Source organism: Allotabrizicola aquatica (SeqCode) (assembly GCF_965194375.1).
GTDB classification, from domain to species: domain Bacteria; phylum Pseudomonadota; class Alphaproteobacteria; order Rhodobacterales; family Rhodobacteraceae; genus Tabrizicola_A; species Tabrizicola_A aquatica.
The window spans coordinates 1-53,543 of sequence record NZ_CBDAEL010000013.1 but is presented as its reverse complement, the minus strand read 5'-3'; the positions used below and the strand labels follow the sequence as shown (position 1 = coordinate 53,543).

Sequence of the window (53,543 nt, the reverse complement as noted above, 5' to 3'; positions counted from 1 at the left end):
TTTCAGCGCCTCTAACGCAACACGCGCCTTGAACGCCGCGTCATGGTTCCTGCGTTTCTTCATGTTCTGATCTCCTCGTTCTTGGAGACCAGCAGACGTCAGATCGTAGCTTCCGTCACTGTCCGGTTTTCGGGGAGTAGCTCAAATCCCCGCTCAACACCGCGCGATACACGGCCAAGACGCCGGGCCGCAGATAGGGTGACCAATGTGAAACACGTTTGCAGGCCGGAGACACCTCATGGCCCATCCGTGAGAGCGCGCCCAAGGTCAATGGGCTGTCGATCCACAAATCGCGCCAGTTGGGCCGGGTCTGCCCCAAACCCTGACCGATCGATGTCCGCATGCCGCCATGGACCAACCATTCAAAGCACGCGTCGAACAAGTCATTCTCGCGTGTCGCAACATTGACGATGCTCGCCACGCGCCCGGCGGGGCTGTCCAGCGCGGCGAGCGCAAGGCCCCGCGCTTCGGCCCCAGCCAGCAAGATGAGATGTCGCAGATCACCAGCGCCAGCCTCATGCAGGGCCGCCAATGCCACCCTTGCGCCCAGCGAATGCGCGACCACGTCCAAGCACCGGCCCCGAGCGCGCAAGATCCCAGCAAGCTCGGCCAGCGCCGCCCCCGCCCGCGCGGCATTGGCATGGGCTTGCCACAGATTGCCCCGGGCATGCCAACCGAAGGCAATCGCCAAACCCCGCCGCCCATCCAAGCCCAGATGCCGGGGCCAACTGATTGCCTTGGCATCCGCAACATCGGGATCCAGTGCAAGGATGTGTCGGTGGGGGCAGTCCCGCCCCAAACCCGGTGAAAAGCTGTAGCCATGCACCAAGGCAACCACAGGCGCACCCTCGGGCAGGGCGTCCAAGGCCCTGAACAGTCTTTCGTGATCTAAGGAAAGACCGTCATGGGTCAGATTTGCGCGGATCGGTGGCAAGGGCGGCATCGCAACGGTCCCAGATATCGCATCTGACCCGGTCTTATCCTTGCCCTGCGACCGCCAGATGAAGCTGGCATGTCTGCCAGATGACAGCGCATTGGGTCGATTCCCTCCCCCCGTTGACCTTTCCCCCTCCCCGGCATATCCATCCGCCCGTGGCGCTTTGAGACCGGATTGCGGGCCACGTTAAACAAGCCGCTAAAAGGGACACGGATGCAAATGCCCCCGGACCCCTTTGGTTTCGGGGTTTTTCTTTGGGCCGGAGGCGCGCATGACGAACGATTGGAAAACACGCACCAAACTCGTGCATGACGGCATCCGCCGCAGCCAATATGGCGAGATGGCCGAGGCGATCTTCCTGACCCAAGGCTTCGCCTACCCTTCGGCCGAGGCTGCCGAGCAGCGCTTTATCAAGGCGGGCAGCGATGAGTTTATCTATGCCCGCTATGGCAACCCCACTGTGCGCATGTTCGAAGACCGGATCGCGGCACTGGAAGGCACCGAAGCCGCTTTTGCCTGCGCCTCTGGCATGGCCGCCGTCAATGGTGCGCTCACCTCGATGTTGCGCGCTGGCGATCATGTGGTGTCGTCGCGCGCGCTCTTCGGCTCGTGCCTCTACATTCTGGAAGAGGTGCTGACCCGATACGGCGTCAACGTAACCTTCGTCGATGGCGCAGACCTTGACCAATGGCGCGCCGCCGTCACCCCCGCCACCAAGGCGGTGTTTTTCGAGAGCATGTCGAACCCGACGCTGGAGTTGGTCGATATCCGGTCTGTGTCTGAAATCGCCCATGCCGTCGGCGCAATCGTGATCGTCGACAACGTCTTTGCGACCCCGATCTTTTCCCGCGCCGTCGATCAGGGTGCAGATGTCATTGTCTACTCCACCACCAAACACATCGATGGGCAGGGCCGCGCGCTGGGCGGCGTGATCTGCGGGCGTGAGGAGTTCATCCGCAAGACGGTGGAAACCTATATGAAACACACCGGCGGCTCGATGAGCCCCTTTACCGCTTGGATGCACCTCAATGGCATGGCGACGCTTGATCTGCGCTGCCGGGCCATGGCGGAGTCGGCTCTGACGGTGGCGAAGGCGCTGGAAGGCGATGCCCGCCTGTCGCGCGTGATCTTCCCCGGCCTTGCAAGCCACCCCCAGCACAGTCTTGCGATGGAGCAAATGGGTTCGGGCGGGACACTGGTGGCCTTTGACATCAAGGGCGGCAAAGAGGCTGCCTTCCGCTTCATGAACGCACTGCAAATTGCCACCATTTCGAACAACCTTGGCGATGCAAAAACCATCGCCACCCACCCTGCGACGACCACCCACCAGCGACTTGCGCCCGAGATGAAGGATAAACTGGGCATTACGCCCGGCCTGATCCGCCTTTCGGTTGGGCTTGAAGATGCGGGCGATCTGATTGCCGATCTGAACCAGGCGCTCGATCACGTCTGATCTGTCGGAAACGGGACGGAATCTGTCCCTTTCCCCCTTCTTTCCAAAGGGGCCAGCCCTTAAGTTCAAGCTTCGCGCGGGAATCCCTTCCGCCGCACTGATCCGGACCAAGCTTCTGTCCGTATTCCTGATGACATTGACGGCGCGCGAGCGCCCGAACCGAAAGGACGCTTTATGAACCTGCACCTGTCAGACAAAGACACCCGCCCCGGCCGCACCGAGGCCGAAGCCGCTCTGGCCACGCTGCGGCTTTGGGCTGCCCGTGCCTCTGAGGCCGAGATTGTGGGTCTGGATCCGCAGGTCGGCGCGCTTTTGGGGCAGGGCTATCCGATCCTGTCGCGCGATTACCCAACCGAGTTCCGCGCCGACGCGGCGTATAAAGACACGCTCCCCGATCTGCAAAATGGCCCGGCCAGCCTGATCCGGGGCGCCAAGCAGACCATCCAGCACGTCGGCATTTCCAACTTCCGCCTGCCGATCCGCTTCAAGACCCGTGACAATGGCCCGGTGACACTGGAGACCAGCGTGACCGGCACCGTCAGCCTTGAGGCCGAGAAGAAGGGCATCAACATGAGCCGCATCATGCGGTCGTTTTATGCTCATTCTGAAAAGGATTTTTCCTTTGGCGTGATCGAACACGCGCTGAACGACTATAAGCGCGATCTTGAAAGCTTTGACGCCCGCATCCAGATGCGCTTTTCCTTCCCGGTCAAGGTGGACAGCCTGCGCTCGGGCCTGTCGGGGTGGCAGTATTACGACATCGCGCTGGAACTGGTCGACGTGGCGGGTGTGCGCAAGCATCTGATGCATCTTGATTTCGTTTATTCCTCGACCTGCCCCTGCAGCTTGGAGCTCTCTGAACACGCCCGCCAGACGCGCGGCCAACTGGCGACGCCGCATTCGCAGCGCTCGGTGGCCCGCATTTCGGTGGAGCTGACCGGGGCGAAATGCCTGTGGTTCGAAGACCTGATCGAAATCGCCCGCGACGCAGTGCCGACCGAGACGCAGGTGATGGTCAAGCGCGAGGATGAGCAGGCCTTTGCCGAGTTGAACGCCGCCAATCCGATCTTTGTCGAAGATGCCGCCCGCAGCTTCTGTGCGGCCCTTCTGAAAGACGACCGGATCGCCGATTTCCGCGTTGTGGCCAGCCATCAGGAAAGCCTGCACAGCCATGACGCGGTGTCGGTCCTGACCGAGGGCCCGACCTTTGCTGCGACGTCGCTGGACCCCCGGCTCTTTGCCAGCCTCTATCACGTCGGCTGACCCGACACCGCGCGTCGAAGTCCGTCCGGGCACTCCTTGCCTTTGCCATCCTTTGCCAGCCAAGGCCGCCCCTTTGACGGGGCGGCCTTTTGGCCCTATGCCTAGCGCCCATGATTGATCTGCGGCCAATCTTTTACGTGGTGGGGCGAATCCTCGTGGTGCTGGCGATCCTGATGCTGGCCCCGGCCATCATCGACTGGCGAGCCGGGCTTGAGAACGGCGCTGATTTTCTGGAATCGGCCATCATCACCGGCGCAGTGGGTCTTATGCTGTCAGTTGCCACCGCCAATGGTCTGGCGGGTGGGCTGAATGCGCGTCAGGCCTATCTGATGACCGCGATGATCTGGGGCTTTGTGCCCATGTTCGGCGCGCTGCCGTTCATGCTGGGCGCGCCGAACCTGTCGTTCACCCACGCCTATTTCGAAGCCGTGTCCGGCATCACCACCACCGGGTCAACCGTGATCATCGGCCTTGAAACCCTGCCGCCGGGCATGAATCTGTGGCGCGGCATGCTGAACTCGCTTGGCGGGTTGGGGATCGCCTTTGTCGCGATGATCTTCCTGCCGGTGCTGCGGGTGGGCGGCATGCAGTATTTCAAGACCGAGGGCTTTGACACCTTCGGCAAGGTCATGCCCCGCGCCACCGACATCGCGCGGCAGTTGGTGATTGTCTATTTCGGCCTGACGTTGGCGTGCATCCTTGCCTATCGTCTCTTGGGCATGAGCGAACTTTCTGCCGTGGTGAATGGTATGGCCACCGTGGCCACTGGCGGCTTTTCTGATGCCGATGCCTCCTTCAGCCGCTTTGGCGCCCCCATCCAATACGCGGGGGCCTTTTTCATGATTATCTCTAGCCTGCCCTATATCCGTTATGTGCAGCTGTTGAATGGTCACGCCCGCCCGCTGTGGCAAGACAGCCAGATTCGCGCTTATCTGAAATGGATCGCCGTCGCGGTGGGAACGGTCACGCTGTGGCGTCTTGTCAGTGCGGGCGGCAGCGTTGAGGTGACCTTCCGTGAGGCGCTGTTCAATCTGGTCTCGATCATGTCCTCGACCGGCTTCATGGCTGGCAGCTTTTCGGGCTGGGGCGGCTATATGCTGATTGTGGCCTTCCTGATCGGCATTGTCGGGGCCTGCTCGGGCTCTTCGGCATCGGGACTTTCGGTCTTTCGCGTGCAAATTGCCGCTTCGGCCCTGATCGCCCAAATCCGTCAGATCGCCTCACCCTCGAAAGTGGTGCCTGTGCGCTATGACGGGCGGACCGTGGGCGAGGATGTGATTTCGGGCCTGATCCTGTTCATCACCAGCTATGTGCTTTCGATCGGCATCATGACCGTGGCCCTTACCTTGATGGGTGTTGACCCGATGTCGGCTCTTTGGGGGGTCTGGACCTCGATCGGCAACATTGGCTACGGCATGGGGCCAGTCGCGTCGCGGACAGGCACGTTCATAGAATATCCCGATGCGGCGAAATGGGTGCTGATCTTGGCGATGATCATGGGCCGCTTGGGGCTGATGGCGATCTTCGTTCTGTTCCTGCCGCGCTTTTGGCGTGACTAGCGTCGGGCCTGCGTAGGGGCGATCCCGCCCTTACTCAGCCCAGCACGACACTTGCACCGTCATGCCCAATGCCGCGGCGTTCAGCGCGTCTGGTGTCGCTGGTGTGCCGCTTGTGGCTGGTCCAGCGGTCATGACAAGGCCCGCGCCCTGCACAAGCGCGCCAAGGCTTGCCGCATCGGCGGCCAGCGCCATGCCTTCGGGCAATTGCCGCCCCGCATCTGCTGGAACCGGGATCAGCACCCCCAGAACGCCGCCCGCGCTGTCCAGAACCGGCCCTCCCATGTCCCCGGCCATCACCGGCGCCAAAAGCCGCACCTGACCCGGTTCGCCCATGATGCCTTCGGCCGCCTCGAAGGTGCCAAAGGTCAGGACCGCCGCTGGCAGCCGCTCGCCATAAGAGAAGCCAGCGACCGAGATTTCGGCCCCGCTGCGCGGGCTGGCCGTGGCCAGTCGCGCGACGGCCCGCGGCGCAAGGGCCGCCTTGGGCGTCAACAGCGCCAGCCCCGTGACCGCATCCTCGGCCGCCACATCTGCCGCCGTCTCGGCCCCGATCGTCACCTTGGCGCAGCCTGCGACATTGGCCAGCGCAGTCGCCACATGGCCGATCTCATCCACAAACACCCCCGAGGCCACCCGCGCCGGTTTGCGCAACTTCAGCCCCGACAGCATGCCGCTGAGCGCCGCTTCCTCCATCGGCACCAGCCCCGGATCCAGAGCCTTGCCGCCCACGGCCCGGAACGACGATTGGAGCACCGGCAGGATACGCTCCATCCGCGCTGCATCGGCCGGGTTCCAGACCGCAAGATACCCTTTCACCATCCCATCACGGGTTTCGGCAAACGCGAGACTTTCCAGCTTGCTGGACGCCGCCTGAATGGTGAACGACGTGTCACCCAAGGACCGCTCGCCCGTCTCTGGCACCGCCTCCAGCGTCTGCAAGATGTCATAAAGCCCAGCCAGCGCCTCAGGCCCGCCAGGTTCGGAAATCAACAAAATGCGTAGGCCAGAGCCGTCTTTTTCGGCAAAATGCACGAACGGAGGTTCGTAATGGTCAAATGCCACCAGCGACAGCGGTAGGGTGATCTCGATCCCAGCCTCGGCTTCGGTCACACTTTCAAAGCCGAACTCGGCCAGATCGGCGGCGTGATTGGTCACCAGCGTCGCCCGCTGGCGTGTGGTCAGAACGCCGGTTGGCTCAAAGCCGTTCGCCTCTTGCCAGGCCGACATCGAGGCGCGGGTGCCCTGCCCAAACGCGCCGTCAATGCCGCTGGCGTAAAAGCCATACCACTTCAGCGCCTCTTGCAGCGTCACGCGCTCGTCCCGGCTCAGCTCTGCTTCCGAGGCGCGCGCTTCACGCAGTGTCTCATCCGGCTCGATGACCAACGGCGCAGGCTCGATGGATTCGGGTGCTATCCTTTGGGCTTCCACCGCTGCGGGCTCCACCGTCTCAGCAACCGGCGCCTCTGTCGCAATCGGTTCACGCTCCACAGCCTCTGCCACGGCCAGATCCTCTAGAACCCCGGTAAAGCCCCCACCATCCGTCACAAATGCATCGCCCGGCACCTGACCCGACCGGCGCAACTCGGCAAGCCTTCCGGCTGCTGCCTCGGGGCTATAGGGACCAAGAACAATGGCATGCCACGACCGCCCCTTGAACACCGTCACATCGGGAAACTCGGCGGCGTAAGCCTCGGCGCGCGCCCTTGCTGTTGCTTCTGAGGGGTAGGATTCAATCTGGATCCACGCCTGCTCTTCGGTCGCCTCCTGTGCCTGTCCCATCGTGGCCACGGCAAGGCTGAAGGCCAACACCAATGCATACCGCCAAAAACACATGTTTCCCCCATCACGCCCGGTTTTCTGGGCCACATTTTTTGCGTCAAATCTCTTTTGCCCGACCATGGCAGGCCGCTTGCCGAATACAAGGGTCAAGACAGCGGAATCTCAGCGCTCCATTGACCCTTTGACGCCTCTTGCCTATGGAAGGGCAGCATTTCAAGAGGCTGGCCATGTCTGACCCGATCAAAGCCCCGCGATCCTTTCAGGAAATCATCCTGCGGTTGCAAGCCTACTGGGCGGCGCAGGGGTGTGCGGTGCTGCAACCCTATGACATGGAGGTCGGGGCAGGCACCTTTCACCCGGCCACCACGCTGCGCTCCTTGGGCTCCAAACCTTGGGCGGCGGCCTATGTGCAGCCCTCACGCCGCCCGACCGATGGGCGTTACGGCGAAAACCCCAACCGGTTGCAGCATTACTACCAGTATCAGGTCATCATCAAACCCTCGCCCGCGAACCTGCAGGACCTCTACCTTGGCTCGCTGCGCGCCATTGGCATCGACATGGGCCTGCACGACATCCGCTTTGTCGAGGATGACTGGGAAAGCCCGACCTTGGGCGCTTGGGGCTTGGGCTGGGAAGTGTGGTGCGACGGCATGGAAGTGTCGCAGTTCACCTATTTCCAACAGGTCGGCGGCCATGATTGCAAGCCGGTCTCGGGTGAGCTGACCTATGGTCTGGAACGCCTTGCGATGTATGTGCTGGGCATCGATCACGTCATGGACATGCCCTTCAACGATCCGGCATCCCCCATTCCGCTGACCTATGGCGACATCTTTCGCCAGACCGAAGAGGAATACTCGCGCCACAACTTTGACGGCGCAACGACCGAGATGCTGTTTCAGCACTTCAAAGACGCCGAGGCCGAATGCGAGCGCCTTCTGGCCTTTGAGCCCGAGGACCCGAAATCGGGCAAGCGCATCATCATGGCACACCCGGCCTATGACCAGACCATCAAGGCCAGCCATCTCTTCAACCTTCTTGATGCCCGCGGCGTGATCTCGGTTACCGAGCGCCAAGCCTATATCGGCCGCGTCCGCGCACTGGCCAAGAAATGCGCCGACGCGTTTCGCCAGACCGAAGCCGGGGCGGATGCCTGATGGGAAAGATTGTTGGGGTTTTTATCGTGTTGATTTCCTTGGGCGCAGGTATCGCAGTCTATTACCTGCAGGAGTACGCTTACTACCATGAGGCGGCCTTTACAGCCGGCACCGAGATCCTGCTGACGCCGATCGAAAGCGACAGCCCCGAACCCATTTTGGCCGAAGGTATCACCGGAATCGACGCCGACAGCAGCCCCCTGCGCTTCCGCGCCTGTTTCCGCACGCCATTAAGCCACGGCATGCTGACGGAAACCTACCGCGCCTATGAGGGTGCCACGCCACTTAACGCGCCTTCGTGGTTTGACTGTTTCGACGCCAGCGAGATCGGCGCCGCCCTCGAAAACGGGCAGGCGCTCGCCTTTCTGTCACAATCGAACATCGCCCCCGATGTTGATCGCGTGGTCGCCGTTTTCGCCGATGGCCGCGCCTTTGCCTGGCACCAGTTTCGCCCCGGCGCGCTTGAGGGCAACTGATGGCCCGGCCTTTCCCCTTTGCCAAATCCGAACGGATCTGAACCGATGTCCGACCTTCTGATCGAACTCTTCTCCGAAGAAATCCCCGCCCGGATGCAAGCACGCGCGCGGGAGGATCTGAAATCCCTGGTCACCAACGGGTTGGTCGAGGCCGGCCTTACCTATGCCTCCGCCGGCGCCTTCTCGACGCCCCGCCGTCTGACCTTGGCGATTGACGGGCTCTCGCCCCAGTCCCAACCCGTCCGCGAAGAGCGCAAAGGCCCCGCCGCCACCGCCCCGCAGGCGGCCATCGAGGGCTTTTTGCGCGCCACCGGGCTCACGCTCGACCAACTCGAACGCCGCGCCGACAAAAAGGGCGAAACGCTTTACGCCATCGTCGAAAAGCCCGGCCGCCCCGCCGCCGACATCATCGCCGAGGTGCTGGAAGCCACCATCCGCAGCTTCCCTTGGCCGAAATCCATGCGCTGGGGCGCAGGCACCCTGCGCTGGGTGCGCCCGCTGCAATCAATCCTTTGCCTCATGTCGGACGAGGGTGGCAGCACCATCGTCCCCCTCACCGTCGACGGCATCACCGCCGCGAACACCACCGAAGGCCACCGCTTCCTCTCGCCTGGCCGCTTTGCTGTTACCGGGTTTGACGATTACGCGGTGAAGCTCAAACGCGCCCATGTGGTGCTGGATTCGGCCGAGCGCGAGGCCGCGATCTGGCAGGGCGCGCAAAACCTCGCCTTCGCCGCCGGTCTTGAACTGGTGGAAGACAAAGGCCTTTTGGCCGAGGTTGCGGGCCTTGTCGAATGGCCAGTGCCCCTGATGGGCCGCATCGCGGATGACTTCCTGCACCTGCCGCCCGAGGTTCTGCAAACCTCGATGAAGGAACACCAGAAGTTCTTCTCGGTGAAAAACCCGAAGACCGGCCGGATTGAGGCCTTCGTGACCGTCGCCAACACTCAGCCCGCCGACCATGGCGCGACGATCCTGAAGGGCAACCAAAAGGTTCTTACCGCCCGCCTGTCGGATGCGCGGTTCTTCTATGACAATGACCTGCGCGTGGCGAAGGCGGGCCCCGAATCCAAACCCATGGGTGAGTGGCTTGATGGCCTCAAATCCGTGACCTTCCACAACAAGCTGGGGAGCCAAGCCGACCGGATCGCGCGCATCGCAGCCCTGGCCCGCGAAATCGCCCCGCTCGTCGGCGCGGATGCCGACCTCGCCGAACAAGCCGCCAACCTTGCGAAGGCCGACCTGCGCTCAGCCATGGTCGGGGAATTCCCTGAACTCCAGGGCCTGATGGGCATGTATTACGCCCGCGCGGCAGGTCTGCCCGACGCCGTGGCGTTGGCCGCCCGCGACCACTATTCGCCACTTGGCCCGACCGACACCGTGCCCACCGATCCCGTCTCTGTCGCCGTCGCACTGGCTGACAAGATCGACACGCTGACCGGCTTCTGGGCCATCGACGAAAAGCCCACGGGGTCGAAAGACCCCTTCGCGCTGCGCCGCGCCGCGCTGGGGGTTATTCGGTTGGTGTTGGGGAATGGGGTTCGGGTAGGGCTTTCAGGTCGTGGTGTTGAGCGTCACGTCCTTGCGAGCCTCTTGCTTATCAAGGGAGCGGAGTTTCGGCTGCGTGGCAAGGAATTGGTCTCACCGGATGCGGCACGTTTGCTGACACCTGATGAGATGAAGGAGTTGGTTTACCGCCTTGTTGACGCTGACAAAGAGTCGAAAGAAGAAACTCTGATATCTAGGATGGACAGGGTTGTTGCCGACCTCCTCTCCTTCTTCCACGACCGCCTGAAAGTCTTCCTCAAGGACCAAGGCATCCGCCACGATGTCATTGACGCCTGCCTTGCCATGCCCGGCAATGACGACCTGACGCTTCTCGTAAAGCGCGCCGAGGCGCTGGCGGCTTTCCTGAAAACCGAAGATGGCCCGAACCTCCTGCAGGGCTACAAGCGCGCCAACACGATCCTTAGCCAAGCCGAGGCGAAGGACGGCGTCGAATACTCCTTCGGCGCGGACATCAAATTCGCCGAAACCGACGAAGAACGCGCCCTCTTCACGGCCCTCGATCAGGCCGAGGCCGCCATCACCCCCGCCATGACGGCCGAGGATTTCCCCGCCGCGATGCAGGCCATGGCCCAACTCCGCGCCCCGATCGACGCCTTCTTCACCGCCGTTCAGGTCAATGCCGACAACCAGATCGTGCGGCGCAACCGCTTGAACCTGCTTCACCGCATCCGGGCCATCTGCTCGGGCGTGGCTGACCTGACCAAGATCGAAGGCTAAGGGCCCCCGGGCCGTAATGCGCGCCTTTCATCTTGGCGAAAATACTCCGGGGGTGCGGGGGCTGGCCCCCGCTCCGCCCGTGGCCCAAGGCGCCACAGCCGCCAAGACAGCACCTCACCCCAGCGGCCCCGGTCGCCGCTCTTCGGTCAGCAAGACATTGGCCTCTACCTGTCCCAAACCCGGCAAGGTCATGATCCGGCGGCGCAGCACCCGCTCGAAATCGGCAATGTCCCGCGCCACCACCCGCAGGCGGTAATCAAACAACCCCAACACGTGCTGCACCACCTGAACCTCGGGGATCGCCGTCACCGCGCGCTCGAAATCCTCAAGGCTCACCCGCCCCTTGGTGGCCAGCTTCACCCCCAAAAACACCGTCACCCCAAAGCCCAGTGCGGCGCGGTCCACCTCCATCCGCACGCCCTTCAAGATACCCGCCTCTTGCGTCCGCTTGACCCGGCGCCACGCCGCAGGCTGGCTTAGCCCAAACCGCCGCCCCAACTCCCCAGCCGACAGATCGCCCTCCAGCGACAGGGCCCGCAACATGGCCCGGTCGATATCATCCAGATCGATCACGCCTTGGTTCACAGCGGCAATCCTTCCGAATTCTTGATGGTGGAAATCAGCATCAAGGCATCCACCTCGGCAATATGGGGCAGGGCCAGAATCCGCGCGCGGTACACCTCTTGGTAATGCGCCATATCTCGCGCGATCACGTTCAGCCGCACATCGACCCGGCCCAGAAAGGTTTCAATCGCCACGACCTCCGGCACCTGCCGCGCCGCCTCGATGAACTCGTCAAACGCCCGAGGATCGGTCTTGTCGAGCGTGAACCGCAGGCTGACCTCGACCGAATAGCCAAGGCCCGTCCAGTCAATCTCGGCCCGCAAGGATCGGATCACCCCACCCTCGCGCAGCCGTTCCAACCGCCGCCCCAGCGTCGCCAGTGTCACCCCCGCCCGCTCTGCCCACAATGCGCGCGGTGCCAAAGGTTCGGCCAAGGCCTGCCGCAACACGCGACGGTCGGTCTCATCGGTATGCATGATTTTTTCATCTTTCGCACAAATGACGAATGATAAATCGCAGAAAATTAGAAAATAGTCAAACTATGCACGGGCCACCACCGAAAACCCTCTATTGTCGCGCCATCAAACATCAGGAGACACGCCATGCGCGTTTATTATGACCGTGACTGCGACATCAACCTCATCAAGGACAAGAAGGTTGCCATCCTTGGCTATGGCTCTCAGGGCCACGCCCACGCGCTGAACCTGCGCGATTCGGGTGCCAAGAACCTTGTTGTGGCGCTGCGCGAAGGTTCGCCTTCCGCCAAGAAAGCCGAAGGCGAAGGCCTGAAGGTCATGGGCATCGCCGAAGCTGCGGCTTGGTGCGATGTCATCATGTTCACCATGCCCGACGAGCTGCAGGCCGACACCTACAAGCGCTATGTCCACGATAACCTGCGCGAAGGTTCGGCGATTGCCTTCGCCCACGGCCTGAACGTGCATTTCGGCCTGATCGAGCCGAAAAAGGGCGTCGACGTCATCATGATGGCCCCCAAGGGCCCGGGCCACACCGTGCGCGGCGAATACACCAAAGGCGGCGGCGTGCCCTGCCTCGTCGCTGTGCATCAAGACGCGACCGGCAAGGCGATGGAAATCGGTTTGTCCTATTGCAGCGCCATTGGTGGCGGCCGTTCGGGCATCATCGAGACCAACTTCCGTCAGGAATGTGAAACCGACCTCTTCGGCGAACAGGCTGTTCTGTGTGGCGGCCTTGTTGAACTGATCCGCATGGGCTTTGAAACCCTCGTGGAAGCGGGCTACGAGCCGGAAATGGCCTATTTCGAATGCCTGCACGAAGTGAAGCTGATCGTGGACCTGATCTACGAAGGCGGCATCGCCAATATGAACTACTCAATCTCGAACACCGCCGAATATGGCGAGTATGTCTCGGGTCCGCGTATTCTGCCTTATGATGAGACCAAGGCCCGCATGAAGGCCGTCCTGACCGACATCCAGACCGGTAAGTTCGTACGTGACTTTATGCAGGAAAACGCCGTGGGTCAGCCCTTCTTCAAGGCCACCCGCCGCATCAACGACGAGCACCAGATCGAACAGGTCGGCGAAAAGCTGCGCGCCATGATGCCGTGGATTTCCAAGGGCAAGATGGTCGACAAGTCGCGGAACTAAGCAAAGCTGGGCTAAGCCCGACCGACGTTCACAGATTGGGCCGCGGGGAAACCCTCGGCCCTTTTCTATCGCACCAGTCGCAGCACCAAATCCTTCAACCGCTTGACCCGGCCCGTATAGGGCGGGAACATCAGCGGCAGCACGGTAAAGCGGTTTTGCATCACCGGCTTGAGGTGACTAAAGCTGTCAAACCCCGTCCGCCCATGCGCCGCGCCCATGCCGGAATTCCCAATCCCGCCAGAGGGCAGATTGGCATGGATAAAGGGCATGATCGTCAGGTTCACCCCCAAAGACCCCGATGACGTCTCGGCCCTCAGCCGCCCCACCAGATCCGCGCCGCCAAAGGCATAAAGCGTCAGTGGCTTTGGTCCGGCGTTGATTGCGGCAATCGGCTCGGCCAGATCGCGGTAGGGGAGCAGTGGCAAAAGGGGACCAAAGATCTCTTCGCTGGAAATCGACATCTCGGCGGTGGTGCCAGTCAACAGCCGCGCCGACATCTGCCGCGCCTCGGGGCGGTCGGTGCCAAGCGCCTCGATCTGCGCGCCTTTGGCGCTGGCATCGGCCAAAAGTGCGGTCAACCGTGCATAATGGCGGTCGTTCACAATGGCCGTGGTGCCCGCCTTGGCCATCGCCTGCCATTCTGCCTTGATCGCGGCGCCAAGCACGGGCAGCATCGCTTCGGGTGCATAGACATGGTCTGGTGCCACGCAAATCTGGCCCGCATTCAAAACCTTGCCCCAGGCAATCCACTTGGCCGCGCGACCGATATCGGCATCTTCGCCCAGCACAACCGGGCTTTTGCCCCCCAGTTCCAGCGTCACCGGCGTCAGGTGCTTGGCCGCCGCTGCCATGACGATCTTTCCCACCCCGGGCGAGCCGGTAAAGAAGATGTGGTCAAAGGGCAGCGCCAAAAGCGCCTGCGAGATTTCAGGACCACCCTCAAAGACTTCGGCCAGCCCCGGCAAAGCCTGCGGCAAAATCCGCGCGATTAGGGCCGAGGTGGCCGGGGTCAGTTCAGACGGCTTCACCGCCACCGCGTTCCCGGCCGCAATGGCCGAGACCACTGGCGACAGCGCCAGCAGGAAGGGAAAGTTCCACGGCGCAATGACCAAAGCCACGCCCTTAGGTTGGGGGTAAAGTGCGGCCGATGTGCCCAGCGTCATCAAGGTTGGCATCACGCGGCGCGGGCGCATCCAGCTCCGCAAATGCCGCCGTGCATGGGCGATTTCCGACAGCACCGGCAAAACCTCGACCAGATCGGCCTCGACAGCTGGCTTTGCCAGATCGGACGCAACGGCGGCGGCGATCGCATCCCGATGGGCCAGAATGGTTGCGCTCAGCCGCGCCAGCGCCGCCTTGCGCGCCGCAAGGTCAAAGCCCGTCCGCCGGGCTGCTGACCCTGCCAAAAGCGCGGTGATCCGCGGTGAGACTGTGTTGAGATCATCCATGGCTACAAGCTACCCTGCAGACAGGCCAACGCAAGCCCAACGTGGGGTCACCAAACAATCGGTTTGCCCGCCCAGTCAAAGAACCCGCCAGTGTCCGCCGGGGTTAACTGATCGAGAACTCCCAAGATATGGTCCGCCGCCGCATCCGGGCTGACCGAGGGCAGCGCGCCGCCAAACGGGGCCGACAGGCCCGTGGACACATGCCCCGGATGCAAGCTGACGACCACCGCCTGCGGATGGCTGCGCGCCAGTTCAATCGCGCCGGTGTGGATCAGCTGGTTTAAGGCCGCCTTGGCCGCGCGGTAGGAATACCACCCACCCAACGCGTTATCGCCAATCGACCCCACCCGCGCCGAGAGCGCAGCAAACCGCGCTGGCCGATCCCGCGGCAACAGCCGTGCGGCGTGCTTCAAGACCAGCGCTGGACCCATGGCATTCACCGCGAACTGACCCAAAAGCGCGGCCCCGGTCAGGCTGCGTAGCGATTTTTCCGGCGCCCTGTCGCCCAAGGCAAGCGCGCCGGTGGCAACGATCACCGTGTCGAAGGGCCCCGAAAGCCTGTCCAGATGTTCGGCAATGCTGTCTTCATCGGTGATGTCGAGACCATCGCGGCTGCGCGACAGGCCCAGAACCTCGGCCCCCTGCCGGGTCAGCCCAGCCACCAGGGCCGCGCCGATGCCTCCGCTTGCGCCGATGACCAAAGCCCGCATGATCCGCCCCCTGTGCTTCCGGTCTTATACGCTTGACCGGCTGGGCAGGATCACCCTGGCAAACCAGGCTGGGTCAGACCGCCGCCTCAACCGCGCCCACGATCTCGTCCACCACCTCTGACAGCATCACCGCATCCTCGCATTCCGCCATCACCCGGATCAAAGGCTCAGTGCCGGATTTGCGGATCAGGATGCGGCCCTTGCCGGCAATGCGCGCTTCATTGGCGCGAATTGTGGCTTGAACGGCGGCGCTGTCCAAGGGAGCTTTGCCCGCCTCAAAGCGGACGTTCTTCAAAAGCTGCGGCACGCTGGTGAATTGCCGGATCAGCGTGCTGGCCGGTTGGCCGGTGCGCGCCATTTCGGCCAGAAACTGCAACCCGGCCAAAAGCCCGTCGCCGGTGGTGGCGTAATCGGTCATCACGATATGGCCCGATTGCTCACCGCCCAGATTCCACCCGCCGCGCCGCATGGCCTCAACCACATAGCGGTCGCCGACCGCTGTGCGTTCAAGGCGCAAGCCCCGCCCGGTCAGAAACCGCTCCAACCCAAGGTTCGACATGACGGTGGCCACGAGCGTACCACCGCTTAGGCGGCCATCGTCGGCCCAACGGGCCGCAAAGAGCGCCATGATCTGATCGCCATCCGCCACATGGCCATGCTCATCCAAGATCATCACCCGGTCGGCATCACCATCGAGCGAAATGCCCACATGCGCGCCATGCGCTACCACAGCCTCGGCGGCGGTCTGTGTATAGGTTGACCCGCATTTTTCGTTAATGTTGGTGCCGTTCGGGCTAACGCCCACCTTGATGACCTCGGCCCCCAACTCCCACAACACATCCGGCGCGGCCTTATAGGCGGCGCCATTGGCGCAATCGACCACCACCTTCAGCCCGTCGAGCCGCAGTCCGGCCGGAAAAGTGGTCTTGGCATATTCGACATAGCGCCCCAAAGCGTCATCAATCCGCTTGGCGCGGCCAATGTTTTGCGGCTGGGCGGGCGTGATCTCGCCCGCCACCATCGCCTCAATCTCGATCTCGGCCTCATCCGACAGCTTAAACCCGTCGGGTCCAAAGAACTTGATCCCGTTGTCATGATGCGGGTTGTGGCTGGCCGAAATCATCACCCCAAGATCGGCGCGCATGCTGCGGGTCAAAAACCCCACCGCAGGCGTTGGCACCGGACCCAACAACAGCACGTTCATGCCCGTTGACGTCAGCCCGGCCGTCAGCGCGTTTTCCAGCATATAGCCGGAAAGCCGGGTGTCCTTGCCGATCACCACGCGATGCGCGTTGCTGCCATCGCGGCGGAAATACCGCCCGGCGGCTTGGCCCAGCTTCAAGGCCATCTCGGCGGTCATCGGATAGGTATTGGCCCGGCCCCGCACCCCGTCGGTGCCGAAAAGCTTACGCGTCATCGTCAATATCCCCTTGTTGCGGCCTGCCACAGGCGCAGAGCCTGCCGCGTCTCGGCCACGTCATGCACCCGGATCATCTGCATGCCTTGCGCCACACCTGCCAAAGCGACAGCCAACGACCCCGGCATCCGCCGCGCGGCCTCAGCTTCGGCGCCAATGGTGCCGATAAACCGCTTGCGGCTGGCCCCGAGCAGAACCGGCACGCCCAGATCGTGAAACACACTCAACCGCGCCAAAAGCGCCAAATTATGCTCCAGCGTCTTGCCAAAGCCGATGCCGGGATCAATCGCCAGCCTGTCTCGTGCAATACCCTCCGCCTCGGCCACGGCCAAGCGCGCGGCCAGCGCGTCATAGACATCCAGTAGCACATCCTCATAGCGCGGATCGTCCTGCATGGTGATCGGCGTCTCGATCGAATGCATCAAGACCACCGGCACGCCCGCGCTTGCCGCCACCCCAGCCATGGCCGGATCAAAGCGCAAGGCCGTCACATCGTTCAAGATCGTCGCCCCGGCCGCAAAGGCTGCTTCCGCGACGGCAGCCTTTCGCGTGTCGATCGAAATCGGCAACGCGAGCCCACCCTCGCGCAGCGCGGCAATCACCGGCGCGGTGCGCTGGGTTTCATCCAATACCGACACTTCCGCCGCGCCGGGGCGCGTGCTTTCGCCGCCAATATCCAGAATATCGGCCCCATCTGCCATGCGCCGGGCCTGCATCAAGGCCGCCTCAGGGCGCAGAAACAGCCCACCATCGGAAAAGCTGTCTGGCGTGATGTTCAAAATGCCCATGACACGCGGCGCATCCATCGACAACTCGCCAAAGTCAGGGCGCGGGGCCGACAGTCGCCCGCGCTCCGCCGCTGTCAGATCACCAAGGCCGACAATCCGTGGCGCCTCCTCACGGGACAAGACCTCCACCCGGTCAAACCAGCACCAGCCCCCCGCCAAGGGCAAGGCTCCGGCCGGGCGGGCGGGATCACTCATCGAGATCGGGCGCAGGTAATAGCTCACAAACAGGCCTTCAACGTGGCGAAAAATATCCTGCGGGGGGTCCGGGGGGCGCAAAGCCACCCGGGGCGTGCCGCAAGCGGTCTGCCTGCCGGATTAAGCCCCAACGCCCCACCGGGCAAGGGGGAAGCTCAGGCTGTTTCCACCTGCACGCGGCTTCCTGCCGGAAGTGTAACAGAGCCGTGAACGATCAGGCGCTCGGCCGCCATGGTTTCGGCAAGCCACAGGGCCAGCGCCACCGGCTCGCGCGAGTGAGGGCCATCGACCGCATCCAGCACCAGCTTTGACGGAGCCCAGACCATCATCTGACCACGCTTAACCGCCCAGTCGATCTCGGTCCGCGTCGCCATGACCACGCAGCGCGGATCGCGCGCGGCCAAGACCCAGGCGTTTTGTTCGATTGCCAGCATGTCCACGCGGCGCTGGGTGGGTTTGTGGCCGGTCTGGGGGCGGGCCATGTCGGGCAGGCCTACAGTCAGGATCACCGGCAGACCTCGGGCCTGCAGGGCATCCAGCCGGGATGACAGATCGTCGGCATGGATCGCCGCATTGTCGAGATAAACCACCAAAGGATGCAGCGCGGCCTCTTGCCCGTCTTGCCCCACCACCTTCAGCGCCGCCTCGGCGCGGCTGCGGACAATCTCGACGCCCAGCTTATAGGGGCCGATGTCCAGCTTTTCGATCCGCACAAAGGCCCGCATCGCCTGCGGCTCGGCCAGGATCCGTTCGGCCACCCGTTCGGCCAACGTCTCCAAAAGGTTTAGCCGCTCGGCGGCCAGCTCGGTGGCAATCGCTTCGGTAATCCGGTCATAGGACAGGATCTTGTCCACATCGTCATCCAACGGGGCAGGGGCGGGGCGCACCTCGATCACCACATTGAACATCACGCGCTGCGTGTGGCCGCGTTCCTTTTGAAACGCGCCGATCTCCACCTCGACCACATGATCGCGCAAGCTGATCCGGTCGCGCGGATCGGCACTGGCCGAGGCGACGGAACGCTCTTCAGGATGGGCAAAGGCAAGCCTTATGTCGCTGGTCATCTTGCCCTCCGATGGGCCGGCCGAATAGGTCAGGCGCAGGCTAAGGCCTCGTCCTGCCTTCGCCTATCCCGAAGGCGGCATGAGAATCAACCCGAACGACGCATGCGGCCCGAGATCAGGCGCATGGCACGTCGAAAGCCTGCCCAAGATCACGGCCTGTAGAACACATGCGCCCCGATCGCGGCGGTCCGTTCATAGATGTGGGACCATCTGGGATTGACGGCACGGGTGTGAAAATGTGTCGCCCCAAAGGTCAAATCGCGCGGCGCACCGTCCAGCATCAGCCTGGCAATGCGGCCCGCCGTGTTCACGGCCTCGCCGTCACGCATCACGTCGCGCGCGCCGTCGCAATGATAGGAGAACTGGCAACCGCCCCGGCCACCTTGTTCCACCACGCTGCAAACCGTGTTGGGATAATGCGCGCTGTCGACCCGGTTCAGGATCACCTCGGCCACGGCAAACTGGCCCTTCAAGCTTTCGCCGCGCGATTCGAAATAGAGCGCCTTGGTCAGGCACTGCCACTGCGCGTCCCCGGTCGGGGCAGGCAAGCTGGCCAGAAAGTCATGGCTGTAAGACAGGTCCGTGACCTGCGCTGCAGCGGCTGCCTTGCGCGCCTTCTTGGTGCCAAGGATGCCCGTGGCCAGCGCGGTGCGCTCGGCCTCGGGCAAGGCTTCGATCGTCTTGTGTTCCGCGCCCAAAAGGCTGCGGAACTGTTGGCCGAGCACGACCTGAGGTTCGTTGGACTGGCTCACCGTCACTTCGGCGAAGGCCGCCCCGCTCTGGACAGTCAGCGCGATCAGCGCAGAGGTCCATATCTGGTGCAAGCGCATTGTCTTGTGGTCCCGGTTGTTTCAGTCGGTGCTGAGAGGGGTTTCCCAATCAACGGGTGCCGGGGCTAAACGACCAATCCCCGCGCGTCCACCGCTGTTGCCGGATTACAACGAGAATCGTCCAGATCTCGGCGGGATTTCGCCGAATCATCCAGGGCGTTTTGTCAGATTACCCTGCTAAAATCATGATTTTGCGTCAGAAATCCTTCGCACCCCATGATCTGCCAAAGCCAGATGCGCGGCGGCCAAACGGGCCAAAGGCACCCGAAATGGGCTGCAGGAGACATAATCAAAGCCCTGCCCGCGGCAGAAGGCAATCGATTCGGGGTTGCCGCCATGCTCGCCGCAGATGCTCAGCGTCAGGTCCTTGCGGGTCGCGCGGCCGCGTTCTGCACCGATCTGCAGCAGCTCTCCCACCCCGTCCACATCCAGCACATGGAAGGGGTCCTCGGGGAACACGCCCTGCTGAACATAGGTGTTCATAAACCGCCCCGCGTCGTCTCGCGACAGGCCATAGGTCATCTGAGTCAGGTCGTTGGTGCCAAAGGACAGGAAGGCGGCATGCTGGGCGATTTCGCCCGCGCGCAGGGCGGCTCGCGGGGTTTCCACCATGACACCCAGTTTGTAATCAAACTCCACGCCGGTCCGCACCCGCACCGCGGCGGCCACAGCGTCGATATGGGTTTTCACCAATTCCACCTCGCGCCGCGCGCTGACCAAGGGGATCATAATCTCGGGCACCACACGGGCGCCCCGGCGACCCACCTCAACAGTGGCTTCAAAGATCGCCTGCGCCTGCATGGCGTAGATTTCCGGCAAGACCACACCCAGCCGCACGCCGCGCATGCCCAGCATCGGGTTGAACTCGGCCAAAGCCTCGGCGCGGCGGGTTACGTCCGACAGGGGCTTGTCCAAGGCCTCGGCCAATTCGCGCAATCCTTCGCGCGAATGGGGCAGAAACTCATGCAAGGGCGGATCGAACAGGCGGATGCAGACCGGCAGGCCGGCCATGATCTCGAACAGCTGCACAAAGTCGGCCCGCTGCATCGGCAAAAGCCGCGCCAGCGCGGCGGCGCGGTCGTGCGATGTGTCGGCAAAGATCATCTCGCGCATCACGACCAGACGATCTTCGTCAAAGAACATGTGTTCTGTGCGGCACAGGCCGATGCCTTGGGCTTCAAACTGCCGGGCCATGGCGGCATCGGCGGGCGTGTCGGCATTGGCGCGAATGCCGATGTCGCGCACCTCATCCGCCCAACCCAAGAGCGTGCGGAAACTGTCGTCCAGCGCGGGTGCCAGCATCTCGGCGGCCCCGGCAAGTACCTCGCCCGTGGTGCCGTCCAGCGTGACGACGTCCCCCTCGCGGAACACCCGGCCATCGGCGGCGACCAGCTTTTTGTCCTTGCTGTCCAACCGCAATCCCGAAGCACCCACCACACAGGGCAAGCCCAAACCGCGCGCGATCACCGCCGCATGGCTGGTGACGCCGCCGCGTTCGGTCAGCACCCCAACCGCCGAATGCATGCCGCGAATGTCCTCAGGCGCGGTTTCGCGCCGGACCAAGATGCAGGGTTCACCGCGTGCAGCACTTGCCTGCGCTGCGGGCGAGGAAAACACCAGCCGCCCCACGGCGCCCCCGGGACTTGCGGCGATGCCCTTGGCAAAGACATCGCGCGGTACCCGCGGGTCGACCTGCGGGTGCAAAAGTTCCGACAGCGCGCGGGGTTCGACCCGCAGCACTGCCTCGTCATGCGAGATCACACCGTCCTCAGCCAAGGCCACCGCAATCTTCAGCCCAGCCCGGGCCGAGCGCTGAACCTTGATCGCGTCCAGAACCGACAGATGCCCATCCTCGATGGTGAATTCGATCTGCATTTCCTCGCGCAGTCGCCCCCGGCAGGCCGCGCCATGGCGGGCAAGTTCGGCAAAGATTTCGGGCGACAGATCCTCAAGCGAGGGGCCGCGCGGGTCGCGCGTGAGATACATCGCTTCGGTCTTTTTCAGCGCGTCGCGGCCCTGCGAATTGCCCAAATACCGCCCGGTGACCTGCGCCAATCCGGTGACCGGGTCAACGAATTGAATGACGCCGGAACCTGAAAGCCCCTGTCCGATGCCCTGCGCCATGCATTGCACCACAAGCCCGAGCGCGGCCTCGACTGGCGCACCCTTGGCTTGACGCAAGAGCCGCGCCGAGGTGCCTTCCCAAGCCCGCGCCATAGACCGCAGGACTTCACCCAGTTGTTGGGCGGGGTCCTCAGGAAAGGCTTCGTCCATCTCGCGCTCATACTGACGCAAAGACTCACGCAGCGACTCAGGTCCGGGCTTGATGTCATCGAACATATCGGGGTCAAGACGGGCCACGTGAATGGCATAAGATTGCACAAATCGAAGATAAAGCGCATCGGCCGCTTCAGCGCCGTGGCGTTGGACAAGATCTGCATGCCGTTCCGCATTCATGCCAACATTCAGCACTGTGCCGGGCCCGCCCCAATCAGGGTTCTCGGGGCTGGGACGCACCGAGATCAGCGGCATGTCGCCAAAATGCGCCAAAATGGCGCGGGCATCCACCGTATGGCCCGCCGCAATCGCCCGCACAGTCTGCGCAGGCAGGGCCACAGTTTTCGGCACCGGCATCTCCAGCCGCACCAGCCGCTGCAAACATTTCGCCCGCCAGCCATGGGCTTGGGTCGAAATGGCCGCGGTTTGTGTAACTTCGGTATAATCGAGAGGCGGGGTCTTCTGCACTGCGGCACCTTTTCTTTGCGGCCGCAGGATACACCCGAACGCCTGTCACGCAAGCCTTACAACCATGTGTCAGGCTGAGAAGTTTTCGCGCCCAAGAGCTCTGTCGCGTCGCCTCCAAGGCGAATTCGGTAACAAAGGCCCTGCTTTCGCGTCGCTTTTCGTGCAGCCCGCCACAGAAAACCCGCTAATGTGCCCGGCAAAATGGAACCAAAGGAGCCGCCCATGAAACTGCCGCACGACCATATTGACGAGGGTGGCTTGCAAGAGTTCTCGGTTGTTTTCACCGATCGCAGCCTGAACCACATGTCTGCGCGCTTCCAAGGTGTGATGCGCGATGTTTCTGCCATGCTGCGCGATGTCTACCAAGGCAGCGCCGTGGCGCTTGTGCCGGGCGGCGGCACCTATGCGATGGAGGCCGTGGCGCGTCAGTTCGGCCAAGGCCGCGCGCTGATCGTGCGCAATGGCTGGTTCTCGTATCGCTGGACCCAGATTTTTGACGCGGGCGGCTTTGCCAAGGAAACCACTGTCGTCATGGCCCGCGCCGCCGGCAATTCCGCGCAGTCGCCCTTTGCGCCGCCGCCCATCGAAGAGGTGGTCGCCAAGATCCATGAGACAAAGCCCGATGCGGTCTTTGCCCCGCATGTGGAAACCTCGGCCGGGATCATTCTGCCCGATGACTACATCGCCGCCATGGCGGCCGCCGCACATGAGGTTGGGGCGCTCTTGGTGCTCGATTGCATCGCTTCGGGCTGCATTTGGGTCGACATGGCCGCACTCGGCATCGACGCGGTCATCACCGCCCCGCAAAAGGGTTGGTCGGCCAGCCCGGCAACGGGGGTCGTCGTGATGAGCCCGCGCGCCGAGGCGCGGCTGGCTGAGACCACCTCGAACAGCTTTGTCGTCGATCTGAAGAAATGGCGCGCGATCATGGAGGCCTTTGAAAAGGGCGGCCACGCCTATCACGCCACTATGCCGACCGATGCCATCGTGGGGTTCCGCGATGCCATGCTGGAAACCAAGGCTATGGGATTTGCCGAGGCCAAGGCCGCGCAATGGGCGCTGGGCCGGGCGGTTCGGGCGATGCTCGCGGCCAAGGGCGTGCCTTCGGTTGCCGCCGAAGGCTTCCAAGCACCGGGCGTTGTGGTGAGCTTTACCACTGATCCCGACATTCAGAATGGATCAAAGTTCAAGGCGCTGGGCTATCAGATTGCGGCAGGCGTTCCCTTGCAGGTGGGCGAAGGGGCCGAGTTCCGCACCTTCCGGCTGGGTCTCTTTGGTCTGGACAAGCTGAAGGACGTTGACGCCACCGTTGCCCGGCTGAAAACTGCGCTCGATCAGGTTCTGTAAACGGGGTTTTCATGGGAAAGGATGTTGGCGAGGCGCTGCAAGACGCGGCCTTTACCCGGACGCGCCTGCACGGCTCGACCATCGAGGCGAGCTATTCCGGCGCGCTTAGCTTTCTGCGCCGGAAATACACCAAGGATCTGTCGGGGGTGGATGTCGCCATCACCGGCATCCCTTTTGATCTGTCGGTCAGCAATCGCCCCGGCACGCGCTTTGGTCCCGAGGCGATCCGCCGCGCCTCGGCCCAACACAGCTGGGGGCCGATCTGGCCTTGGCGTTTTGACCCGTTTGATACGCTGGCGGCCATCGACTATGGCGATGTCGCCTTCGACTGGGGCGCGCCGATGGACATTCCCGCAGCGATTGAGGGCCATATCGCCACGCTGATCGCGGGCGGGGCGGCTACGCTGAACCTTGGCGGCGATCATTTCACCACCTACCCGACGCTGCGTGCCTATGCGGCGAAATATGGCCCACTTGGGCTGGTGCAGTTCGACGCCCACCGCGATGTCGAAGAGGACGAGGGTGGCCGCATCGACCATGGCAGCATGTTCAACTATGCGGTGCGCGAAGGCATCATCGACCCCAAGCGCACGGTGCAGATTGGTATACGCACTTGTTTTTCGGGCGAGAAAAGCCATGGCATGACCATTCTACACGCCGACCGCGTGCAGGCCATGAGCGCCGAAGCGGTCGCCGATGTGGTGCGCAAGGTGGTGGGCGATGGGCCAGCCTATCTGACCTTTGACATTGATTGCCTTGACCCCTCGACCGCGCCGGGCACCGGCACCCCAGTGCCGGGCGGTCTGACCAGCTTTCAGGCGCTGTCGATTTTGCGTGCCATGAAAGGCATGGATTTCAAGGGCATGGATGTGGTTGAGGTATCGCCACCCTATGACCACGCGGAGATGACATCCAACGCGGCGGCGATGATTGCGGCAGAAATGCTGTGCCTGAAGGCTTGGGCCAAGGGCGCGCGCCCGGTCGAAATGGAGGCCTAGCGCACCCCGAGGCCCGCTTTCATAAGCGTTTTTCTGACCGGGCCAAGGGAGTAAAGCGCATTCAGTGCGCCTGCGCGTAGGTCGCGCAGAAAGGGCTCGCCCAGCATGGATGTGCGGTTCAAAAGATCCACACCCGCAAGCCGTGCCTTCACCTCAAGATGACGCTTGCGCTCAAAGGCGGCCAGCATCTCGGCGCTGCCAAGGCTGGCGGGGTTTGCCATCGCCAGATCTAACAGTGTCGACAGATCGGCGAGACTCATGTTCAGCCCCTGCGCGCCGATGGGGGGCATGACATGGGCCGCCTCTGCGATCAGCGCCACGCGGGTCGCCACCATCCGCTCGGCCGCTTGGGTGATGATCGGCCAGACGGTGCGCGCGCTGTCCAGCCGCAAGGCGCCCAGAACCCCACATGATCGTTCGTTAATCGCGGCCTCGAACTCTGCCACGGGCAACGCGGTCAGCCGCGCGACTTCGGGTCCTGTCTCCATCCAGACGACGGAGGAGGCCGGGCTGCCATTGCGATCAGGCAGCGGCACCAGCGTGAATGGCCCGCCTGATCGGTGAATTTCCGTTGAGATATTGTTGTGCTGAACGGCGTGCGCCACGGCAAAGGCCAGTGCCTTTTGGCCATAGCGGGTGGTGGTCACGTCGATGCCGACCTCTTGGCGGACGGTGGAATTGCGCCCATCGGCTGCCACGACCAGCCGGGCCGCAATGCGCTTGCCATCCGACAGCGTCGCCAATGCCTCGGCCTCTCGCGTCATTACGCGCGCGGTTGCGGTGCCGGGTAGAAAGGTGACATTCGGCAATTGCCGCAGTCGCGCCACCATCTCGCGCCGCAACAGCCAGTTCGGCAGGTTCCACCCAAAGGGCTGGTCGGAAATCTCGGCGGCGTCAAAATCCTTGACGATGCGCGGTTCGACTACGGGGCCGCCGGCATCGACGATCCGCATGATCTGCAAGGGTGCCGCATGGGGCGCCAGCCGGTCCCAAAGCCCCGCAGCCTGCAAAACAGGGATAGATGGGTGCAAGAACGCAGTGGAGCGGTGGTCGGCCCCCGTCGCGTCGCGGTCGGTCACTGGGGCGTCAGGGTCAGTGCAAATCACCGAAAACCCCGCCGAGCCAAAGGCCGCCGCCGCCGTCAACCCGGCGACACCGCCGCCCGAGACGAGAATATCGGTTTTGATCCGGTCCATGCTGACCCCCTGCTTCCAACCCAGAACTTAGGGCGAAGTGGGACGAAAGCGAAGGGGCAAGGTGTCACGGGGCCAAGGTGGGATTAGGGCCACGAGATCCAGATGAACAGTGCGAACATCACGGGCACCATGCACAAAGCGACCATGGTCAGCACCACGAGCCCCCAAGTCTTGACCGCGAGCACAAGCAGGGTCAGTGCAATGACCAGCAGGTAGAAGATCACGTTCACGTCGCGCGCGACCTCGCGGGCAATCGCGGACAGCACCGGAATCTGGACCTTGGGGCGGGTGGCGGAAATAGACATCTGAGGCTCCGAGTTTCGCTTTGAGCGTCAGATGCAACGTTATGAATGTTTATGACATGCCGCACGTTGACGCAGGCGTTGCTTTGGCCTGCGTCACGTTGTCAGATTCGCCAGAAAGGCGGTTAAATCTTCGGTGTGGTGGTGAATGTGCGCGCCCGGAGCGCGTTCGGGCGCGACGTGGACGGTGCGCATCCCCATCTCATGCGGCACCCGCAGATTGCGGGGGTCGTCTTCGAACATCGCCGCGCGGGCCGGGTCCAGCCCGTCGATGGCAAAGACCGTCTCAAAGGCGGCGCGGTCCGGCTTGGGGTGAAAGCCCGCGTGCTCCACCCCATAAATCGCATCAAACAGGCCCGATAGCCCGCGCGCCTCGAGCACCTTCACCGCATAGGGTTCGCAGGCGTTGGTGTAGATGATGCGCCGACCCGGCAAATCTGCGATGCGGGCGGCAAGGTCGGGGTCGCAGGGCAGGGGCGAGAAATCGATGTCATGAACATCGGTCAGGTAGGGCCCGGGGTCCATCCCATGTTCCCGCATCAGCCCGGCCAGCGTGGTGCCATAGGTCTCCCAATAATGCTGGCGCAGATGGTTGGCCTTTTCATGGCTGACCCCCAGCGTCTGCATCACCCAATTGGTCATGCGCACCTCGATCTGGTCGAACAGCCGATAGCGCGGCGGGTAAAGGGTGTTGTCCAGATCAAAGACCCAGGTGGTGACGTGGTGAAACTGCTGCTTTATCATGGGCCCACCTTAGGCCAGCCCGCGCGGGCCGGCAATCGGGGGGGCCTTGAATGGCGCAAGAAAGCCGCTAGACTCGCGCCGCGAAGCTGGAGAATGCCCCGTGCAGAAAGACGCCTATACGCTGATCCTTGAGGCCATCGAACGGGCCGATTTCAAACCCGGCGATCGGCTGGTGGAATCCGAACTGGCCGAGCGGCTGGGCGTGTCGCGCACGCCCGTGCGCGAAGCGCTGCAGCGGCTGGAGACCCAAGGCATGCTGGCGCGTGACGGGCGCAGTCTGATGGTCGCCTCCTTGGATCACAACCAGCTGGCCGAGCTTTACACCGTGCGCACTGAGTTGGAGGGGTTGGCCGCCCGGCTGGCCGCCCGCCATGCCACAGAAGAAGAGATTCGCGTGCTGCGCGGCATGGTCGAGGATGACCGTGCGCTTTTGGGCGGCGATCCCCGCGCGCTTAGCCGCGCCAATAAGCGCTTTCACCGGTTGATCCATCTGGCCAGCCACAACCGGTTCTTGGTGCAACAACTTGATCTTGTGCATCGATCCATGGCGCTCATGGCCAATACCACATTCGCAGCGGAAGGCCGGGATGGCGTGGCCTTGGGCGAACATGACGACATCGTGAGCGCGATCGAGGCGCATGACGGCGATGCCGCCTATAAGGCGCTGAAATCCCACATCTCTAAGGCCTTTGAGACCCGGATTCGGGTGGATGCGGGTGAGTTGAGGATGCGTTAAGGTGCATCTCGGTTGCTATCCGGCCTGGTCAAACTCGCCGTGCGAGGTTTTGTCCCAGTAGAACGGTTGGGCCAGCATTTCCCATGCCGCCTTATAGGCCGCCAGTGTGGCCAAGGGGTAGTAGAGGATCATCGTCGGCACCCACAGCGGGGTCAGCCGATGGCGCGTCCTGCGCATGCCGACAATGCCAAAGGCGATCAGCCCGACCTCAATGGCGAGAAAACTGGCGACCAGCGCCCAGATCCCTGCTTCGGGCAGAACGGATTGCACCGGATGGGGCAAGCCCAAAGGAAGTGCCCAAAAGGTCCACAAAACCGGTGCCAAGAGCGCGTGCAGCACCGATCCGGCCAAAAGAAGCTGAAAGCCAATGAACTTGCGTGGCCCCAACTCGCGCCAGAGAAGGACCGGGTCGCGCATATGGGTGAGCCAGGTCATCATGAACCCCTTAATCCAGCGCGACCGCTGCTTAACCCAAGATTTCGGGCGGCAGGTCGCTTCTTCAAAGGTGGTGGTGTCAATCAACTCGGTCCGATAGCCGCGGCGTGCGATGCGCATGCCCAGATCGGCATCTTCGGTGACATTGTGGGCGTCCCATCGGCCCAAAGTTTCCAAGGCGGCGCGGCGGAAAAACAACGTCGTTCCGCCTAAGGGGACGGCCAGCCCCAACCGTTCAATCCCCGGTAAAAGCAGGCGAAACCAGGCGGCATATTCGATGGTAAAGCAGCGTGAAATCCAGTTGATGCGGGGGTTGTAGAAATCCAGCCGCCCTTGGAGGCAGGCCACCTCTGGGCCGCGGCTGTGAAAGCGGTCTACCACCTTGCGGATCTGGTCGGGTTCGGGGGCGTCCTCCGCGTCATAGACGCCCACGATGCTGCCCCGACAGTGATCCAGCGCATAGTTCAAGGCGCGCGGCTTGGTCTTGACTGACCCGTCGGGCACCACGACGATCCGCATCCAGCCCGGCAGATCTTCCCGCTCTAAGGCTTGTCGCGTCAGGTGATCTTCGGCCTCAACCACCAGCAAAACATCCAAAAGGTCCTGCGGATAGTCCAGCTTTCCCAACCGCTTGACCAGCCGAGGCGCGATGTTGCTTTCGCCGTAAAGCGCCACCATAACCGACACGATCGGCAATCGGGCTATGAGGGGCTGCGTCGGCACCTCGGGATGACGCAACGCGCCCAAAAGCGCCGCGAGCTTGAGCCCGGTAAAGGCCGCCCCGGCCAACAGTGCCATTATCACAAGCCCCAGCATCGTCCATGCCGGCCAAACTGCCGCTGCGATCAGCGCAATCAGGCCCAGACCTGCCACTGGCAGGCGCATCGCTTCGGCCCGGTAGCTGCGGCAACTGTCGCTGTCGGCCACCCGGGTTTCGGCCAGCCGCGCAAGGCTTGCGCCCCGCGCGTGCAACAGCGCCGCCTCAATCACGCCACGCGGAGCCAGCACCATCAAAACCGGTCCGAAAACCTGCTCAAGCCGGGGCCTGTGTCGATGAAAATCCTCGGGGTGGGCGGTGGCGACCAAAGTGCTGTCGCCAATCACCCGGCGGGGCAGCAAATGGAGCGCGAGGCACTCAACGGCGCCAAAGGCATCAATGAGCCTGGGGTCAATAGTGGGGCTGTGGGCTGTGAACAGTGCCACGTCCCAGATTTCAGACAAGATGCGAAACAGCTGATCTTCGGCCACCAGCCCACGCGCCAGAAGGACATCTGCCAATCGCCCGCCCCGCGCCTTGTGCAGGCGCAGCGCCTCCACCAAGTCATGCGGACGCACCAAGCCGTCACGCAACAGAGCCATGACCAAAGCCTCGGTGCCGCGCGGTGCGCGTGGAGTGGCGGCCGATAAAGCTGATAACGCACTGACCGCGGACATGGTTCCTCCTGCCTTCCAAACAGATTGGGGCAGGGGGGTTAATGCGAGGTTAAGCCTGTTAGGGCCACCAAGCCACGCCGACGGATCAGGCGGCGCGGCGGGCCTTCATGGCCTCGGCAAAGCGTTCGAACAGATAGAAGCTGTCCTGCGGGCCGGGGCTGGCCTCAGGGTGGTACTGCACCGAGTAGATCGGCTTGCCATCCACCGCGATACCACAATTCGACCCGTCAAACAGCGACACATGGGTTTCTGAAACCCCTTTGGGCAGGGTCTGGCTGTCCACGGTGAAGCCATGGTTCATCGACGTGATTTCCACCTTTCCGGTGGTCAGATCCTTGACCGGATGGTTGGCACCATGGTGGCCGTGGTTCATCTTTACCGTCTTGGCCCCTAAGGCCAAGGCCAGCATTTGATGGCCAAGGCAAATGCCAAAGAGCGGCAGATCGGCCTTTAGCACACCCTGAATCATCGGCACGGCATAGGCCCCGGTCGCAGCCGGGTCGCCCGGACCGTTTGACAGGAACACACCCTCGGGGTTCAGCGCGAGCACATCTTCGGCCGTTGCGGTGGCGGGCAGCACGGTGACATCGCAGCCCACCGACGCGAGGCAGCGCAGGATGTTGCGCTTGGCGCCGTAATCGATGGCTACGACCTTCAAGCCCGGACCCTGACGCATGGTATAGCCCTCAGGCCAAGCCCAGCGCATCTCATTCCAGCGGTAGGACTGGGTGCATGACACGCCCTTGGCCAGATCGAGGCCGACAAGACCCTTCCACGCCCGGGCCTTGGCGACCAGCTTTTCCAGATCAAAGACGCCGTCCGGATTGTGTGCCAGCGCAACATGCGGCGCGCCTTGCTGGCGGATCGCGCGGGTCAGGCGGCGGGTGTCGATGCCGCCCACCCCGATACGGCCTTTCTTGGAAAGCCAGCTGACCAGATCATCGGTCGCGCGCCAGTTCGAGGGCTCCGTCGGATTCCATTTCACCACCATCCCGGCGGCGACCGGATCGGCGGTCTCGTCATCTTCGGCGGTGGTGCCGGTGTTGCCGATATGGGGGAAGGTGAAGGTCACAACCTGACCGGCATAGCTTGGGTCAGTCATGATTTCCTGATATCCGGTCATCGCGGTGTTGAACACCAACTCGGCCACCGTCTCGCCCGCTGCGCCAAATCCGTGGCCGTAAAACACACTGCCATCGGCCAAGGCGATGCAGGCCGTTGGTTTTGCTGGGCTTTCGGACGGGGTGGGCATTGCGGCGACTCCCTGCAGGCAAATTTGCCGGAACCTAAGGGTCAACCGGGCTGGGGTCAAGGCTTTGTCGTAAAAGGAATTTTTATTAATATCAACAAGTTATGGAAATCGGCGGTGGTTGCGTCGCACCGCGCATCGCGGTAATGTGCCCGCGTTTGTAAATCCATGAGGATAAAACCGGATGTCTTTGCGCGACCAGCTTCAAACCGCCTTGAAAGAGGCGATGAAGGCCAAGCAAGCCGACCGCTTGTCGACGCTGCGGCTTATCAATGCCGCCATCAAGGATCGTGACATCGCCAACCGCGGTGAGGGTGGTGAAGGCGAGATTTCCGAGGCTGAGATTCTGGCCGCGCTTGGCCGCATGGTCAAACAGCGTCAGGAATCCGCGCGTGCCTATGAAGAGGGCGGGCGGTTGGAACTGGCCGAAAAAGAGACGGCTGAAATCAAGGTCATCGAAGAGTTTCTGCCCCGTCAACTGGAAGCCGCCGAGGTTGAGGCCGCGATTGCCGCCGCCGTGGCCGAAGTGGGTGCAACCTCGATCCGCGACATGGGCAAGGTTATGGCCGTGCTGAAAACCAGATACACCGGTCAGATGGATTTCGGTGCTGTCGGCCCGCGCATCAAGGACCGGCTGGGCTAAGCCCCCGCTCTTTCGCTGAATCGGCGCAAGACCCGGTTCAGCGCAGCGGCCGCAAGACTTCGGTGATCTCGGCGGCCAGCCGTCGGCGCTCGTCTGCGGTCAGAAAGGCCCCCAACTCCACCTCGCGGCCCTCGCCCTTCATGGTCAGGTATTGCGGCACCGGGCCTGCGCTGGCGTGCAGCGTCAGGCGCACCCAATGCGGGTTCGCCTGCCAATCCTGCTGCTTGCCCCTTGGCCCGTGCCGCGTCAGCGTCACAAGCTCTTCGCTGATCGCCAGATCCTCGACAATCTCGCCGTCACGGAAACTGCGCTCCAGCGCCCACCAGATGGCGGCGAGAGCGGCCAGCAAAAATGGCAAAACGCCCCACAGAACCGGCGTGCCGAGCAGGCCCAAAAGCGGCACGCCGATACACAGCGCTGTGCCGCCCAGAAACCAGACCATGCCCCGGCGCGGCAAAGACCGGTAAGGCCAAAGATGCAGGCGGCGATTGCCACCTTCAGGGGGAAGCCATTCATAGGGCATGAAACACCTTTCGGTCGCGTCAGGTAGCGCGTCCTACCCAAAGGAAAAGGCCCCAAGGTTTCCCTTGGGGCCTTCGCCAATTCTCTTGCCTTAGTGGGCGTGCGACTTGTCCCAGTCTTCCCGCTTGGGCAGCTGCTCGAACGTATGCTCGGGCGGCGGGCAGGGCAGGGTCCATTCCAGCGTGTCAGCGTGCTCATTCCAGTAGTTGTTCTCGGTCACCTTGCGGCCCCAGAGCAGCGTGTAGAACACGACGCCGATGAAGAAGATGAACGAGGCGAAGGAGATGAACGCACCGACCGAGGAGAACCAGTTCCAGTAGGCAAAGGCCTCGGGATAGTCGATGTAGCGGCGCGGCATGCCCTGACGACCCAAGAAGTGCTGGGGGAAGAAGGTCAGGTTCGAGCCGATGAACATTGCCCAGAAGTGCAGCTTACCTGCCCATTCCGGATACTGACGGCCCGACATCTTGCCGATCCAGAAGTAGATCCCGGCAAAGATCCCGAACACGGCACCAAGGCTCATCACATAGTGGAAGTGCGCCACGACATAGTAGGTGTCGTGATAGACGCGGTCCACCGGTGCCTGGCTCAACACGATGCCGGTGACGCCACCGACGGTGAAGAGGAACAGGAAGCCAAAGGCCCACAGCATCGGGGTTTCAAAGCTCAGCGAGCCGCCCCACATGGTGGCAATCCACGAGAACACCTTGATGCCGGTCGGCACTGCGATGACCATGGTGGCCAGCATGAAGTAGGACTGCTGGGTCAGCGACATGCCAGCGGTGTACATGTGATGCGCCCAGACGACAAAGCCCAGAACACCAATCGCAACCATCGCATAAACCATCGGCAGGTAGCCGAAGATCGGTTTGCGCGAGAAGGTAGCTATGACCTGGCTGATGATGCCGAAGGCCGGGATCACGATGATATACACTTCCGGGTGGCCAAAGAACCACAGGATGTGCTGGTAGAGCACCGGGTCACCGCCGCCCGAAGGCGTGAAGAAGGTGGTGCCAAAGTTCCGGTCGGTCAGCAGCATGGTGATCGCGCCAGCGAGAACCGGCAGCGCCAACAGAACCAGCCATGCGGTCACAAAGATCGACCAAGCGAACAAGGGCACTTTGTGCATGGTCATGCCCGGGGCACGCATGTTCAAGAAGGTGGTGATCATGTTGATCGCGCCAAGGATCGACGAGGCACCCGACAGGTGCACTGCGAAAATGGCCAAGTCCATCGCATAGCCGCCCTCGGCGGTGGTGGTCAGCGGCGGGTAAAGAACCCAGCCCACGCCCGCGCCCGGCCCAAGGCCAGAGGTCAGGTCACCATTGCCACCCGGTGCCAGCATCGAGGCCACACCCAGCGACACACCGGCGACGAACATCCAGTAGCTGAGGTTGTTCATCCGCGGGAAGGCCATGTCCGGCGCACCGATCTGCAGCGGCATGAAGTAGTTGCCGAAACCGCCGAACAGCGCCGGAATCACAACGAAGAACATCATCAGGACGCCGTGATAAGTGATCATCACGTTCCAAAGGTGGCCGTTCGGGGTGCAAGTGTCAGCGGTGGCGATAAAGCGCGCGCCTTCCTGACACATGTATTGCACACCGGGGTGCATCAGCTCCATCCGCATGTAGAGCGTGAAGATGACCGAAATCAGCCCGACAAGACCCCCGGTAAAGAGATAAAGAATCCCGATGTCCTTGTGGTTTGTCGACATGAACCAGCGGGTAAAGAACCCTTTGTGTTCATGGTCATGGCCATGAATGGCTGCGTCTGCCATTGGCGTCTCCCATTTTGTGTTCCCTTGGATGCGCAAGCGGTGCCTGTGCGCCTTATTACGCTCAGTCTTTAAGGCTTGCGCCGGGGATGGGCAATGAAAGAGTTTGATCAAGATCAAGAAATGATGTCGCAGCAGGTGTCGCGCAGCTGTGCAAAAAGGGCAGTCCGAAGACCGCCCTTTCATCGAGTTCACGCGTCACGTTTAGCCTTGGCGGGCTCGGCGGTCGGGCTTATTGGCCAGCTTACTGGATGGTGGCCAAATACGCCGCCACATCTTCGGCGCCGGAGGCCAGCTTGAACGACATTTTCGATTTGGCAGCCGCGTCACCGGTCTGTTCCTTCAACCATGCGGCCGGGTCGGTGATATAGGCCGCAAGCGATGCCTCGTCCCAGACCGCGCCCGTGGCTCCCACAGCCAGGATCGATTCGCCGTATTTGAAGTCAGCGACCGAGGCGATCGGGCGGCCGATGACGCCGCCAAGGTTCGGGCCGGTCTTTCCGCCCTTGACCACTTCGGTGCCGTCCGAGGCAACGATGGCGTGGCAGGCTTTGCATTTCTTGAAGTCGGATTCACCAGCAGCCGGATCTGCCGCCATGGCCGGAGTGGTCAGCATCAAGGCGCCGAGGGCTGCTGCAAGCGTGAGTTTGGTCATTGTGTCCTCGCAAGAGTTGGGATCAGGTCGCGTCCCTAATGGATGACATGGATTTTGCCCTGTTGTTATGCAATAGCAAGTGGTGTCGCAGGGGGCCGCGCGTGACTTTTGGGCATTGCACAGGCGCATTGCCAGACCTGCCTCTTACACCGGGCAGGTTTTACACCGGGCAGGTTGATTGCATCGCGCCGTCAAAGGTCGCCATCAGGGCCGCATCCAGATCAGCCATCGTGACCGGCAGACCAAGATCGACAAGGCTCGTCACGCCATGTTCGCGGATGCCACAGGGCACGATGCCGGAAAAATGCGACAGGTCCGGTTCCACATTGATCGAGATACCATGGAAGCTGACCCATTTGCGCAGCTTGACGCCAATGGCTGCGATTTTCTCTTCGCGCGGGGTGCCGTCGGGATTCGGGGCCTTGTCAGGCCGGGTCACCCAGACCCCCACACGCCCGGGCCGGATCTCACCCTTGACGTTGAATTCGGCCAATGCGGCGATCACCCAATTTTCCAGATGCCGCACGAAACAGCGCACATCTTTTTCGCGGCGGCTGACATCCAGCATGGCATAGATCACCCGCTGGCCGGGCCCGTGGTAGGTGTATTGCCCGCCGCGTCCCACCGCAAACACGGGAAAGCGGTCAGGGTCCACCAGATCCTGCGCCCGGGCGCTGGTGCCTGCGGTGTAAAGTGGGGGATGCTCCAAAAGCCAGATCGCTTCGGGCGCGGTGCCTTGGTGAATGGCGGCAACGCGGGCCTCCATGGCGGCCAGCGTCTCGGTGTAAGGCGCAAGCCCGGGCAGGGTTTTCCATTCCACCTGATCCATGGCGCGCTCCTTATCGGTCTGCACCCAGAGATGCCGCGCGTGGGCGGCAAATGCAACGCAGCCCGCGCCAAAGAGGTGCAGAATCCCCCTTTTCTTCCCCGAACCTTGCCGCTAAACACCACCCATCCGAGGCCAGATCAGTGCGGATGTGGCGGAATTGGTAGACGCGCAGCGTTGAGGTCGCTGTTCCTTAACCGGAGTGAAGGTTCGAGTCCTTTCATCCGCACCAATCTGCCTCGGTCAAAACCCCCGCGCTTCGCCGGGGCAAACCAAATCTCCCAAAAATTCGACAAGAACTTTCGTCTTAACCGCAGGTTAGACGATCACAGGCCATGATGTCTGGCCCGCGTCCTGCCTGCGGGCAGCATGAGGCGCGCGATGGCAACCTTTTTCGGCGGATCCAGCAATGACTCGTTGACCGGCGGTGCGGGCAACGATGACATCTATGGCGATGGCGGAAATGACACCATCAACGCCGGTGGCGGTGCTGATAAGGTCTTTGGTGGCGAAGGGGCCGATAGCATCAACGCCGGTGCGGGCAGCGATAGTGTCTATGCCGAAGGCGGCAATGACACGGTCGTAGCCTCTAGCGGCTATGATGTCGTTTATGGCGGTGACGGCAATGACAGCCTGATCGGCGGGGCCGACACCTATGACGATCTTTATGGTGGCGCAGGTGATGATACCGCGATCGGCAGCAGCTTTGATTCTGACTGGGTTTATGGCGGCAGCGGCAATGACCTTTTGCGCGGCGGTGACGGCAACTGGGACGTGGTCTCAGGCGGGGCCGGGCGTGACACGGTCTATGGTGGCAACGGCGATGACATCGCTGTGGGTGGCGCTGGCGATGACAGCGTCTTTGGCGATGCCGGCAGTGACACGGTCGATGGTGATGACGGACAAGATTCAGTCTTTGGCGGGACAGGGGCTGATCAGGTTAGCGGCGGTGCGGGAAATGATATCGTTGAAGGGGGCGACGGTGCCGACCTGATCCGTGGCGACACGATTGTGATGAACCCCGCAACCTATCCGTCAGCTCTTGGCTCTGAGACGAAGTTGGTCATTTCCAACACGTCCAGCCAGACCGTCGAGGTGTTTTGGATTGATGGCAGCGGAACGCCCGTGTCCTATGGCAAGCTTAGCCCCGGTCAAAACTTCACTGCTGCAACCTTCACCGACCACAATTGGGCGCTACGCGATACGACCACCGGCGAGTGGGTGGCTATTTACACGGGCGATGTCGCCCACACGCTGACCTTCACCGGCGCTGGCAATGACACGCTCATCGGCGGCCAAGGGGCCGATACGATCTATGGCGACGGCGAGTCTGACAGCATCGATGGTGGCACTGAGAATGACACCATCTTCGGTGGCAGCGGTCATGACACAGTCTATGGCGGATCGGGTGACGATTCGGTTGAGGGCGGCTTTGGCAATGACACCATCGGCGATTGGAACCTTGATGGCGGCAACGACACCTTTCGTGGCGGGGCAGGCGACGACCTGATTTATGGCGGCGGCAACAACGACATCGTTTTTGGTGATGACGGCAATGACACGCTCTCGGGCGGTGCGGGGATCGACACTGTTTACGGCGGGGCAGGCAACGACGTTGCTAGCATTACCGAAGATCACAACAGTGACTTTTACGATCTGGGCGAAACGGCAGGCGATTGGGACGCAATCTGGTTTGGCACGTGGGTTGGCACCAACGGGGTGAACGTCACCTTCAGCGGCACCGATGCGGGCAGCTATTCCTATTTGGGCGGCGCGACGGGCAGCTTTACCGGGGCGGAACAGATCAGCGGCACCAACTTTGCCGATACCATCAACGCCGGGGCTGATGCAGACGGTGTCGTTATCCTTGGGAATGGTGGGGCCGACATCATCACAGGCGGGTCGGGCACCGACATGCTGGATGGTGGGCTTGGCAATGACACCATCGTTTATGGCACCGGCAACGACAGCATCTTTGGTGGCGCGGGTGATGACAGCATTGACGATAACCTTGGCGGCTTTGTCGTCGGCGACAACTGGATCGAAGGCGGCAGCGGCAACGACACCATCTGGAATGGCAGTGGCAATGACACCGTCTATGGCGGCGACGGCGATGACCTGATCGACGATCATGGCGGCGGGGAATTGCAAGGCAACTCGGTGCTTTATGGCGACGCCGGGGCCGATACGATTTGGGCGGGTGTCGGCAATCACAGCGTGTACGGCGGCGCGGATGCCGACCGCCTCTTTGCCGAAGCGGGCGATGACTGGGTCGAGGGGGGAACTGGCGACGATTCACTGATCGGTGGCGACGGCAATGACACTCTGGATGGCGGTCAAGGCGTTGATACGGTTTACGGCGATGCGGGCAACGATGTCGTCAACCTGACCGCCGCCGATCTGGCGGCTGATGTGGCCTTTGGCGGCGCGGGCAATGACACCTTGTCCACGCGCCATGATCTCGATGGCGGCAATGACTCGCTTTATGGCGGCGACGGGCGCGACCGTTTTATCGCCGGTGCGGGTGATCTGGTCGTGGGCGGTGAGGGGGGCGATGATCTCGACACGCTCGACCTGACGGGGGCGCCTCTTGTTGGACCGACGCTTATCACATTCAGCAGCACGGGGGCTGGCACGGTCACGAACAATGGCCAAACCCTTACCTTCTCTGAGATCGAGGAAATTCTGGCCACAATGGGGGCCGACAGCCTCAACGCCACCGCAGACAGCGGCGGCATGACCTTTGCCACCGCAGACGGCCATGACACGGTGCTCGCCGGATCAGGTGCCGACACCGTCCGGGGCGGGCTTGGCAATGACAATGTGACTGGTGGCGCGGGCAATGACCGGCTGTTCGGCGATGGGGGCAATGACGTGCTCTTCGGCGGTCTCGGCTCCGACACGCTTGAGGGCGGGGATGGCGACGATCTGGTGCAGGGGGACGATGGCAATGACAGTCTGGATGGCAATGATGGCAATGACACGCTTTTTGGCGGCGCTGGACGCGACATCATCGAGGCCGGGGCAGGCCATGATCTTGCCCATGGCGACAATGACGATGACTTTATCCACGGCCGCGATGGCAATGACTCGCTTTATGCAGGCTCGGGGCAAGACACGGTCTTGGGGGGCATTGGCAATGACCTTGTCGAAGGTGGCCTTGGCAATGACAGCCTGTCGGGCGAGGATGGCAATGACCGCATTCAAGGCGACGGCGGCCATGACACCCTGACGGGTGGCCTTGGCAGTGACACGCTGATTGGCGGGGCGGGCAATGACCTGATCTTTGGCGGCACCGACACCGATCTGGTGCAATTCGCCACCGGCTGGGGCAGCGACACCGCACAGGGCGGCGAAAGTGCCGGGGATTTCGACCATCTCGACCTGTTCATGGTTACCGCGAACCTGACTGTCAGCTTCAGCGGTTCTGAATCCGGCACCGCGACGGATGGGGCCAATACCGTCGCCTTTTCTGAATTCGAACGCTTCACGCTGGGCAGTGGGGCGGACCTGTTGGATGGTTCGGCTGCAGCGGCGATGATCCATGCTGAAGCGGCTGCAGGCAATGACACTCTGCTGGGCGGGGCGGGGAACGATTCCCTTTACGGCGACGACGGGGCGGACAGCCTGTCAGGCGGCGCAGGTGATGACCGTATGTTTGGGGGTGATGGCCTGGACACGGTTCAAGGAGGGGCGGGCAACGACAGCCTCTTTGGCGGGGCGGGCAAAGATCTGCTGGAAGGTGGCAGTGGAGATGACAGCCTGACCGGTGGGGCAGGGGCGGATACATTCGTGCTCCACGGCGCAGGCGGTGCCGATCTTGTCACCGATTTCGACATGACGCTGTTCGGCGGCCAGACTGCCGACCAGTTGGACGTGTCAGACCTGCAAAACCCGGATGCAAGCCCGGTCCGGTCTTGGGATGTGATCGTCAGCACCGGCCCTGGGGGTGAAACGCTGCTGACCTTTCCCGAAGGCGAAACACTGCGTTTGCAGGGGGTTGATCCGGCCAGCGTGACCCTGCCGGGTATGCTTTATGCGATGGGCGTGCCCTGCCTTGTGGCGGGAGCCCGCATCCTGACGCCCCAAGGCCTCCGCCGGATTGAGCGTTTGCAGGCGGGTGACCTTGTCTGCCTTGCGGGGGGCGGAACGGCTCCCCTTTTGTGGGTCGGCGCGCGCCAGATCACGGCGGCTGAAATCGCGGCGCGTCCCGCCTTGCGCCCAGTGCGCATTCGCGCCGGCAGCCACGGCGCGCTGCGCGATCTGCTTTTGTCGCCCCAGCATGCGGTGCGGGTCGGGCTTGGGCCGGGTGCCGCGCTGGTGCGGGCGGGGCATCTGGCGCGGCTGGACTGGGGCGCGCGCAGGGCGCAGGCCATCCGCGAGGTCAGCTATCATCACCTCCTCTTGCCTCAGCATGCAATCATTCTGGCCGAAGGTGTCGCTGTCGAAAGCTTGTATCCCGGCCGCATGTCGCTCTCCGCCTTCCTGCCCGAGGCGCGCGATAACCTTTTGTCTGTGCTGCGCCACCACTGCCCCACCGGGCCCGGCCAGACCCCGGCCGAAGCCTATGGCCCGCGCTGCCTGCCGCTTTTGGGATTTTCCGCCGCGCGGGCCTTGCAGCACCACCGCCGCAGGTTTTCGACCGATTCCGGGAATCATGCTGCGCCCCTTGCGCCCGCCCAGGCCCTTTGACCAAAAGGTCAAACCCTTACGGCAGGCCATTTTCCCGCGCAGCGGTTCACGGCATGCCGTTCTGCGCGGCAAATGCGGCGCAAAATGCCCGATTGGCCTGCAATCAGCGTGCATGCTGAAACGCGACAATAAGTGAATTGCAAACGACCTTTGCATTGGCTTAAGTCGTCAGACCAAAAGTGCAGGACAGCTGCCGGACAGACGGGGAGATTGACTGGGATGACCAGCCAGAACGACGCTTTCGTCGCATTTGAACACGTGCAGAAAAGCTATGACGGGGTCTCCCTCGTCGTGAAGGACCTCAACCTGTCCATTGGCAAGGGTGAGTTTCTGACAATGCTCGGCCCGTCGGGCTCGGGTAAGACCACCTGTTTGATGATGCTTGCCGGCTTTGAGACCGCCACGAACGGCGAGATTCGGCTGGATGGCAAGCCGATCAACCAAGTCCCGCCGCACAAGCGCGGGATTGGCATGGTGTTCCAGAATTACGCGCTGTTTCCCCACATGACCGTCGGCGAAAATCTGTCCTTCCCGCTGGAAGTCCGCGGCATGGGCAAGGATGAGCGCGAGACCAAGATCAAGCGCGCACTTGACATGGTGCAGATGGGGGCCTTTGCCAACCGTCGCCCATCGCAGCTTTCGGGCGGCCAACAGCAGCGCATCGCCTTGGCCCGCGCCTTGGTGTTTGACCCCAAGCTTGTGCTTATGGATGAACCGCTTGGCGCCTTGGACAAGCAGCTGCGTGAGCATATGCAGTTTGAGATCAAGCACCTGCACGAAAACCTTGGCATCACCGTCGTTTATGTCACCCACGATCAGGGCGAAGCCTTAACGATGTCGGACCGGGTGGCCGTGTTCAATGATGGCCGCATCCAACAGCTTGCGCCTCCCGCGGATCTGTATGAACGCCCCGAAAACAGCTTTGTCGCCCAGTTTATCGGTGAGAATAACAAGCTGTTGGGCACGATCGAGGAACTCACGGGTGACAAGGCCCTTGTGCGCCTCACCACGGGAGAGTTGATCGACGCCACGGCCGTCAACGCCAAGGAAAAGGGCGGCAAGACGCTGGTGTCGATCCGCCCGGAACGGGTGGAATTCAAACCCGAAATGATGCCGCCCGGCGCGCATATGATCGACGCCGAGGTGCTGGAAATCATTTACATGGGCGACATCTTGCGTGTCGTCCTGCGCGTGGCGGGGTCTGACGACTTTGTCATGAAGATGCGAAACACGCTGGGGCAAACCCGCCTCAGCCCGGGACAGAAGATTCAGGTGGGCTGGCATCCGCAAGATGCCCGTGCGCTTGATCCGATGTAAGGCCAATAGGCCACCGCCCGTTCTGCAGAGGGGCGGAATAATCTGACCATCAACTGGGAGTTAACAATGAAGAAACTTCTTATCCTGTCCACCGCGCTGACCAGCTTTGCCTTTGCGGCGCAGGCTGACGTCACGGTGATGTCGTGGGGCGGCGCTTATGGCGAAGCTCAAACCGAAGCCCACGTGAAACCTTGGGCTGCTGCGACCGGCAATGCCGCCATCATGGTCGACAGCGACAACCCCGCCCCGGCCGTGAAGGCCATGGTAGAGGCTGGCAACGTCACGGTTGACGTCGCTTCGCTGGAATATGCCGACGCGATCCGTCTGTGCGACGAAGGCGTGCTGGAGCCGATCGATGCCGCTTCTTTGCCCGCTGGCAATGACGGCGTGCCCGCGACCGAAGACTTCCTTGAAGGTGCGATCACCGAATGCGGTGTTTCGACCGACATCTGGTCGAACGTCTATGGCTATGACACCACCAAGTTCGCAGCTGATGCAGCCCCCACGACTGCTGCAGACTTCTTCGACCTGGCAAAGTTCCCCGGCAAGCGCGGCCTGAAAAAGGGCGCAAAGGCCGTTCTGGAATTCGCTCTGATGGGTGACGGCGTTCCGGCTTCCGAAGTCTACGCCGTTCTGGCGACCCCCGAGGGCGTGGACCGCGCCTTTGCAAAGCTCGACACCATCAAGGCTGATGTTGTCTGGTGGGAAGCTGGTGCTCAGCCGCCGCAACTGCTGGCTGACGGTGAAGTCGTGATGTCGACCGCCTATAACGGCCGTCTGTTCGCCGCTGCGATCAACGAAGGCAAGCCCTTCCAGATCGTCTGGGATGGCCAGATCTACGAAAACGAAATGTATGTCGTGCCGAAGGGTGCGCCGAACAAAGACCTGGCGATGGATTTCATCCGCTACGCCACCTCGACCGATGGTCTGCGCGCACAAGCCCAGCACATTTCGTACGGCCCGGCGCGTAAGTCGTCCATGGCAACCGAGCTGCTGTTCAAGGACGGCAAGACCGTGATGGCGCCCCACCTGCCGACCGCTCCGGAAAACCTGGGCAATGCTCTGCTGACCTCGGCTGACTTCTGGGTCGACAAGGACGCAGAACTGAACGAGCGCTTCCAGGCTTGGCTGACCCAGTAATCGGGCTTTAGCCCAATCGCGGGCGCGGGGGGAAATCCCCGCGCCCAACCTTTCGCTGAAGGGACAAAGCATGACCGAGGCCACGACCGAACTTCTGACCACCAACGATGGCCGCCCGCTGAAAGCAGCACTCGCCACAGCGCAGGCTCGCGCCAAGCGCCGGGCGTTTTTGCTGGTCTTGCCGCTGTTGGTCTTTGTCCTGCTGACCTTTCTTGTTCCGATTGGCTACATGCTGAAACGCTCGGTCGAGCATGATGGCTTTTCCCGCTCTTCCCCCACCCTGACCGAATGGTTCCAAGCGAACCCAAGTTTCGACCATCTGAATCCGCCGGAAGAGGCCTATGCCGCTTTGGTGAAGGATCTGGCCGAAATGCAGGCCACCAAGAATACCGGCATGGCAGGCACCCGCATCAACTATACGGTCCCGGGCTCTATCAGCCTGTTCAAGAAAGGGGCCCGCGAAGCCGCCGACATGCAGCCGCCCTACAAAGAGGCGATGCTGGCGCTTGATCCGGCATGGGGCGCGCCTGAGCTGTGGTATGCGATGGAATCTGCCTCGTCGGAACTGACCACAGACTTCTACAAGGTCGCCGCCGACCGCAAACTGACCGAAACCGGATGGGAACGGGGCGACGACAAGCAACGCATCTACCTATACCTGTTCTTCAAGACCTTCCTTGTGTCGGGCATCATCACCGTGATCTGCCTTTTGTTGGCGTTCCCTGTGGCGCATTTGTTGGCAGTCCTACCGCTGTCGAAAGCCTCCTTGCTGATGATCCTCGTGCTCTTGCCGTTCTGGACATCGCTTTTGGTGCGCACCACCGCTTGGATCGCCTTGTTGCAAGAACAAGGGATCGTCAATGACGCGCTGGTTGGCTTGGGCATCTTGTCCGATGAGAACCGCCTTTCGATGATGTACAACATGACGGGCACCATTGTGGCCATGACCCATGTGCTTTTGCCCTTCATGATCCTGCCGCTTTACTCGGTGATGAAGGTGATCCCGCCGTCCTATGCCCGCGCCGCGCGCAGCTTGGGGGCGACATCATGGACCACCTTCCGCCGCGTCTACCTGCCGCAAACCTTGCCGGGCATCGCTGCGGGCTCGCTCTTAGTGTTTATTTTGGCCGTGGGCTACTACATCACCCCAGCCCTTGTGGGAGGGGCCGAAGGACAGCTGATTTCCAACCTCATCAGCTTCCACATGAGCAAATCCAACTGGTCGTTGGCCGCCGCATTGGCTGCGATGCTGTTGATCGCCATTCTCGCACTTTACTGGATCTACGATCGACTGATCGGCATTGACCGCCTGAAACTGGGCTAAGGAGGACACTATGGCACTTCCCACTTATGCCTCGCCGTTGGAACGGGTCTGGTATTTCACCTATCTTGTGATCTGCACGCTGATCTTCATCTTCCTGATCGCGCCGATCCTGATCGTCGTTCCCCTGTCTTTTAACGCGGAACCCTACTTCACCTTCACCGAAAAGATGCTGACCTTTGACCCGGCGGGATACTCCTTGCGCTGGTACGACACGCTGTTGACCCTTGGCCACCCCGCGCCCGAAACGGCCCGTGATGGCACATGGTGGAGCGCGGTTTGGGAACGCGCCACTTGGGTGCAGGCCGCTAAGAACTCGTTCTGGGTCGGCCTTTGGGCGACAATTCTGGCAACGGTTCTCGGCACCATCGCGGCACTGGGCCTGAGCCGCCCTGAGATGCCCTATCGCCGGGTCATTATGGCTGTGTTGATCAGCCCCATGATCGTGCCGATCATCATCATCGCCGTCGGGATGAGTTTCTTCTACGCCCAAGCCTGCGTGTCACCCGAAACCGCCTTGGGGGCCGTCACGACCCCGTTCCTGTCGGAAAAGGGTTGCCTTGTGAATTCGCATCTTGGGGTGATCGTGGCCCATGCTGTGCTTGGTATCCCCTTTGTCATCATCACGGTGACCGCCACGCTGTCGGGTTTTGACCAGTCTCTGATCCGCGCGGCATACTCGCTCGGGGCCAATCCGCGCGTCACCTTCTTTCGGGTGATCATGCCACTGATCCTGCCCGGCATCATTTCGGGCGCGCTTTTTGCCTTCGTCACCTCGTTCGATGAAGTCGTCGCCGTCCTCTTCATCGCCGGGCCTGACCAGCAGACCATTCCGCGCCAGATGTTCAACGGCATCCGCGAGGCAATTTCTCCGGCGATCCTTGCCGTGGCGACGATCCTTGTCATCATCTCCGTGCTCTTGCTTGCCACCGTCGAACTTCTGCGCCGCCGCTCTGAACGGCTGCGTGGCGTGACACCCCGCTAATCTCCAGAGGCACCCATGGCCAACAGCTATGACACCGGGCGGCTGAACCTGCCCTTCGTCGGCATCGCTACCTTCGGCAAGCGCGCCTATGTCGAGGATTGGTCCAAGATCGATGCCGAGGTCGCCGTCATGGGCGCGCCCTATGACTTTGGCACCCAATTCCGCGCCGGAGCCCGCTTTGGCCCCCGCGCTGTGCGCGAGGCCTCGACGCTCTTTTCCTTCGGCCATGCCGGGGCCTATGACCACGAGGACGATTGCACCTACCTGCCGCAATCAGTGCGGATCGTCGACATTGGCGACGCCGACATCGTCCACACCGACACCGCGAAAAGCCACGCCAATATCCGTGCGGGGGTTGAGGCGATCTTGAAATCCGGCGCGCTGCCAGTGGTGATCGGCGGCGATCATTCGGTGAATATCCCCTGCATCGAGGCCTTCGCCGGTCACGGCGATATCCACCTCCTGCAAATCGACGCCCATCTTGATTTCGTGGATGAACGTCACGGCGTGCGTGTCGGCCACGGCAGTCCGATGCGGCGCGCGGCGGAAAAAGACTATGTCAAAGGCATCACCGCCGTCGGCATCCGCAATGTCTCCTCCACCGCCAAAGATGGCTATGAAGCCGCGCGGGCCATGGGTGACGACATCCTGTCGGTCCGCCAATTCCGCGCCTTGGGTGCCGAAGCCGTGGCCAAACGCATCCCCAAGGGCGCGCGCGTCTATGTCACCATCGACATTGACGGCTTCTGCCCCTCGATCGCGCCCGGGACTGGCACGCCCAGCCATGGCGGGTTCCTCTACTATGAGGTGTTGGAACTTCTCCAGCAGGTCGCGCGCACCCATGAGGTTGTGGGCATGGACCTGGTCGAGGTCGCACCCGACTATGACCCCAGCCAATCCACCCAGATATTGGCGGCTCAGGTTCTGCTCAACTTTCTTGGCTTCATCTTCCACGCCAAGGGCTTCCGCTGATCTGGCGCCGTCACGGCAAGACCTGCAACCAGCCCCACGTGGTAAAGATCGACAGGCCCGTGGCCACCAAAACCGCCGAGGCTGACACCCGTTTGCCCACGCCATACATATTGGCAAAGACATAGGCGTTCACACCGGGTGCCATGGCTGCGGTGATTGTCACCGACCGCAATGCCTCTGCCCCGAGCCCAAAGCCGAACCGCGCCAGCCCGTAAGAGATCATCGGATGCAGGACAAGGCTGGCAAAGACCACCATCGCAATCGCACCCTTGTCACCCTCGGGCCGATAGCGCCACAATACGCCCCCAAGCCCGAACAGCGCCGCCGGAAGCCCGGCCGCCGCCACCATATCCACGGCGGCGGCAAAGAAGGCGGGCTTGGCCACCCCCGACAGGTTCACCGCAAAGCCCAAGGCAATGCCGATCAGCAAGGGCTGACTGACCACCCCGCGCAGAACCTGCCGCGCAACGCCGCCCGGCCCCACGCTGCCCGCTTCGCGCGACCGCGCCCATTCCATGGCGATGATCCCCACCGAATAGATCAGCGGCGCATGCACCGAGATGATTGCAAAGTTCCCCGCCAAGGCTGCCGCGCCATAGGCCCGTTCTGTGATCGGAACCCCCAAGAGTAGCGAGTTCGAGAAGGTGCAGGCAAAGGCAATGGCGACACTGTCAGTCAGCGGCCGGTGAAACACAAAGCGCGCGCCCATAAAGCCAAATGCAAAGCCTGAAAACGCCCCGATGTAGAAGGCCAGCATCAGCCCCGGCTGAAAGGCCACCGCCAGATCCAGCGCGGCCACACCCTTGAACAACAAAACCGGCAAGGCGAAGTTCTGCGCAAACCGCATCACCCCATCGATCGCCTCTTGCGAAATCCACCCCCGCGCCGCCGCCAATGCGCCAAAGCCGATGACCAAAAACACCGGCAGGATGACATCCAAAAGCATGCTCATGGCAGGTTATCGAACCCGATCACCATGCCGTCATAGGCCGGGCGGATATGTGGCGGCAACTCAGCCGTCAGGGTGTCATAATCCATATCCAGATGCATATTGGTGATGACCGCCTTCGCAGGCCGTGCCCGGCTGATCCACTCCAGCGTCAGCGCCAGATGGGCATGGGTCGGGTGCGGCTTGCGGCGCAGCGCGTCGACCACCCAGCAGTCCAACCCCTGCAAATGCGCCCAGGCCTCTTCGGGGATCGCAACCGCATCGGGCAGATAGGCGAGCCCGCCCACGCGGAACCCCAAAGCCGCCATCGACCCGTGATCCACCTCGAAGGGCTGAAAGCCAATCGGCCCTCCGGCCCCGGTGATCTCAAATGCCCCATCAATGGTGCGCAGATCCAGAATGGGTGGATAGGGGCTGCCCGCTGGCTGCACGAAGGCATAGGCAAAGCGCGACAGCAGCGCCTCTTGCGTCGGCGCATCCGCCCAAACGGGCAGCCGCTGGCGCAGGTTAAAGACGATCTGGCGCAGATCATCGATGCCATGCACGTGGTCGGCATGGGAATGGGTATAGACCACCGCATCCAGCGTGCCGATACCGGCATCCAAAAGCTGGTCGCGCATGTCGGGTGAGGTGTCGATCAAGACCCGCGTCACCCCCTCGCCGCTCATCCGCTCCACCAGCATCGAACAGCGGCGACGGCGGTTCTTGGCGTTCATGGGGTCGCAGTCGCCCCAGTCGCCCCCCAACCGCGGCACCCCGCCCGAAGACCCGCATCCCAGAATGGTAAAGCGCAACGAGGCCACGTCACGCCGCCTTGGCCGACGCGGCGGCCTTTTGGAACAGACGGTCAAAATTGGCGGTGGTGGCGGCGGCAAACTCGGCCTCACTCACCCCGAACACTTCAGCGCCGGTTTTGGCGGTGAACGCGGTATAGGCCGGTTCATTGCGGCGGCCGCGAAAGGGCACCGGGGCCAGATAGGGGCTGTCGGTCTCTACCAAGATCCGGCTCAGCGGTGCGCGGGCAAATATCTCGCGCAGCTCGCTTGATTTTGGAAAGGTCGCGATGCCCGACATCGACAGATAGAATCCCATCTCCAGGGCCGCCTCGGCCAGCCGCGGCCCCGACGAAAAGCAATGCATCACGCACGTATAGGGTTGCACCGCCATACCCTCGGCCAAGATCCGCTCCATGTCCTCATCTGCCGCCCGCGCGTGGATGATCAGCGGCAACCCGGTCTCCTGCGCCGCCTCGATATGCACCTGCAACGACCGCTGCTGCGCCTCGGCGCTGTCGGGCGTGTAATGATAATCAAGGCCAGTCTCACCGATGCCCACCATTTTCGGATGCCGCGCAAAGTCCATAAGATCGGCCAGCGACAAGGGCGTGCAGTCTGCCACGCTCATCGGATGCAAGCCCATGGCAAAGAACACCCCGGCATGAGCCTCGGAAATCGCCCGCACCTTTGGCGCGTTCACCGGTTTGGTGCAAATCGTCACCATCCGCCGAACCCCAGCCTCGGCAGCCCGGGCAATGATGGCATCAAGCTCGCCATCGAAATCGGCAAAATCCAGATGGCAGTGGCTGTCGACAAGTTCGGGGGGCGTCACGTTCTTCACTCCGAGGCCTTCTGCCTTCAATGCGGCCCAAATATCCCACGGGGGTCCGGGGGTGTGAAACCCCCGGGGGTCTGCACAAGACCAGCTTCAGGGCAAGCGAGACAGGGCCGATGCCGCCTCGTCAATCTGTAAAAGCATATCCATGAGAAGTGCGGCAGGGTCAAGGTTCACCGCCTTGCCGCGACGCGCCCTCAGGCCCAGCGTCTGGGCCAGACTGGCCCATTCCCGCGCCGCCCATGGGTTGGGCGCAAGCCGCGCGATCAAAGCGGCCTCTCCCGGGGCCGCCTCGGGCAGCGGCGTGCCACAGGTGCCTGAACGGGCCAGCCGGGCCAGAAACAGATCCAGAAGTGTCACGATCAGATCAAACTGCGCCTCGGCCCCCCGGCCTGCGCCTGCTTCGGCAAAGGCCAGCGCTTGCACGCGGTCAAGCCGGGGCAGGGTGGCCATCAGCTTGACCAGCCGCGCATAAAGCGCGAGCCCCTCAAGGTTGGTCATCCGAAACGCCTCGCCCACCGACCCGCCGGCAAGTTCGGCCAGCGCGATGCGGTCCTCTGGTGTCACCTCGCCGCCCGCCATGGTCAGCGCATCCGAAAGATCCTGCGCCGACAGAGGCCCAAGCCGCAACTCGCGGCAGCGCGAGCGGATGGTGGGCAAAAGCCGCGCCGGTTGGTGGCTGATGAGGAACATCGTCACCGATTTTGGTGGCTCTTCCAAAAGCTTCAGCAGCGCATTTGCGGCGGCCGGGTTCATCTCGTCCACCGCGTCGATGATCGCCACGCGCCGTCCGCCATCGGCCGCCGACAGGGTGAAGAAGCTTTTCATCTTCCGCACTTCGTCGACCGAGATCACATCCTGCAACTTGGCCTTCTTCTCGTCATAGGCCCGGCGCAACAGGGACAGGCGCGGCTCTGACAGGGCCGCGATGCGGCGGGCCACGGGGTGGCTGTCGGGGATATCCAGCGTCTCGGGGGGAGGTGCGGCGAACATGCCACCGTCATCCTCGGGCGTGGCCAGAAGGAACCGCGCCAGCCGCCACGCCAGCGTCGCTTTGCCCACCCCGCGCGGCCCGGTGATCAGCCAGCCATGATGCAGACGGCCGGTGTTGAAGGCCTGCAGAAACGTGGCTTCCGCCGATCCCTGACCCAAGAGGGTCGATGTGGCCCGCGGATGCGGTGCGCCTTCGATGCAATCGGCTTCGGGGATATCGGCCTCGGCCATGCTTAGGCCGTCTGCCGCTGTTTGGTCAGCCAGTCGTGGGCGATGGCTTGCACCTCGGCGGCAACCTCGGCCTCAGGGCGGTGGCCGTCGATCACGCGAAAACGGGCAGGATGGCGCGCGGCCAGCGCGAGAAAACCGTTGCGGGCGTGGGTTTGGACCTCAAGCCCCATGCCTTCAAACCGCATCTCTGCCCCTGCGCGGGCGGTGGCGCGGGCCAGTCCGGCCTCGGGCGGGATGTCGATCAGAAAGGTCAGGTCGGGTTCGATCCCGATCATCAGCGCATGCAAGGCATCGACCTCGGCGGCCAGATTGCCGCGCGTCAGGCCCTGATACATGCGTGTGCTGTCGGCAAACCGGTCGGTGATCACCACCTCGCCGCGCGCAACGGCGGGGCGGATTGTCTTTTCCAGATGGTCGCGCCGCGCCGCCGTGAACAGCAAGAGTTCGGTTTGCGGCGACCAGCGGTCGGCGTCGCCTTCCAGCACCAAGCGGCGGATCTCTTCGGCACCGGGACTGCCGCCGGGTTCGCGGGTCAGCGTCACGGTCGCACCCGCCGCGCGCAGCGCCGCAGCCAAGAACCGGGCCTGCGTTGATTTCCCGGATCCATCAATGCCTTCAAAGGAAAGGAACGCGCCCCGCCCGATCAGCTGCTCTTGTCCCATCAGCTTGCCGGGGCTTCATCGCCGAAGTAGCGCGCTTGCAGCGCGCTGGCGGCCGCCTTCATCCGTACCATAAAGCCACCCTTCGCAACATCGGCCTCGGCCACAAGTGGCACCCGGGTCTGACCAAGCTCGGGCACGTCAATCACCAACTCTCCCAGCGTGGTGCCTGCCGTGATCGGGGCGGTGAACGGGCCAGAATAGACCACCTCGGCCTGAACTTTGCCCTGCGCGATCGCGGGGAGCAACAGCTGGATATCTTCCGCCGGCACAAGGCCAACCGTCTCGGCCGCGCCCAAATGCACCGGGGCCTCGGCAATGCGACTGCCGGATTTAGCCAGCGTTTTCAGAGAAAACTGGCGGAAAGCCCAAGAGGTAATCCGTTCGGCCTCTTCAGCGCGGGCCTTATCGTCTGGGGTGCCGGAGAAGGCGAAGATGATGCGACGGTCGCTCTGCTTGACGCTGCCGACAAGGCCATAGCCTGCCTCCGAGGTATGGCCGGTCTTTAGTCCGTCCGCCCCAATGCCGAGCCCCAACAGTGGGTTACGGTTTCTCGCATTGGCTGGAGCGCGCTCTTTGTAATCATACGAGGTTTCGGCAAACAGCGGGTAATGCTCAGGGAAATCCTCGATCAGCATCCGCGCAAGGATGCCCAGATCGCGCATGCTCATGCGGTGAGCAGGGTCAGGCCAGCCCGAGGAATTGGCAAAGTTCGAATGCTCCATGCCCAGTTCGCGGGCGCGGGCGGTCATCTGGGCCGAAAAGGCCTCTTCGCTGCCCGCCAAACCTTCCGCCACCACGATGCAGGCATCGTTGCCCGAGTTCACGATCATACCGCGCAAAAGATCTTCGACCGTGGGCCGGTCTCCCTCTTGCAGATACATGGTTGATCCGCCCCGCGCTGTCATTTCGGTTGCACGGGATGACACACCAAAGGTGGTGTCCATCGCAACCCGACCATCCCGCACCGCCTCGAACAGCATGAAGATTGTCATCAGCTTGGACATCGAAGCGGGCGGCACCGGCACATTGCCGTTTTTATCCATCAAGACAGTATGGGTCGTCATGTCATAGACCCAGGCCGATTGGGCGGCAGTGTCAAAGCCATAGGCCGGCATCGCAAGAAGGCTGGCGGTGAGCGAGCCGCACAACAGCTGGCGCAAAGGGGAGTGGCGCATCATGACCTCCGAAGCTTAGCCGCGTTTCAACATATAGGCGTCGGCGAACCCCGCCGCTTTGATCTTAACCAGACTTTCAGCGCCACCTGTTGCGGTGACCGACCAGAAGGCTTTGCCCTGCGCGGTTTCCTGCCGGATCGTCGCTGCAATCCCAGCCTTGGAGAGCGTGTCAACGGCACGCTTCGCATTCGCCTCGACCGAGAAGATGCCGATCTGGATCAAACCGCCCTTGGGCGGGGCCGCAGGGGCAGGGGAGGGCGAAACGGTGCTGGACGGGGCAGCAGTGGCAGTCTCTGTGCCTAAGGTCTCAGACGAGACCACCGGGGCAACGGGGCCATCAGACTTTGGCTGTCGCTTTTTGAACAGGCCCAGACCACGCGGCTTTTTGTCCTCGGCGGCTGCGGCGACCGACGCGGTGCCATCCGCAGGGGCCACGGTCGGTGCCGGGTCCAGCGTTTCGGTGGCCACGGTTTCGGCGGCATCTAGAATGGGGCGCGAAGCGTCTGGTGCAGCCAACGGCGCCTCTTCGCGGCGCAGGGCTGTCACGCCGATCTTGCCGGGCTGACCGGCCAAAAGGCCAAGCGCTGCGGCGGCATCGGAGGAGATCTGCAGGGCCGGGCCGGGATTGTCCCGCTCGCGCCGGAACAGTGCGCCGATGACGAACTTGCCGTTGGCCGGGTTGCGCAGGATCACGCGCTCGGGGTCAACAGCATCGGGGGAGGCGACCCAGACACCGCCCAAAGAGGGGCGGCCATCCCACAGCGCCATATCGGTCACCGAAAACACGTCGGGTGCCTCGACGTCACGGTCCACGAGCTTGACCGAACGTGTCGTCGCCGGGGCGGCTGCGGTCGTTTCTGCCGAAGGGCCCGTCAGACCTGATGCCTGTCGTTGCCCGAAAGGACTTCCTTCTCCCTGACAGCCCGCAATCAGCGCCGCCATAGAAACCACAAGAAGCACTCGATACTTTGCGCCGTCTGCCATGCTCAACGTCCTTGTTCGCGCGCGTTCTGTGGCGCGCTTTATGGGCATTTGGGCGTCTCGTGCCCTCTTGCCCGGTTTGATTTGGCGCATGATACAGAAGCGCGGCGTCTCAGGGAAGGGAAAGCCTTGGGGTCGGCGGAAAACCCTTTGTGATAAGCTGCAACGCACACCCTTCCAGAATCGTCCCGAACCCGCTATCCGCGCCGAATGGAAGTGTGGCCGAGTGGTTTAAGGCTCTGGTCTTGAAAACCAGCGTGGGGGGAACTCCACCGTGGGTTCGAATCCCACCGCTTCCGCCATTAATTCTTAAATAAATGCAATTATATCAGTGACTTGGATTCGTCGTTCTTGATTTTGTATGCCGATCTGTATACCGAATGAGGTCATTGCAGCGCGCACTGGGCTTTGAGCATCAGTCGACTTGATACACTTTCGGGTGAGCCTCTAGCGCAGCCAACCTCGCCTCGAATTCGGTAGTCTCTAGCGTGCGCCTGTAAACATCGAGCAGCGCCATGACCTGCGCGCCTTCCGTCGGCGTGAGGTCGCCCTCGGCAACGGCTCTGAGGACCCCCGCGGCGGCATCTGAGGCATCGCGAGCGCATTGCATGGCGGGTAGGTCGAACTGAATGGGAGCATCCTTCACAGGAGGCACGAGGCGCTCCAGACAAAGCCGCAGGGCCGTTGTGTCGCCCCCTAGCGCCATTTGCACCGCCTTGCAGCTCAGGGCCTCTGATTGGCCCTCCATGAGGCTCAGCGCCGCCATGGTGGCCCGGTTGCGCGTGCCACGTTTCTTGCCAGGGTTGCCTGACGCGAACCGGCCAGCCGTATCACGGCCGCTATTGCCGCTCATTCTGAAACCTTTCCAAAGCTACCAGCAAAGTCATCAATTCATCATTGCTCATCGTGCCGATGTCCCCAGCGTGGCGCTGCCATATTGCCATGGCGGGCTCGCCAAACTCCGTGATGTCAATTTGAGCTACTCCCCAACTCTTGGACAGCTTTCCGGGTTGTTTAAGCTACTGCCTGCACCTGCTGATCGGTTTCAATGCGGTTAAAGTAGACCACGGCGGGCGGTTGGCCGCCATGGGCAGTGTGAGGGCGTTGGTGGTTGTAGAAGGTGATCCAGCGCCCGATGCCGACCCGTGCCTGCGATCCGGTTTCCCAGGCGTGCAGATAGACGCATTCATACTTCAGGGACCGCCACAGGCGCTGGATGAAGATGTTGTCGATGCAGCGCCCTTTGCCGTCCATAGAGATCCGGGTGCCAACCCGTTTCAGCCTGTCAGTCCAGACGAAGGACGTGAACTGGCTGCCCTGATCCGTGTTCATGATCTCGGGCGGGCCGAACTTATGG

General features: G+C 62.4%; 46 protein-coding genes, 2 tRNA genes and 1 riboswitch. Of the genes, 19 read left to right on the top strand and 29 right to left on the bottom strand.

Annotation, left to right across the window (positions count from 1 at the left end):
- Window positions 1-115 precede the first annotated feature (115 nt).
- On the bottom strand, window positions 116-865 hold the full coding sequence (locus AC72UB_RS12835; protein ID WP_505190135.1) for a hypothetical protein: 750 nt from the start codon (window positions 863-865) through the stop codon (window positions 116-118).
- Between the two features lie 217 nt (window positions 866-1,082).
- Window positions 1,083-1,160, top strand: a riboswitch (SAM riboswitch).
- A 48-nt stretch (window positions 1,161-1,208) separates the two neighbouring features.
- On the opposite strand from AC72UB_RS12835, the gene metZ reads away from it, so the two are divergent.
- The 3 genes from metZ (at window position 1,209) to AC72UB_RS12820 (ending at window position 5,212) form a co-directional block, all read left to right on the top strand.
- Complete coding sequence (gene metZ / locus AC72UB_RS12830; protein WP_505190134.1) at window positions 1,209-2,390, top strand: O-succinylhomoserine sulfhydrylase; 1,182 nt, start codon at window positions 1,209-1,211, stop codon at window positions 2,388-2,390.
- A 174-nt stretch (window positions 2,391-2,564) separates the two neighbouring features.
- Window positions 2,565-3,653, top strand: a complete 1,089-nt coding sequence (folE2, locus tag AC72UB_RS12825) for a GTP cyclohydrolase FolE2 (protein ID WP_505190133.1) — start codon at window positions 2,565-2,567, stop codon at window positions 3,651-3,653.
- Between the two features lie 110 nt (window positions 3,654-3,763).
- Window positions 3,764-5,212 carry a TrkH family potassium uptake protein gene (locus AC72UB_RS12820; RefSeq protein ID WP_505190132.1) on the top strand — a complete coding sequence of 483 codons (1,449 nt, stop codon included), beginning with the start codon at window positions 3,764-3,766 and terminating at the stop codon, window positions 5,210-5,212.
- Window positions 5,213-5,242: 30 nt separating this feature from the next.
- Here AC72UB_RS12820 and AC72UB_RS12815 read toward each other — a convergent pair whose 3' ends face one another.
- The gene (locus AC72UB_RS12815; protein ID WP_505190131.1) at window positions 5,243-7,045 is read right to left on the bottom strand and encodes a peptidoglycan-binding protein; all 1,803 of its coding nucleotides are present in this window, start codon (window positions 7,043-7,045) and stop codon (window positions 5,243-5,245) included.
- A 173-nt stretch (window positions 7,046-7,218) separates the two neighbouring features.
- Here AC72UB_RS12815 and AC72UB_RS12810 point away from each other — a divergent pair, with 173 nt between their 5' ends.
- Genes AC72UB_RS12810 through glyS form a run of 3 tightly spaced genes read left to right on the top strand, consistent with a single transcriptional unit; the run spans window position 7,219 to window position 10,907 of the window.
- Window positions 7,219-8,145 (top strand): glycine--tRNA ligase subunit alpha, encoded by a 927-nt coding sequence (locus tag AC72UB_RS12810; protein WP_505190130.1) that lies wholly within the window; start codon window positions 7,219-7,221, stop codon window positions 8,143-8,145.
- Complete coding sequence (locus tag AC72UB_RS12805) at window positions 8,145-8,621, top strand: DUF6446 family protein (protein ID WP_505190129.1); 477 nt, start codon at window positions 8,145-8,147, stop codon at window positions 8,619-8,621. Before AC72UB_RS12810 ends, AC72UB_RS12805 begins: the two co-directional genes overlap by 1 nt.
- Before the next feature lie 45 nt (window positions 8,622-8,666).
- Entirely contained in the window at window positions 8,667-10,907 is a 2,241-nt protein-coding gene (glyS, locus tag AC72UB_RS12800) for a glycine--tRNA ligase subunit beta (protein ID WP_505190128.1), read from the top strand.
- A 114-nt stretch (window positions 10,908-11,021) separates the two neighbouring features.
- Here glyS and AC72UB_RS12795 read toward each other — a convergent pair whose 3' ends face one another.
- Together AC72UB_RS12795 and AC72UB_RS12790 are read right to left on the bottom strand one after the other, a co-directional pair.
- A complete protein-coding gene (locus AC72UB_RS12795; protein WP_505190137.1) occupies window positions 11,022-11,480 on the bottom strand; it encodes an Lrp/AsnC family transcriptional regulator in 459 nt (152 codons plus the stop codon).
- 8 nt (window positions 11,481-11,488) lie between these two features.
- Window positions 11,489-11,947 carry an Lrp/AsnC family transcriptional regulator gene (locus AC72UB_RS12790; RefSeq protein WP_505190127.1) on the bottom strand — a complete coding sequence of 153 codons (459 nt, stop codon included), beginning with the start codon at window positions 11,945-11,947 and terminating at the stop codon, window positions 11,489-11,491.
- 126 nt (window positions 11,948-12,073) lie between these two features.
- Here AC72UB_RS12790 and ilvC point away from each other — a divergent pair, with 126 nt between their 5' ends.
- Window positions 12,074-13,096, top strand: a complete 1,023-nt coding sequence (gene ilvC / locus AC72UB_RS12785; RefSeq protein WP_505190126.1) for a ketol-acid reductoisomerase — start codon at window positions 12,074-12,076, stop codon at window positions 13,094-13,096.
- Between the two features lie 65 nt (window positions 13,097-13,161).
- On the opposite strand, the gene AC72UB_RS12780 is transcribed toward ilvC, so the two are convergent.
- The 7 genes from AC72UB_RS12780 to AC72UB_RS12750 all read right to left on the bottom strand — a co-directional run bounded on the left by AC72UB_RS12780 (window position 13,162) and on the right by AC72UB_RS12750 (window position 22,293).
- Entirely contained in the window at window positions 13,162-14,544 is a 1,383-nt protein-coding gene (locus tag AC72UB_RS12780) for an aldehyde dehydrogenase family protein (RefSeq protein ID WP_505190125.1), read from the bottom strand.
- 47 nt (window positions 14,545-14,591) lie between these two features.
- The gene (locus AC72UB_RS12775) at window positions 14,592-15,254 is read right to left on the bottom strand and encodes an SDR family NAD(P)-dependent oxidoreductase (RefSeq protein WP_505190124.1); all 663 of its coding nucleotides are present in this window, start codon (window positions 15,252-15,254) and stop codon (window positions 14,592-14,594) included.
- A 73-nt stretch (window positions 15,255-15,327) separates the two neighbouring features.
- Window positions 15,328-16,671 carry a phosphoglucosamine mutase gene (gene glmM / locus AC72UB_RS12770; protein WP_463289790.1) on the bottom strand — a complete coding sequence of 448 codons (1,344 nt, stop codon included), beginning with the start codon at window positions 16,669-16,671 and terminating at the stop codon, window positions 15,328-15,330.
- A 2-nt stretch (window positions 16,672-16,673) separates the two neighbouring features.
- Complete coding sequence (gene folP, locus AC72UB_RS12765) at window positions 16,674-17,654, bottom strand: dihydropteroate synthase (protein ID WP_505190136.1); 981 nt, start codon at window positions 17,652-17,654, stop codon at window positions 16,674-16,676.
- Between the two features lie 155 nt (window positions 17,655-17,809).
- Window positions 17,810-18,718 carry a dihydroneopterin aldolase gene (locus AC72UB_RS12760; protein ID WP_463289791.1) on the bottom strand — a complete coding sequence of 303 codons (909 nt, stop codon included), beginning with the start codon at window positions 18,716-18,718 and terminating at the stop codon, window positions 17,810-17,812.
- Between the two features lie 149 nt (window positions 18,719-18,867).
- Window positions 18,868-19,548: a cell wall hydrolase gene (locus AC72UB_RS12755; protein WP_505190123.1), complete on the bottom strand. Its 681-nt coding sequence runs from the start codon at window positions 19,546-19,548 to the stop codon at window positions 18,868-18,870.
- 183 nt (window positions 19,549-19,731) lie between these two features.
- Window positions 19,732-22,293, bottom strand: a complete 2,562-nt coding sequence (locus AC72UB_RS12750) for a putative PEP-binding protein (RefSeq protein ID WP_505190122.1) — start codon at window positions 22,291-22,293, stop codon at window positions 19,732-19,734.
- Between the two features lie 222 nt (window positions 22,294-22,515).
- Here AC72UB_RS12750 and AC72UB_RS12745 point away from each other — a divergent pair, with 222 nt between their 5' ends.
- Window positions 22,516-23,640, top strand: coding sequence for an aminotransferase class V-fold PLP-dependent enzyme (locus AC72UB_RS12745; protein WP_505190121.1), 1,125 nt, complete (start codon window positions 22,516-22,518; stop codon window positions 23,638-23,640).
- Between the two features lie 11 nt (window positions 23,641-23,651).
- Window positions 23,652-24,638, top strand: a complete 987-nt coding sequence (gene speB, locus AC72UB_RS12740) for an agmatinase (protein ID WP_505190120.1) — start codon at window positions 23,652-23,654, stop codon at window positions 24,636-24,638.
- On the opposite strand, the gene AC72UB_RS12735 is transcribed toward speB (AC72UB_RS12740), so the two are convergent.
- From AC72UB_RS12735 to AC72UB_RS12725, 3 genes are all read right to left on the bottom strand, one after another.
- Window positions 24,635-25,834, bottom strand: coding sequence for a UbiH/UbiF family hydroxylase (locus AC72UB_RS12735; RefSeq protein WP_505190119.1), 1,200 nt, complete (start codon window positions 25,832-25,834; stop codon window positions 24,635-24,637). The two genes, speB (AC72UB_RS12740) and AC72UB_RS12735, sit on opposite strands and share 4 nt — an antisense overlap.
- An 83-nt stretch (window positions 25,835-25,917) precedes the next feature.
- On the bottom strand, window positions 25,918-26,139 hold the full coding sequence (locus tag AC72UB_RS12730) for a hypothetical protein (RefSeq protein WP_505190118.1): 222 nt from the start codon (window positions 26,137-26,139) through the stop codon (window positions 25,918-25,920).
- Window positions 26,140-26,232: 93 nt separating this feature from the next.
- A complete protein-coding gene (locus tag AC72UB_RS12725; RefSeq protein ID WP_505190117.1) occupies window positions 26,233-26,880 on the bottom strand; it encodes a pyrimidine 5'-nucleotidase in 648 nt (215 codons plus the stop codon).
- A 100-nt stretch (window positions 26,881-26,980) separates the two neighbouring features.
- On the opposite strand from AC72UB_RS12725, the gene AC72UB_RS12720 reads away from it, so the two are divergent.
- Entirely contained in the window at window positions 26,981-27,616 is a 636-nt protein-coding gene (locus AC72UB_RS12720; protein WP_505190116.1) for a GntR family transcriptional regulator, read from the top strand.
- Window positions 27,617-27,631: 15 nt separating this feature from the next.
- Here the strand turns inward: AC72UB_RS12720 and AC72UB_RS12715 are convergent, their stop codons facing one another.
- Window positions 27,632-29,485, bottom strand: coding sequence for a glycosyltransferase (locus AC72UB_RS12715; RefSeq protein WP_505190115.1), 1,854 nt, complete (start codon window positions 29,483-29,485; stop codon window positions 27,632-27,634).
- Window positions 29,486-29,570: 85 nt separating this feature from the next.
- Window positions 29,571-30,737: a glutamine-hydrolyzing carbamoyl-phosphate synthase small subunit gene (gene carA / locus AC72UB_RS12710; protein ID WP_505190114.1), complete on the bottom strand. Its 1,167-nt coding sequence runs from the start codon at window positions 30,735-30,737 to the stop codon at window positions 29,571-29,573.
- A gap of 181 nt (window positions 30,738-30,918) precedes the next feature.
- Here carA and AC72UB_RS12705 point away from each other — a divergent pair, with 181 nt between their 5' ends.
- Window positions 30,919-31,377, top strand: a complete 459-nt coding sequence (locus AC72UB_RS12705) for a GatB/YqeY domain-containing protein (RefSeq protein WP_505190113.1) — start codon at window positions 30,919-30,921, stop codon at window positions 31,375-31,377.
- Window positions 31,378-31,414: 37 nt separating this feature from the next.
- Here AC72UB_RS12705 and AC72UB_RS12700 read toward each other — a convergent pair whose 3' ends face one another.
- The 4 genes from AC72UB_RS12700 to lipB form a co-directional block, all read right to left on the bottom strand.
- Window positions 31,415-31,900: a DUF2244 domain-containing protein gene (locus tag AC72UB_RS12700; protein ID WP_505190112.1), complete on the bottom strand. Its 486-nt coding sequence runs from the start codon at window positions 31,898-31,900 to the stop codon at window positions 31,415-31,417.
- A 90-nt stretch (window positions 31,901-31,990) separates the two neighbouring features.
- Window positions 31,991-33,679 carry a cytochrome c oxidase subunit I gene (locus tag AC72UB_RS12695; protein WP_463289805.1) on the bottom strand — a complete coding sequence of 563 codons (1,689 nt, stop codon included), beginning with the start codon at window positions 33,677-33,679 and terminating at the stop codon, window positions 31,991-31,993.
- 241 nt (window positions 33,680-33,920) lie between these two features.
- Complete coding sequence (locus AC72UB_RS12690; RefSeq protein ID WP_505190111.1) at window positions 33,921-34,331, bottom strand: c-type cytochrome; 411 nt, start codon at window positions 34,329-34,331, stop codon at window positions 33,921-33,923.
- 160 nt (window positions 34,332-34,491) lie between these two features.
- Window positions 34,492-35,184: a lipoyl(octanoyl) transferase LipB gene (gene lipB / locus AC72UB_RS12685; RefSeq protein ID WP_505190110.1), complete on the bottom strand. Its 693-nt coding sequence runs from the start codon at window positions 35,182-35,184 to the stop codon at window positions 34,492-34,494.
- 118 nt (window positions 35,185-35,302) lie between these two features.
- On the opposite strand from lipB, the gene AC72UB_RS12680 reads away from it, so the two are divergent.
- The 7 genes from AC72UB_RS12680 to speB (AC72UB_RS12650) all read left to right on the top strand — a co-directional run bounded on the left by AC72UB_RS12680 (window position 35,303) and on the right by speB (AC72UB_RS12650) (window position 45,584).
- Window positions 35,303-35,389, top strand: a tRNA-Leu gene (locus AC72UB_RS12680).
- 149 nt (window positions 35,390-35,538) lie between these two features.
- Window positions 35,539-39,849, top strand: a complete 4,311-nt coding sequence (locus tag AC72UB_RS12675) for a Hint domain-containing protein (protein ID WP_505190109.1) — start codon at window positions 35,539-35,541, stop codon at window positions 39,847-39,849.
- Between the two features lie 219 nt (window positions 39,850-40,068).
- Window positions 40,069-41,166: an ABC transporter ATP-binding protein gene (locus AC72UB_RS12670; RefSeq protein WP_505190108.1), complete on the top strand. Its 1,098-nt coding sequence runs from the start codon at window positions 40,069-40,071 to the stop codon at window positions 41,164-41,166.
- Between the two features lie 66 nt (window positions 41,167-41,232).
- A complete protein-coding gene (locus AC72UB_RS12665; RefSeq protein ID WP_505190107.1) occupies window positions 41,233-42,306 on the top strand; it encodes an ABC transporter substrate-binding protein in 1,074 nt (357 codons plus the stop codon).
- A gap of 70 nt (window positions 42,307-42,376) precedes the next feature.
- Entirely contained in the window at window positions 42,377-43,630 is a 1,254-nt protein-coding gene (locus AC72UB_RS12660; RefSeq protein ID WP_505190106.1) for an ABC transporter permease, read from the top strand.
- A 10-nt stretch (window positions 43,631-43,640) separates the two neighbouring features.
- The gene (locus tag AC72UB_RS12655; protein WP_505190105.1) at window positions 43,641-44,612 is read left to right on the top strand and encodes an ABC transporter permease; all 972 of its coding nucleotides are present in this window, start codon (window positions 43,641-43,643) and stop codon (window positions 44,610-44,612) included.
- A gap of 15 nt (window positions 44,613-44,627) precedes the next feature.
- Window positions 44,628-45,584 carry an agmatinase gene (gene speB, locus AC72UB_RS12650; RefSeq protein WP_505190104.1) on the top strand — a complete coding sequence of 319 codons (957 nt, stop codon included), beginning with the start codon at window positions 44,628-44,630 and terminating at the stop codon, window positions 45,582-45,584.
- Window positions 45,585-45,594: 10 nt separating this feature from the next.
- Here speB (AC72UB_RS12650) and AC72UB_RS12645 read toward each other — a convergent pair whose 3' ends face one another.
- The 7 genes from AC72UB_RS12645 to AC72UB_RS12615 all read right to left on the bottom strand — a co-directional run bounded on the left by AC72UB_RS12645 (window position 45,595) and on the right by AC72UB_RS12615 (window position 52,189).
- Entirely contained in the window at window positions 45,595-46,536 is a 942-nt protein-coding gene (locus AC72UB_RS12645; RefSeq protein WP_505190103.1) for an AEC family transporter, read from the bottom strand.
- Window positions 46,533-47,336: an MBL fold metallo-hydrolase gene (locus AC72UB_RS12640; protein WP_505190102.1), complete on the bottom strand. Its 804-nt coding sequence runs from the start codon at window positions 47,334-47,336 to the stop codon at window positions 46,533-46,535. Before AC72UB_RS12640 ends, AC72UB_RS12645 begins: the two co-directional genes overlap by 4 nt.
- A 1-nt stretch (window position 47,337) precedes the next feature.
- Window positions 47,338-48,141, bottom strand: a complete 804-nt coding sequence (locus AC72UB_RS12635; RefSeq protein ID WP_505190101.1) for a TatD family hydrolase — start codon at window positions 48,139-48,141, stop codon at window positions 47,338-47,340.
- 96 nt (window positions 48,142-48,237) lie between these two features.
- Window positions 48,238-49,368, bottom strand: a complete 1,131-nt coding sequence (locus AC72UB_RS12630) for a DNA polymerase III subunit delta' (protein ID WP_505190100.1) — start codon at window positions 49,366-49,368, stop codon at window positions 48,238-48,240.
- Window positions 49,369-49,370: 2 nt separating this feature from the next.
- Window positions 49,371-50,030 (bottom strand): dTMP kinase, encoded by a 660-nt coding sequence (gene tmk / locus AC72UB_RS12625; RefSeq protein WP_505190099.1) that lies wholly within the window; start codon window positions 50,028-50,030, stop codon window positions 49,371-49,373.
- Window positions 50,030-51,205, bottom strand: coding sequence for a D-alanyl-D-alanine carboxypeptidase family protein (locus AC72UB_RS12620; RefSeq protein ID WP_505190098.1), 1,176 nt, complete (start codon window positions 51,203-51,205; stop codon window positions 50,030-50,032). The genes tmk and AC72UB_RS12620 overlap by 1 nt, the downstream gene beginning before the upstream one ends.
- A 15-nt stretch (window positions 51,206-51,220) precedes the next feature.
- Entirely contained in the window at window positions 51,221-52,189 is a 969-nt protein-coding gene (locus AC72UB_RS12615; RefSeq protein ID WP_505190097.1) for an SPOR domain-containing protein, read from the bottom strand.
- A gap of 209 nt (window positions 52,190-52,398) precedes the next feature.
- Here AC72UB_RS12615 and AC72UB_RS12610 point away from each other — a divergent pair.
- A tRNA-Ser gene (locus tag AC72UB_RS12610) sits at window positions 52,399-52,488 on the top strand.
- Between the two features lie 113 nt (window positions 52,489-52,601).
- Here the strand turns inward: AC72UB_RS12610 and AC72UB_RS12605 are convergent.
- Window positions 52,602-53,039, bottom strand: a complete 438-nt coding sequence (locus AC72UB_RS12605; RefSeq protein WP_505190096.1) for a hypothetical protein — start codon at window positions 53,037-53,039, stop codon at window positions 52,602-52,604.
- A 161-nt stretch (window positions 53,040-53,200) separates the two neighbouring features.
- The coding region (locus AC72UB_RS12600; protein WP_505190095.1) for a transposase at window positions 53,201-53,543 on the bottom strand (343 nt) is incomplete at its 5' end.

What these genes read in the sequence shown, in the direction of transcription:
- metZ (WP_505190134.1), top strand. Translation starts at nt 1,209, where the DNA reads ATGACGAACGATTGGAAAACACGCACCAAACTCGTGCATGACGGCATC.
- folE2 (WP_505190133.1), top strand. Translation starts at nt 2,565, where the DNA reads ATGAACCTGCACCTGTCAGACAAAGACACCCGCCCCGGCCGCACCGAG.
- AC72UB_RS12820 (WP_505190132.1), top strand. Translation starts at nt 3,764, where the DNA reads ATGATTGATCTGCGGCCAATCTTTTACGTGGTGGGGCGAATCCTCGTG.
- AC72UB_RS12815 (WP_505190131.1), bottom strand. Translation starts at nt 7,045, where the DNA reads ATGTGTTTTTGGCGGTATGCATTGGTGTTGGCCTTCAGCCTTGCCGTG.
- AC72UB_RS12810 (WP_505190130.1), top strand. Translation starts at nt 7,219, where the DNA reads ATGTCTGACCCGATCAAAGCCCCGCGATCCTTTCAGGAAATCATCCTG.
- AC72UB_RS12805 (WP_505190129.1), top strand. Translation starts at nt 8,145, where the DNA reads ATGGGAAAGATTGTTGGGGTTTTTATCGTGTTGATTTCCTTGGGCGCA.
- glyS (WP_505190128.1), top strand. Translation starts at nt 8,667, where the DNA reads ATGTCCGACCTTCTGATCGAACTCTTCTCCGAAGAAATCCCCGCCCGG.
- AC72UB_RS12790 (WP_505190127.1), bottom strand. Translation starts at nt 11,947, where the DNA reads ATGCATACCGATGAGACCGACCGTCGCGTGTTGCGGCAGGCCTTGGCC.
- ilvC (WP_505190126.1), top strand. Translation starts at nt 12,074, where the DNA reads ATGCGCGTTTATTATGACCGTGACTGCGACATCAACCTCATCAAGGAC.
- AC72UB_RS12780 (WP_505190125.1), bottom strand. Translation starts at nt 14,544, where the DNA reads ATGGATGATCTCAACACAGTCTCACCGCGGATCACCGCGCTTTTGGCA.
- AC72UB_RS12775 (WP_505190124.1), bottom strand. Translation starts at nt 15,254, where the DNA reads ATGCGGGCTTTGGTCATCGGCGCAAGCGGAGGCATCGGCGCGGCCCTG.
- glmM (WP_463289790.1), bottom strand. Translation starts at nt 16,671, where the DNA reads ATGACGCGTAAGCTTTTCGGCACCGACGGGGTGCGGGGCCGGGCCAAT.
- folP (WP_505190136.1), bottom strand. Translation starts at nt 17,654, where the DNA reads ATGAGTGATCCCGCCCGCCCGGCCGGAGCCTTGCCCTTGGCGGGGGGC.
- AC72UB_RS12760 (WP_463289791.1), bottom strand. Translation starts at nt 18,718, where the DNA reads ATGACCAGCGACATAAGGCTTGCCTTTGCCCATCCTGAAGAGCGTTCC.
- AC72UB_RS12755 (WP_505190123.1), bottom strand. Translation starts at nt 19,548, where the DNA reads ATGCGCTTGCACCAGATATGGACCTCTGCGCTGATCGCGCTGACTGTC.
- AC72UB_RS12745 (WP_505190121.1), top strand. Translation starts at nt 22,516, where the DNA reads ATGAAACTGCCGCACGACCATATTGACGAGGGTGGCTTGCAAGAGTTC.
- speB (WP_505190120.1), top strand. Translation starts at nt 23,652, where the DNA reads ATGGGAAAGGATGTTGGCGAGGCGCTGCAAGACGCGGCCTTTACCCGG.
- AC72UB_RS12735 (WP_505190119.1), bottom strand. Translation starts at nt 25,834, where the DNA reads ATGGACCGGATCAAAACCGATATTCTCGTCTCGGGCGGCGGTGTCGCC.
- AC72UB_RS12730 (WP_505190118.1), bottom strand. Translation starts at nt 26,139, where the DNA reads ATGTCTATTTCCGCCACCCGCCCCAAGGTCCAGATTCCGGTGCTGTCC.
- AC72UB_RS12725 (WP_505190117.1), bottom strand. Translation starts at nt 26,880, where the DNA reads ATGATAAAGCAGCAGTTTCACCACGTCACCACCTGGGTCTTTGATCTG.
- AC72UB_RS12715 (WP_505190115.1), bottom strand. Translation starts at nt 29,485, where the DNA reads ATGTCCGCGGTCAGTGCGTTATCAGCTTTATCGGCCGCCACTCCACGC.
- carA (WP_505190114.1), bottom strand. Translation starts at nt 30,737, where the DNA reads ATGCCCACCCCGTCCGAAAGCCCAGCAAAACCAACGGCCTGCATCGCC.
- AC72UB_RS12705 (WP_505190113.1), top strand. Translation starts at nt 30,919, where the DNA reads ATGTCTTTGCGCGACCAGCTTCAAACCGCCTTGAAAGAGGCGATGAAG.
- AC72UB_RS12700 (WP_505190112.1), bottom strand. Translation starts at nt 31,900, where the DNA reads ATGCCCTATGAATGGCTTCCCCCTGAAGGTGGCAATCGCCGCCTGCAT.
- AC72UB_RS12695 (WP_463289805.1), bottom strand. Translation starts at nt 33,679, where the DNA reads ATGGCAGACGCAGCCATTCATGGCCATGACCATGAACACAAAGGGTTC.
- AC72UB_RS12690 (WP_505190111.1), bottom strand. Translation starts at nt 34,331, where the DNA reads ATGACCAAACTCACGCTTGCAGCAGCCCTCGGCGCCTTGATGCTGACC.
- AC72UB_RS12675 (WP_505190109.1), top strand. Translation starts at nt 35,539, where the DNA reads ATGGCAACCTTTTTCGGCGGATCCAGCAATGACTCGTTGACCGGCGGT.
- AC72UB_RS12670 (WP_505190108.1), top strand. Translation starts at nt 40,069, where the DNA reads ATGACCAGCCAGAACGACGCTTTCGTCGCATTTGAACACGTGCAGAAA.
- AC72UB_RS12665 (WP_505190107.1), top strand. Translation starts at nt 41,233, where the DNA reads ATGAAGAAACTTCTTATCCTGTCCACCGCGCTGACCAGCTTTGCCTTT.
- AC72UB_RS12660 (WP_505190106.1), top strand. Translation starts at nt 42,377, where the DNA reads ATGACCGAGGCCACGACCGAACTTCTGACCACCAACGATGGCCGCCCG.
- AC72UB_RS12655 (WP_505190105.1), top strand. Translation starts at nt 43,641, where the DNA reads ATGGCACTTCCCACTTATGCCTCGCCGTTGGAACGGGTCTGGTATTTC.
- speB (WP_505190104.1), top strand. Translation starts at nt 44,628, where the DNA reads ATGGCCAACAGCTATGACACCGGGCGGCTGAACCTGCCCTTCGTCGGC.
- AC72UB_RS12645 (WP_505190103.1), bottom strand. Translation starts at nt 46,536, where the DNA reads ATGAGCATGCTTTTGGATGTCATCCTGCCGGTGTTTTTGGTCATCGGC.
- AC72UB_RS12630 (WP_505190100.1), bottom strand. Translation starts at nt 49,368, where the DNA reads ATGGCCGAGGCCGATATCCCCGAAGCCGATTGCATCGAAGGCGCACCG.
- tmk (WP_505190099.1), bottom strand. Translation starts at nt 50,030, where the DNA reads ATGGGACAAGAGCAGCTGATCGGGCGGGGCGCGTTCCTTTCCTTTGAA.
- AC72UB_RS12620 (WP_505190098.1), bottom strand. Translation starts at nt 51,205, where the DNA reads ATGCGCCACTCCCCTTTGCGCCAGCTGTTGTGCGGCTCGCTCACCGCC.
- AC72UB_RS12615 (WP_505190097.1), bottom strand. Translation starts at nt 52,189, where the DNA reads ATGGCAGACGGCGCAAAGTATCGAGTGCTTCTTGTGGTTTCTATGGCG.
- AC72UB_RS12605 (WP_505190096.1), bottom strand. Translation starts at nt 53,039, where the DNA reads ATGAGCGGCAATAGCGGCCGTGATACGGCTGGCCGGTTCGCGTCAGGC.